General features: G+C 46.7%; 50 protein-coding genes. 38 read left to right on the plus strand and 12 right to left on the minus strand.

Translation table 11 applies throughout. The annotated features are described in order from the left end of the window. Nucleotides 1-88 precede the first annotated feature (88 nt). The 11 genes from SHK35_RS08470 to SHK35_RS08520 all read left to right on the plus strand — a co-directional run bounded on the left by SHK35_RS08470 (nt 89) and on the right by SHK35_RS08520 (nt 13,634). The gene (locus SHK35_RS08470; protein WP_318709446.1) at nt 89-760 is read left to right on the plus strand and encodes a response regulator transcription factor; all 672 of its coding nucleotides are present in this window, start codon (nt 89-91) and stop codon (nt 758-760) included. Beyond that, entirely contained in the window at nt 757-1,953 is a 1,197-nt protein-coding gene (locus tag SHK35_RS08475) for a sensor histidine kinase (protein ID WP_318704237.1), read from the plus strand. Before SHK35_RS08470 ends, SHK35_RS08475 begins: the two co-directional genes overlap by 4 nt. Then, a complete protein-coding gene (locus SHK35_RS08480; RefSeq protein WP_318704239.1) occupies nt 1,950-2,630 on the plus strand; it encodes an ABC transporter ATP-binding protein in 681 nt (226 codons plus the stop codon). Before SHK35_RS08475 ends, SHK35_RS08480 begins: the two co-directional genes overlap by 4 nt. A gap of 5 nt (nt 2,631-2,635) precedes the next feature. Next, nucleotides 2,636-4,843 (plus strand): ABC transporter permease, encoded by a 2,208-nt coding sequence (locus SHK35_RS08485; RefSeq protein WP_318709447.1) that lies wholly within the window; start codon nt 2,636-2,638, stop codon nt 4,841-4,843. Next, complete coding sequence (locus tag SHK35_RS08490) at nt 4,827-5,999, plus strand: hypothetical protein (RefSeq protein WP_318709449.1); 1,173 nt, start codon at nt 4,827-4,829, stop codon at nt 5,997-5,999. Before SHK35_RS08485 ends, SHK35_RS08490 begins: the two co-directional genes overlap by 17 nt. A gap of 250 nt (nt 6,000-6,249) precedes the next feature. Next, nucleotides 6,250-8,175 carry a DNA gyrase subunit B gene (locus SHK35_RS08495; RefSeq protein WP_330638220.1) on the plus strand — a complete coding sequence of 642 codons (1,926 nt, stop codon included), beginning with the start codon at nt 6,250-6,252 and terminating at the stop codon, nt 8,173-8,175. A 44-nt stretch (nt 8,176-8,219) separates the two neighbouring features. Further along, nucleotides 8,220-10,457, plus strand: coding sequence for a DNA gyrase/topoisomerase IV subunit A (locus SHK35_RS08500; protein WP_318704247.1), 2,238 nt, complete (start codon nt 8,220-8,222; stop codon nt 10,455-10,457). Between the two features lie 38 nt (nt 10,458-10,495). Beyond that, nucleotides 10,496-11,044 carry a 16S rRNA (guanine(966)-N(2))-methyltransferase RsmD gene (gene rsmD, locus SHK35_RS08505; RefSeq protein WP_318709451.1) on the plus strand — a complete coding sequence of 183 codons (549 nt, stop codon included), beginning with the start codon at nt 10,496-10,498 and terminating at the stop codon, nt 11,042-11,044. 40 nt (nt 11,045-11,084) lie between these two features. Next, a complete protein-coding gene (gene coaD, locus SHK35_RS08510) occupies nt 11,085-11,576 on the plus strand; it encodes a pantetheine-phosphate adenylyltransferase (RefSeq protein WP_318704250.1) in 492 nt (163 codons plus the stop codon). 14 nt (nt 11,577-11,590) lie between these two features. Next, nucleotides 11,591-12,193, plus strand: a complete 603-nt coding sequence (locus SHK35_RS08515; protein WP_318704252.1) for a vacuolar family H+-ATPase subunit H — start codon at nt 11,591-11,593, stop codon at nt 12,191-12,193. Next, complete coding sequence (locus tag SHK35_RS08520; protein WP_318704254.1) at nt 12,183-13,634, plus strand: N-acetylmuramoyl-L-alanine amidase family protein; 1,452 nt, start codon at nt 12,183-12,185, stop codon at nt 13,632-13,634. Before SHK35_RS08515 ends, SHK35_RS08520 begins: the two co-directional genes overlap by 11 nt. Here the strand turns inward: SHK35_RS08520 and SHK35_RS08525 are convergent. Further along, nucleotides 13,589-14,512, minus strand: coding sequence for a hypothetical protein (locus SHK35_RS08525; RefSeq protein ID WP_318704256.1), 924 nt, complete (start codon nt 14,510-14,512; stop codon nt 13,589-13,591). The genes SHK35_RS08520 and SHK35_RS08525 overlap by 46 nt on opposite strands. Before the next feature lie 47 nt (nt 14,513-14,559). On the opposite strand from SHK35_RS08525, the gene SHK35_RS08530 reads away from it, so the two are divergent. From SHK35_RS08530 to SHK35_RS08590, 13 genes are all read left to right on the plus strand, one after another. Then, nucleotides 14,560-15,276: a pseudouridine synthase gene (locus tag SHK35_RS08530; protein ID WP_318704258.1), complete on the plus strand. Its 717-nt coding sequence runs from the start codon at nt 14,560-14,562 to the stop codon at nt 15,274-15,276. Beyond that, on the plus strand, nt 15,248-15,925 hold the full coding sequence (locus tag SHK35_RS08535; protein WP_318709452.1) for an HAD family hydrolase: 678 nt from the start codon (nt 15,248-15,250) through the stop codon (nt 15,923-15,925). The genes SHK35_RS08530 and SHK35_RS08535 overlap by 29 nt, the downstream gene beginning before the upstream one ends. Further along, on the plus strand, nt 15,922-17,799 hold the full coding sequence (locus SHK35_RS08540; protein WP_318709453.1) for a YgiQ family radical SAM protein: 1,878 nt from the start codon (nt 15,922-15,924) through the stop codon (nt 17,797-17,799). The genes SHK35_RS08535 and SHK35_RS08540 overlap by 4 nt, the downstream gene beginning before the upstream one ends. A gap of 17 nt (nt 17,800-17,816) precedes the next feature. Further along, nucleotides 17,817-18,593 (plus strand): SDR family NAD(P)-dependent oxidoreductase, encoded by a 777-nt coding sequence (locus SHK35_RS08545; protein ID WP_318704264.1) that lies wholly within the window; start codon nt 17,817-17,819, stop codon nt 18,591-18,593. Next, nucleotides 18,594-19,178: a hypothetical protein gene (locus SHK35_RS08550; RefSeq protein WP_318709454.1), complete on the plus strand. Its 585-nt coding sequence runs from the start codon at nt 18,594-18,596 to the stop codon at nt 19,176-19,178. It abuts the gene before it with no gap. A gap of 11 nt (nt 19,179-19,189) precedes the next feature. Next, nucleotides 19,190-20,212 (plus strand): RluA family pseudouridine synthase, encoded by a 1,023-nt coding sequence (locus tag SHK35_RS08555; protein WP_318704268.1) that lies wholly within the window; start codon nt 19,190-19,192, stop codon nt 20,210-20,212. A gap of 5 nt (nt 20,213-20,217) precedes the next feature. Then, nucleotides 20,218-20,751: a Holliday junction resolvase RecU gene (locus SHK35_RS08560; protein WP_318709455.1), complete on the plus strand. Its 534-nt coding sequence runs from the start codon at nt 20,218-20,220 to the stop codon at nt 20,749-20,751. Nucleotides 20,752-20,853: 102 nt separating this feature from the next. Continuing rightward, nucleotides 20,854-21,981 (plus strand): ATP phosphoribosyltransferase regulatory subunit, encoded by a 1,128-nt coding sequence (gene hisZ, locus SHK35_RS08565; protein ID WP_318709456.1) that lies wholly within the window; start codon nt 20,854-20,856, stop codon nt 21,979-21,981. Continuing rightward, a complete protein-coding gene (gene hisG / locus SHK35_RS08570) occupies nt 21,974-22,624 on the plus strand; it encodes an ATP phosphoribosyltransferase (protein WP_318704272.1) in 651 nt (216 codons plus the stop codon). Before hisZ ends, hisG begins: the two co-directional genes overlap by 8 nt. 42 nt (nt 22,625-22,666) lie before the next feature. Then, nucleotides 22,667-23,956 carry a histidinol dehydrogenase gene (gene hisD / locus SHK35_RS08575; RefSeq protein WP_318709458.1) on the plus strand — a complete coding sequence of 430 codons (1,290 nt, stop codon included), beginning with the start codon at nt 22,667-22,669 and terminating at the stop codon, nt 23,954-23,956. Nucleotides 23,957-23,981: 25 nt separating this feature from the next. Beyond that, nucleotides 23,982-24,569, plus strand: a complete 588-nt coding sequence (hisB, locus tag SHK35_RS08580) for an imidazoleglycerol-phosphate dehydratase HisB (RefSeq protein ID WP_318709460.1) — start codon at nt 23,982-23,984, stop codon at nt 24,567-24,569. Between the two features lie 11 nt (nt 24,570-24,580). Then, on the plus strand, nt 24,581-25,867 hold the full coding sequence (hisIE, locus tag SHK35_RS08585; protein ID WP_318709461.1) for a bifunctional phosphoribosyl-AMP cyclohydrolase/phosphoribosyl-ATP diphosphatase HisIE: 1,287 nt from the start codon (nt 24,581-24,583) through the stop codon (nt 25,865-25,867). 381 nt (nt 25,868-26,248) lie between these two features. Then, nucleotides 26,249-28,294, plus strand: a complete 2,046-nt coding sequence (locus tag SHK35_RS08590; RefSeq protein ID WP_318709462.1) for a HelD family protein — start codon at nt 26,249-26,251, stop codon at nt 28,292-28,294. Between the two features lie 2 nt (nt 28,295-28,296). On the opposite strand, the gene SHK35_RS08595 is transcribed toward SHK35_RS08590, so the two are convergent. Further along, on the minus strand, nt 28,297-28,650 hold the full coding sequence (locus tag SHK35_RS08595) for a hypothetical protein (RefSeq protein WP_318709463.1): 354 nt from the start codon (nt 28,648-28,650) through the stop codon (nt 28,297-28,299). 121 nt (nt 28,651-28,771) lie between these two features. Between SHK35_RS08595 and SHK35_RS08600 the strand changes: the two genes are divergently transcribed. From SHK35_RS08600 to SHK35_RS08650, 11 genes are all read left to right on the plus strand, one after another. Next, entirely contained in the window at nt 28,772-29,722 is a 951-nt protein-coding gene (locus tag SHK35_RS08600) for an AAA family ATPase (RefSeq protein ID WP_318709464.1), read from the plus strand. Next, nucleotides 29,719-30,876, plus strand: a complete 1,158-nt coding sequence (locus tag SHK35_RS08605) for a DUF58 domain-containing protein (RefSeq protein WP_318704282.1) — start codon at nt 29,719-29,721, stop codon at nt 30,874-30,876. The genes SHK35_RS08600 and SHK35_RS08605 overlap by 4 nt, the downstream gene beginning before the upstream one ends. Nucleotides 30,877-30,920: 44 nt before the next feature. Next, nucleotides 30,921-32,210 carry a hypothetical protein gene (locus SHK35_RS08610; RefSeq protein WP_318704283.1) on the plus strand — a complete coding sequence of 430 codons (1,290 nt, stop codon included), beginning with the start codon at nt 30,921-30,923 and terminating at the stop codon, nt 32,208-32,210. A gap of 138 nt (nt 32,211-32,348) precedes the next feature. Further along, a complete protein-coding gene (locus SHK35_RS08615) occupies nt 32,349-34,214 on the plus strand; it encodes a TIGR03960 family B12-binding radical SAM protein (RefSeq protein WP_318709465.1) in 1,866 nt (621 codons plus the stop codon). 17 nt (nt 34,215-34,231) lie between these two features. After that, entirely contained in the window at nt 34,232-34,951 is a 720-nt protein-coding gene (locus SHK35_RS08620; RefSeq protein WP_318709466.1) for a TIGR03936 family radical SAM-associated protein, read from the plus strand. After that, the gene (locus tag SHK35_RS08625; RefSeq protein WP_318709467.1) at nt 34,933-36,153 is read left to right on the plus strand and encodes a ribonuclease E/G; all 1,221 of its coding nucleotides are present in this window, start codon (nt 34,933-34,935) and stop codon (nt 36,151-36,153) included. The genes SHK35_RS08620 and SHK35_RS08625 overlap by 19 nt, the downstream gene beginning before the upstream one ends. A 41-nt stretch (nt 36,154-36,194) precedes the next feature. Next, nucleotides 36,195-36,749 carry an NUDIX hydrolase gene (locus SHK35_RS08630; RefSeq protein ID WP_318709469.1) on the plus strand — a complete coding sequence of 185 codons (555 nt, stop codon included), beginning with the start codon at nt 36,195-36,197 and terminating at the stop codon, nt 36,747-36,749. A gap of 30 nt (nt 36,750-36,779) precedes the next feature. Beyond that, nucleotides 36,780-37,466 (plus strand): hypothetical protein, encoded by a 687-nt coding sequence (locus tag SHK35_RS08635; protein WP_318709471.1) that lies wholly within the window; start codon nt 36,780-36,782, stop codon nt 37,464-37,466. A gap of 26 nt (nt 37,467-37,492) precedes the next feature. Continuing rightward, nucleotides 37,493-39,400, plus strand: coding sequence for a glycoside hydrolase family 127 protein (locus SHK35_RS08640; protein ID WP_318709474.1), 1,908 nt, complete (start codon nt 37,493-37,495; stop codon nt 39,398-39,400). Nucleotides 39,401-39,562: 162 nt separating this feature from the next. Further along, complete coding sequence (locus SHK35_RS08645; RefSeq protein WP_318704290.1) at nt 39,563-39,922, plus strand: BlaI/MecI/CopY family transcriptional regulator; 360 nt, start codon at nt 39,563-39,565, stop codon at nt 39,920-39,922. A gap of 53 nt (nt 39,923-39,975) precedes the next feature. Continuing rightward, nucleotides 39,976-41,622, plus strand: coding sequence for a M56 family metallopeptidase (locus SHK35_RS08650; RefSeq protein ID WP_318709476.1), 1,647 nt, complete (start codon nt 39,976-39,978; stop codon nt 41,620-41,622). Nucleotides 41,623-41,731: 109 nt separating this feature from the next. Here SHK35_RS08650 and dtd read toward each other — a convergent pair whose 3' ends face one another. The 3 genes from dtd to rbr form a co-directional block, all read right to left on the minus strand. Then, on the minus strand, nt 41,732-42,187 hold the full coding sequence (dtd, locus tag SHK35_RS08655) for a D-aminoacyl-tRNA deacylase (protein ID WP_318709477.1): 456 nt from the start codon (nt 42,185-42,187) through the stop codon (nt 41,732-41,734). Further along, entirely contained in the window at nt 42,184-43,452 is a 1,269-nt protein-coding gene (locus SHK35_RS08660; RefSeq protein WP_318709479.1) for an AI-2E family transporter, read from the minus strand. Before SHK35_RS08660 ends, dtd begins: the two co-directional genes overlap by 4 nt. A 99-nt stretch (nt 43,453-43,551) precedes the next feature. Further along, nucleotides 43,552-44,148, minus strand: coding sequence for a rubrerythrin (gene rbr / locus SHK35_RS08665; RefSeq protein WP_318704294.1), 597 nt, complete (start codon nt 44,146-44,148; stop codon nt 43,552-43,554). A gap of 165 nt (nt 44,149-44,313) precedes the next feature. Between rbr and SHK35_RS08670 the strand changes: the two genes are divergently transcribed. Then, the gene (locus tag SHK35_RS08670) at nt 44,314-45,051 is read left to right on the plus strand and encodes a tRNA lysidine(34) synthetase (RefSeq protein WP_318709480.1); all 738 of its coding nucleotides are present in this window, start codon (nt 44,314-44,316) and stop codon (nt 45,049-45,051) included. After that, on the plus strand, nt 45,041-46,099 hold the full coding sequence (locus SHK35_RS08675) for a tyrosine-type recombinase/integrase (protein ID WP_318709485.1): 1,059 nt from the start codon (nt 45,041-45,043) through the stop codon (nt 46,097-46,099). Before SHK35_RS08670 ends, SHK35_RS08675 begins: the two co-directional genes overlap by 11 nt. 3 nt (nt 46,100-46,102) lie before the next feature. Here the strand turns inward: SHK35_RS08675 and SHK35_RS08680 are convergent, their stop codons facing one another. Further along, nucleotides 46,103-46,516 carry a LysM peptidoglycan-binding domain-containing protein gene (locus SHK35_RS08680; RefSeq protein WP_318709481.1) on the minus strand — a complete coding sequence of 138 codons (414 nt, stop codon included), beginning with the start codon at nt 46,514-46,516 and terminating at the stop codon, nt 46,103-46,105. Between the two features lie 187 nt (nt 46,517-46,703). On the opposite strand from SHK35_RS08680, the gene lexA reads away from it, so the two are divergent. After that, nucleotides 46,704-47,321 carry a transcriptional repressor LexA gene (gene lexA / locus SHK35_RS08685; RefSeq protein ID WP_318704297.1) on the plus strand — a complete coding sequence of 206 codons (618 nt, stop codon included), beginning with the start codon at nt 46,704-46,706 and terminating at the stop codon, nt 47,319-47,321. 89 nt (nt 47,322-47,410) lie between these two features. Here lexA and SHK35_RS08690 read toward each other — a convergent pair whose 3' ends face one another. The 6 genes from SHK35_RS08690 to SHK35_RS08715 form a co-directional block, all read right to left on the minus strand. Then, nucleotides 47,411-48,031 (minus strand): cytidylate kinase-like family protein, encoded by a 621-nt coding sequence (locus SHK35_RS08690; RefSeq protein ID WP_318704298.1) that lies wholly within the window; start codon nt 48,029-48,031, stop codon nt 47,411-47,413. Between the two features lie 12 nt (nt 48,032-48,043). Continuing rightward, nucleotides 48,044-48,754 (minus strand): ABC transporter ATP-binding protein, encoded by a 711-nt coding sequence (locus SHK35_RS08695; RefSeq protein WP_318704299.1) that lies wholly within the window; start codon nt 48,752-48,754, stop codon nt 48,044-48,046. 11 nt (nt 48,755-48,765) lie between these two features. Then, nucleotides 48,766-49,524, minus strand: coding sequence for an ABC transporter ATP-binding protein (locus SHK35_RS08700; RefSeq protein ID WP_318704300.1), 759 nt, complete (start codon nt 49,522-49,524; stop codon nt 48,766-48,768). A 2-nt stretch (nt 49,525-49,526) separates the two neighbouring features. Then, on the minus strand, nt 49,527-50,618 hold the full coding sequence (locus SHK35_RS08705; RefSeq protein ID WP_318709483.1) for a branched-chain amino acid ABC transporter permease: 1,092 nt from the start codon (nt 50,616-50,618) through the stop codon (nt 49,527-49,529). Between the two features lie 10 nt (nt 50,619-50,628). Continuing rightward, complete coding sequence (locus SHK35_RS08710; RefSeq protein WP_318704302.1) at nt 50,629-51,513, minus strand: branched-chain amino acid ABC transporter permease; 885 nt, start codon at nt 51,511-51,513, stop codon at nt 50,629-50,631. Between the two features lie 141 nt (nt 51,514-51,654). Beyond that, nucleotides 51,655-52,824 (minus strand): ABC transporter substrate-binding protein, encoded by a 1,170-nt coding sequence (locus tag SHK35_RS08715; RefSeq protein WP_442867435.1) that lies wholly within the window; start codon nt 52,822-52,824, stop codon nt 51,655-51,657. Between the last annotated feature and the right edge of the window lie 242 nt (nt 52,825-53,066).

Below are 53,066 nucleotides of genomic sequence, written 5' to 3' on the forward strand. Positions count from 1 at the left end.
AGAGATGCGGCTTAGAGCATTTTTTAACGAAAGCAGTCACTGAATTGTAACCTTTCCCTGTTATAATAATAAGTGAGGTGAAAGCAGAATGATTGAATTATACTATGCAGAGGACGACCCTGATATTGCAAGGAATGTGAAAGAATATCTGGAGCAGAAAGGGTTAAAGGTAACGATATACAGTACCATTGCACAGATCAGGCAGGCTTTGAAAATTCATGTGCCAACGATTGTCCTGCTTGACTGGAATATGCCGGACGGGCATGGGGATGCCTTGTGTCAATGGATTCGAAGCAGATGGAAGGAATTACCCATTATTTTTCTTACGGTCCGCGGAGATTCCCGTGATATTGTGGCCGGATTTCATAACGGTGCGGATGATTATGTAGTAAAACCCTTTGAACTGGAAGTATTGTATTCCAGAATTCAGGCATTGCTTCGCAGAACCCGAAACGTCACAGATCAGTATCTTTCCTGTGCCGGGATTTTCATTGACCAGAACAGCAGAACCGTTTCCTGTCATTTGGAGGAAATCAATTTGAGCGCGGCGGAGTATGAATTGCTTTTGTATTTGATGCTAAACAAGGGAAAGACGGTTACCAGAGAAAAAATCTTAGAGCAGGTCTGGGATGTGAAGGGCAGCTATGTAAATAACAATACCCTGACGGTCACCATGAAGCGGCTGCGGGATAAATTACATCAGCCGCCTTGCTTAAAAACCATCCGAAGTGTGGGCTACCGTATGGAGGACACCCTATGAGCGGACGAAAATCAGTTTTTGTTACTGCTGCATTTGTATTATCTGTCAGCCTGGCAGCGTCCTTTCTTGCAGTCATGCTGGTTTCACGGTATTACAGCGGCCTTCAATTTGACCTGCTGAATGGCATCTGCAGCGAAATATTAGAGGAAGAACCTGAAGCTGAGGACGCGGTTTTGACTGCGCTCAAAGAATATATCAGTGCAAATGCCCACGGCTTGGCACAGCGAGACATTTTGTCTCCATTGGGGTACCGCAGATCGGATTTTTCACAATCGGCTTACCGGCAGAATGTCTTGTTTTCCCTATCGGGATTTTCAGCAGGCGTATTCCTTTTTTTCTTTACCATTTTGTATCGAAATAAAATGGAAGCCAGGCGCATTCAGGCTTTGGCGGAGTATTTAGAACAGGTGAATATAGGAAAAGCAGTCATTCTTTCTGCCCACAGGGAGGACGACTTTTCTAAATTGGAAGATGAAATTTACAAGACGGTGACGTTTCTCTATCAGGCAAGAGATGCGGCGGTACAGGCGAAAAATAATTTTGCAGAAAATCTGTCTAATATTGCCCATCAAATAAAAACGCCGATTACAGCCATATCCTTATCTGTGCAGACTATGAAAAGGGAATACAGCCAAAAATCCCTGGAACAGATTCAAAAGCAGCTTTTGAGACTCACCCATTTGGAAGAGGCCCTTCTTGTTTTATCACGGCTTGATGCCGGCACCCTGGTTTTGCAAAGGGAGGAAATTGATGTTTTTACGGTACTTTCTCTTGCGGCAGATAATTTACAGGAATTATTTGCCGCGTCCGGCACTTCCATCGACATTCCAGAGCGGGGAGAGATGGCAATCACAGCCGATCTGGACTGGACTATGGAAGCGATGATCAATTTAATGAAAAACTGTATGGAGCATAACAGGGGCGGAACTGTTCACTGCTTTTATGAACAGAACCCTCTCTATACACAAATATTGATTTGGGACGAGGGCAAAGGATTTTTCAAGGAGGATATTCCCCATCTTTTTGAGCGGTTTTATCGAGGGAAAAATGCAGGAGAAGGAGGCATAGGAATTGGGCTTTCCTTGTCCAAAGAAATTATTGAACGCCAAAATGGAACCATTCGGGCCCAAAATATGCCGGAGGGCGGCGCTTGTTTTGAAATTCGGTTTTATACAGGAGGAAGCAGTCAATGAATCTTTTAACATGTGAAGGAGTCCGCAAGGTGTATGGCTCCGGCAGGAATCAGGTTGTGGCGCTGGACGGGATTGACCTGACAGTAGGCAAGGGGGAATTTGTGGCAATTATCGGAGCGTCCGGCTCAGGCAAATCTACGCTCCTGCACATTCTGGGCAGCGTAGACAAGCCCACAGAGGGAAAAGTGATTATAGAGGGAACGGATCTTTCCAAATTAAATCCAACCCAGGCAGCGATTTTCCGTCGTCGAAAGGTAGGGCTTGTGTATCAGTTTTATAATTTGATTCCCACACTGACCGCCCGAAAAAATATTTTAATGCCCCTTTTGCTTGACAAGAAGAAGCCGAACAAAGAATATTTTGAAAAGATTGTGGGCTCCCTTGGGATTTCCGACAGGCTTGACGCCCTGCCGGGCCAGCTGTCGGGCGGAGAGCAGCAAAGAGTGGCCATTGCCCGTTCTTTGATCTACCGTCCCGCATTGCTTTTGGCAGATGAGCCCACCGGAAATCTGGATCAGAAAAATTCCAAAGAAATTATGGATATGCTGAAGCTCTCAAACCGTAATCTGGAGCAGACCATTCTGCTGATTACCCATGATGAGAGGGCGGCCTTGGAAGCAGACCGTATCATCACGATAGAGGATGGTCATATAATCAGCGATGAGCTGAGGAGGTAATGAATATGTGGAAGGATTATTCATCAGATTATATGAAAAACAACCCTTCGTCCAGTATTTCCATCATGATGGCGGCCTTTCTTTCGGCATTGCTTTTATCCTTGTTATGCGGATTGTTTTATAACGCATGGAAGTATGATATCGAGCGGATTGAATTGGAGGAGGGCGGCTGGCAGAGCAGGCTTGTGGGCGAATTTGATCAAGAAGACATAGAAGTGATCAAAAATTTTGCAAGTATTAAGGAGGCTGTGGTCAATGAAGAGGAATCTGCGGACGGTGAAATCGTGATAGACCTTTATTTTGACGATATGAGAACTGTCTTTCAGGATACCTTACAAATTGCCGGGCTGACAGGAGTTTCACCGGAATCCATTGTTTACAACTACGAGCTTCTGGCCATGTACCTGATTCGAGATTCACAGGATACATCCCCCAGGCTTTCCTTCCCTTTTTTTATCCTGGTGACGGTCATGGCCTCCTTTTCACTGATTGTGATAATTCACAATGCCTTTGCCGTATCCATGAACGCAAGGATTCATCAGTTTGGTATTTTTTCCAGCATCGGTGCCACCCCAAAGCAGATACGGGTATGCCTTTTGCAGGAAGCTGCCCTATTGTGCGCTTTGCCCGTCATGGCCGGAAACCTGTTTGGCATTGGGGCCAGCTGGGGGCTTTTGGAAATGGCAAACCGATTGGGAAGCAGTGCGGCAGGCAGACATGAAGCGGTTTTTAGCTATCATCCGTTGGTTTTTTTGTTTACTTTGCTTGTAACGGTGGTCACCATATGGATTTCCGCATGGCTGCCTGCCCGGAAATTAAGCAGGCTGACGCCGCTGGAAGCCATCAAAAATCCGGGGGAGCTGCAGCTGAAACGAAAGCGGAATTCCCCAATTCTTACCTTTTTATGGGGCGTGGAAGGCCAACTGGCCGGCAATGCTTTAAAAGCACAGAAAAAAGCCCGGCGGATGGCTTCTTTCTCCCTGATCTTATCTTTTATGGCTTTTACACTTATGCAGTGCTTTTTTACCCTCTCAGGAATCAGCACCAGAGAAACTTATTTTGAAAAATATCAGGATGCCTGGGATATTATGGTTACCGTAAAGGACACGGAGGTGGATTCCTTCCAGGAAACGGAGAAAATACAGGCTCTTGAGGGAGCAGAAAGCGTTGTGGTGTATCAAAAAGCGGCGGCAAAAAGAAGAATAGCAGAGGAAGAAATGAGCGAAGAGCTGAAAGCAGGCGGCGGCTTCCTTCCGGCTTCCGCCAATGATGTAATACAGACGGACGGCGGATGGGTGGTAAACGCGCCCATTGTGATTCTGGACGACGAAAGCTTCTTGGCTTACTGCAGACAGATCGGCGCTGCGCCAAGGCTTGACGGTGCGGTTATTTTAAATCGGATTCGTGATGTGACAAATCCCGATTTCAGACACCCACGGTATATGCCTTATATAAAGGAAAATGCCGTAAGCGTTCTGCAGCGGTCACACAAGGAAGAAATAACGGTTCCTATTTCTGTTTTGGCGTATACAGCGCAGGTTCCTGTTTTAAGAGAGGAATATGCAACCCTTGATTATTATGAGCTTGTGCATTTTATGCCTGTGTCCTTATGGACAGAACTCAAGGAACAGCTGGGCGCAGCTACGGAAGATACCTATATTCGCATTCTTGCCGGGGAAAATGTGACGCTTGAGGAATTGAACACATTGCAGGAAAAAATCAATCAGCTGATCGGCGGGAAATATGACATAGAAAGTGAAAACCGCATTCAGGAATATCAGACGAATGAAAAGCAGATACATGGAATGATGACGATACTTGGCGGCTTCTGTGTTATTCTTGCAATCATTGGCATCAGTAATGTGTTTTCCAATACCCTTGGGTTTATTCGTCAGAGAAGAAGAGAATTTGCCAGATACATGTCCGTTGGAATGACCACGGCAGAAATCAGAAAAATGTTTTGCATCGAAGGGGTTATGACTGCAGTACGTCCCATTTTGTTTACGCTGCCCCTTGCAGTGCTTGCCGTGTGGTATATGCTTCGAATGAGTTATCTGGAGGCCGGAGTATTTCTCGCCGAGGCTCCGTTTATTCCTGTTGCTGTTTTTATGCTGGCGATTCTGGGGACAGTGACACTGGCCTATTATCTTGGCTGGCGAAATCTGCGTAAAATCAATTTGGCGGAGGTCTTGCGGGATGATACAATGTATTGACATGATAAAAACAAGAATAGTTCTATTTCTGCTTGCTGCCTTGCTATTAACCGGCTGCACATCCAGTGAATCAGAGGTTTCCACTGCAGTGGAAACTGCAGAGAATACCGAGGCAGATGAGGAGGGTGCGGAAGTTTCTCAGGATGCAGAATCGGAAGCTGTCATGTCCTCCTCTGAAACAGCAGATATTCTGGAATACCGGACGGATTGGCACATAGAAGAACGGGAGATACAGAATTTCCCAGACAATGCTTCTTATCGGGGAAGCACAACGGAAGGCATATACTATTGTTTTAGGCATGATCCTGCAGGTCAGGATCTTCTTAAGACCTTTTACTTTCAACCCTGGAGTGGAGAAGCTGTTCCTTTGCTGGAGGTTTCTTCAAGTTTGTACAGCACTTTTCCTCACGGGGATTGGCTTTTTGTTTCTTTGCTTGGCACAGACGGTTTTTCCCTTGTGGGCTTGCATCCAAAAGAGGAGCCTTGGGAGGTATTCTCCTGTACCGGCTTTGTACTTCCTATGCTTTACGGATACGATGAAAAACTGCTTGTGCTCTATATAGATGACAGCAGTATTCCGGGAGAAGCGTCAGAGGAAAGGGTTTATAAAATTTCCAGAACAGACCTGCTCACAAGAGAAACAGAGGTGCTCTATGAGACAAAAAACCGCCTTGCCTGCGTGAGCGAATCGGCGGCCGGAGTCTGGTTTGCCGAGGAGGATGAGGATGGGCAGCAGACATTATGCCAATATGACGCAGCCTCCCATTCCATAAAAAGAAGCGTCAAACTGGAAAAGCCCGTGGTTTTTGCAGCGGAGAGCAATGGAGTCTTTTATTTAAGCGAGCGGGGACCCCTCAGGGAAAACCTGGGCGGAATCTATCAATGGGAGGATACCTTTGAAAGAATTGGATGGGTGCCCTTCATTGCCGAAGACAATATCATATGGGATGGGAAATGCGTAGGAAACCTCCTTCTGTGGAAGGCACAGCAATATGGCTATATCCTTGATGTGGATACACAGGATTTATGGGTGCTGCATTTTAGGGAAAACGAGGAGCAGATGAAGCTCCGCCATTTGGAGGACGACGGCTTTTCCGGAATCATTGAAAAGGACGGGCACCATTATTACAGGAAATATACCATTCCCTCTTTATAAGCCCTTTAAAACGCCGCGGCGCATTCAAACAGATGCCGCGGCGTTTTTTTTCTTTTCTGTCCGCAAAATATGTGGTATACTAACTTCATATGACTTTACGGCCATTTTCCCACAGGCCGGGGAATCAAACATATTTTTATGTTATTGGAGAGAAAAGATTGAAAATTAAAATTTTCAATCCGGAATTTGTGCTACCGCACAAAGTTCCTTCTGATTACAAAGCCGCTCACGCGGCAGAATGAGAGGAAACATGGCAAATACAGACAAGCAATATGACGCTTCCAGCATAAAGGTGCTGGAGGGACTGGAGGCAGTGAGAACACGTCCCGGGATGTACATCGGAAGCGTCTCCACCAAGGGCTTAAATCATCTGATATATGAAATTGTAGACAACTCAGTGGACGAGCATCTGGCAGGCTGCTGCGACACCATAACCGTCACCCTGGAAGCGGACGGCTCCGCCACAATATCTGACAACGGCAGAGGCATTCCGGTGGGGATGCACGAAAAGGGCGTCAGCGCAGAGCGCCTTGTGTTTACCACCCTTCACGCCGGAGGAAAATTTGACAGCTCCGCTTACAAAACCAGCGGCGGCCTTCACGGAGTGGGGTCCTCTGTGGTAAACGCTCTTTCCACAAGATTGACTGTAAGAGTCAAAAGCAACGGCCTGATCTATGAGGATAAGTATGAACGGGGAGTTCCCATAGTAGACTTAAAAGAAGGCCTTCTGCCTGTGGTGGGAAAGACCAGGGAGACAGGAACCACCATTAACTTTCTGCCGGACGATACCATTTTCGATAAAACACGTTTTAAGGAGGATGACGTAAAAAGCCGCCTTCATGAGACGGCCTACTTGAATCCGGCCCTTACGATTATTTTTGAAGACAAGCGCAAGGAGGTGCCTGAGCGCATAACCTTTCACGAGCCGGAGGGGATCATCGGATTTATCAAGGATATGAACAAATCCAAGGAAGCCCTGCACGATGTGATTTATTTTTCAGCCCAGAGCGAGGGCATTTCCGTTGAGGCCGCTTTTCAGTATGTAAATGAATTTCACGAGAATGTGCTTGGCTTCTGCAACAATATTTACAATTCGGAAGGGGGCACTCATCTGACAGGCTTTAAGACCGCCTTCACCAATCTGATCAATACTTATGCCAGAGAGCTGAATATATTGAAGGAAAAGGACGCCAATTTTACGGGAGCGGATGTGCGAAACGGCATGACGGCAGTGATTTCCATAAAGCATCCAGACCCCAGGTTTGAGGGACAGACAAAGACAAAGCTGGACAATCAGGACGCCGCAAGGGCAGTGTCAAAGGTGACAAACGATGAATTGGCGCGGTTTTTCGACCGGAATCTGGAAACCTTAAAAAGCATTATCGGCTGCGCGGAAAAAGCGGCCAAAATTCGGAAAACCGAGGAAAAAGCCAGAACCAATCTGTTGACAAAGCAGAAGTTTTCCTTTGATTCTAACGGAAAACTTGCAAATTGCGAGTCCAAGGACCCCTCTAAATGCGAAATCTTTATCGTGGAGGGCGATTCTGCAGGGGGAAGTGCAAAAATGGCCCGAAACAGGATGTATCAGGCCATCCTGCCTATCCGGGGCAAAATCCTGAACGTGGAGAAGGCCAGCATTGACAAGGTTTTGGCAAATGCAGAGATCAAAACCATGATCAATGCCTTCGGCTGCGGCTTTTCCGAGGGCTACGGAAATGACTTTGATATTACAAAGCTGCGCTATGATAAAATCATCATAATGGCGGATGCGGATGTGGACGGCGCCCATATATCCACTTTGCTGCTCACGTTATTTTACCGCTTTATGCCTGAGCTTATTTTTGAGGGGCACGTTTATATCGCCATGCCGCCCCTCTATAAGGCCATGCCCGCCAAGGGAGCGGAGCAGTACCTGTATGATGACAAGGCTCTGGAAAAATACAGAAAGACCCACAAGGGACCCTTTACTCTGCAGCGTTACAAGGGACTTGGAGAGATGGACGCTGCGCAGCTGTGGGAAACCACTCTGGACCCGGAAACCAGACTGTTAAAGCAGGTGGAAATTGAGGATGCCCGTATGGCCTCCGAGATGACAGAGCTTTTGATGGGTACGGATGTGCCTCCCCGCAGGGCGTTTATTTACGACCATGCCACGGACGCAGCTTTAGACATCTGACGAAAGCTTATGTAAGTTCATAAATCAGGAGAATACAGGAAAACATGAATGATAGAATCATAAAGACCGAATATTCCGAGGAAATGCAGAAATCCTTTATCGATTATGCCATGAGCGTTATTATCGCAAGAGCGCTTCCCGACGTCAGGGACGGCTTAAAGCCTGTACAGAGAAGAACCCTGTATGATATGCACGAGCTGGGCATCCGGTATGACAGACCCTACCGAAAAAGCGCCCGTATTGTGGGAGACACCATGGGTAAATATCATCCTCACGGAGACAGCTCTATTTATGAGGCTCTTGTGGTGATGACCCAGGATTTTAAGCGGGGGCTTCCCCTGGTGGACGGCCATGGCAATTTCGGCAATATCGAGGGGGACGGGGCGGCTGCCATGCGTTATACGGAGGCGCGTCTCCAGAAGATCACCCAGGAAGCCTTTCTGGCAGACCTGGATAAGGATGTGGTGGATTTTGTTCCCAATTTTGACGAGACGGAAAAAGAGCCCTCGGTTCTGCCTGCCAAGATTCCAAACCTTCTAATCAACGGCTCCGAGGGAATCGCAGTGGGTATGGCAACAAACATCCCCCCTCATAATCTTTCTGAAGTCATCGATGCGGTTAAAGCCTATATGCTGAATGAAAATATTACCGTAAAGGAGCTGATGCGCTATGTGAAGGGGCCTGATTTTCCTACCGGCGGCATTGTTATAAATAAGGATGAGCTTCTAAGCATTTATGAAACCGGCACAGGGAAGATTAAAATCAGAGGCAGGGTGGAGTTTGAAAAGGCCAAGGGCGGAAGAACCAACCTGGTGATCACAGAGATTCCCTACACCATGATCGGTGCCAATATCTCAAAGTTTTTATCGGATGTGGCGGCCCTTTCCGAAAGCAAAAAGACCCAGGATATTGTGGATATTTCCAATCAGTCCTCCAAGGAGGGCATCCGGATCGTCATTGAGCTGAAAAAGGATGCAGACCCGGAAAATTTTGTGAATTTGTTATATAAGAAAACCCGTCTGGAGGACACCTTCGGTGTGAACATGCTGGCCATTTATGAGGGCCGTCCTGAAACCATGAACCTAAAGCAGATTATCAAGGCCAATGTGGATTTTCAGTTTCAGACAGCCACCAGAAAGTACACCAATCTGCTGGCAAAGGAAATGGAGCGCAGGGAAGTGCAGGAGGGATTGATAAAAGCCTGCAATGTGATTGATTTGATCATAGAAATTCTCAGAGGCTCCAAGGACCGCGCCATGGCTAAGGCCTGCCTGGTGGAGGGAAAAACCGAAGGAATCAAATTCAAATCCAGAGAGTCCAAAATCATGGCGCAGCAGCTGATGTTTACGGAAAAGCAGGCGAACGCAATCCTGGATATGCGCCTGTATAAGCTGATCGGACTGGAGATTGAGGCGCTCATTCACGAGCATGAGGAAACCATGGCCAACATCTATCGGTATGAGGATATTTTGGAGAGCAGGGACTCCATGGCTCAGGTGATCATAAACGAGCTCAACGCCCTGAAAAAGGAATACGGCAGGAAGAGAAGGACGGTCATTGAAAACGGGCAGGAGGCTGTCTATAAGGAAAAGGAAATAGAAGAAATGGAAGTAATGTTCCTTATGGACCGGTTCGGCTATGCCAAAACCATTGACATGATCACCTATGAGAGAAATAAGGAGGCGGCAGATTCGGAAAACAGATATGTTTTTCCCTGTAAAAATACAGGCCGCATTTGTCTGTTCACCGATACGGGACAGCTTTACACCATAAAGGTTATGGACCTGCCCTTCGGCAAATTTAGAGACAAGGGGATTCCCATCGACAACGTGAGCAATTTCAGCTCGGAAAAGGAAGAGCTTCTTCTGATTGCCAGCCAGGATATGCTGAATCTTTGTCAGGTTCTGTTTGTGACGGCCCAGTCCATGGTAAAGGTGGTGGACGGCAGTGAATTCGATGTGGCAAAGCGCACCGTGGCAGCCACTAAGCTTAACGACCAGGACCGGGTCGTAAGCGTGGCAGTCTTAAAGGAGCAGCGCAATGTGGTGCTGCAGACAAAGGATGGGTATTTCCTTCGGTTTCCCATTGAGGAAATTCCCGAAAAAAAGAAGGGAGCCATCGGCGTAAGAGGCATGAAGCTGGGGGAAAAGGATTTTGTGGAAAATGTATACTACACCCAGCCTGCAGCAGATACCTCTGTGGAGTATAAGGGGAAAAATATCGTCCTGAACCATTTAAAGGCGGGGAAGCGTGACGGCAAAGGGACTAAGCTGCGTGTATAAGCCAGAGGCTCACAAAATAAGAAAAGGAGATTTATCCCATGAGAGTGATTGCGGGAACAGCCAGAAGCCTTCCCTTAAAAACTCCGGCAGGCATGGAAACCCGTCCTACCACAGACCGGATCAAGGAAACGCTTTTTAATATCATTCAGGCTCATATTCCGGGATGTGTTTTTATTGATATATACAGCGGAAGCGGCGGCATCGGCATTGAAGCTTTAAGCAGGGGGGCAAAAAAAGCCTATTTTATTGACAATTCCCCCAAAGCAGCAGCCTGCATTGAGCAAAATCTGACATTTACGAAACTGAAGGACCGTGCTATAGTATTAAAGCAGGATGCCCTTGCAGCTGTAGGCAATATTTACGAGTCCGAAGCAGACATTATCTTTCTGGACCCTCCCTATGGAGGCGGACATGAAAGACATCTGCTTTCCCTTCTCTCCAATCGGAAATATGTGACGGAAAATACCATGATTATCGTAGAGACTTCACTGGATACGGATTTTTCCTGGCTGGAGGAATGCGGGCTTTTCCTGGAACGGGAGAAGCGTTATAAAACAAACCGGCATTTATTTTTAAAAAAAGCGTAAGGCGAGGTTTTATATAAAACAGCGCAGAAATGAGGATTGTATGAAAAGAGCAGTTTATCCGGGAAGCTTTGACCCGGTAACCTACGGACATCTGGATATCATCAAACGCGCCTCTGAAATTTTTGATGTGCTGATTGTCAGCGTTCTCAATAATAAAGACAAGACCCCGTTGTTTTCTGTGGAAGAACGTGTTAAGATACTGAGAGAGGCTACAAAGGACATGCCCAATGTAGAGGTGGACAGCTTCAGCGGACTGCTGATCAACTATGCCGCCCAAAAGGATCTTCATATAGCTGTGCGGGGACTTCGGGCCATTACGGACTTTGAATATGAGCTTCAGCTGGCCCAGATGAACCGGAAGCTGTCTGAGGGCAGACTGGATACCATGTTTTTGACCACCAGTCTGGAATACGCTTATCTAAGCTCCTCCAGCGTGAAGGAAATCGCCTATTTCGGCGGAGATATTGGACAGTGCGTGCCTGATTTTGTAGCGGATCTGATTTATAAAAAATTCAACACCAATCAATCATGACAAGGAGAGGATAGATGAGCAGCAGAATAGAGCAATTAATTGATGAGATAGAAGAATATATTGAGAGCTGCAAGCCGAAGTTTATGTCAAATACGGAAATCATCGTGAATAAGGATGAGATTGACGAACTGCTTCGCGAGCTGCGCATGAAAACTCCCGATGAAATCAAGCGTTATCAAAAAATTATCAGCAACAAGGAAGCTATTTTAAACGATGCCAGAGCCAAGGCGGAAGCTCTGATCAACGAGGCCACTGTCCACACAAACGAGCTGATCAATGAGCATGAGATCATGCAGCAGGCCTATGCTCAGGCAAACGAGGTGGTTTCCATGGCCAGCAAACAGGCTCAGGAAATTTTGGACAACGCCACCATAGAGGCCAACAATGTGCGCTCTGCCGCCATGCAGTATATGGACGATATGCTGGCCCATCTGGAAAATATTATTGTCTCCTCATCCCAGGCGGCAAGCAGCAATTATGAGAATTTGATAGGCTCCCTGAATCAATACCGGGACATTATCCAGTCTAACCGAAACGAGCTGCACCCTGTAGAGGAGGATTTGGAGGAAGCGCCTGTGAAAGAACAGGAGGAAGCCGGAGATATTGATGTTATATAAAAGAAACAGATCAGGGCTGCCGCAGATGCGGCAGCTTATTCTGTCAGGGGTTCCAGTCAATGGAAAAATCTTTTTTGCAGCAATGTGCTCTGTTCTCGCAGCTCTTTTTTTCTGGGGTGCCAGGGTGCAGGCCGCTTACAGAGTGCAGCCTGTGGACGAAACACTTGTGGTGGTAATCGATCCGGGACATGGCGGGGAAAATGAAGGAACGGCAGAAGGCCGGCTGACCTTGGAGGACGCTGCTTTGGAAAAGGAGATGACCCTTGTCACTGCAAAGGCCATGTATGACGAGCTTTGCCTGTATGACAATGTGGAAGTGTATCTGACCAGAACAGAGGATGTAGATTTATCCCTGAAAGAAAGGGCGGAATTTGCCGCTTCGGTGGGCGCGGATTTTTTGTTCAGCATTCACTATAATGCTTCCCCCAGCCACGACCTGTTTGGCTCTGAGGTCTGGATTTCCGCGGAAACACCCTTCAACGCCTACGGTTATCAATTCGGATGTATACAGCTTGACACAATGCACAGCATGGGTCTTTTTTTAAGAGGCGTCAAGACCAGGGTAAATGACAGCGGAAAGGACTATTACGGAATCATCAGAGAGGCTTCGGCGCTCAATATTCCGGCAGTCATCATTGAGCACTGTCATGTGGATGAGGAGAGGGATATTCCTTTTTGCAGTACAAGCAAGTCCTGGGCTGACCTCGGCAGAGCCGACGCCTTAAGCGTGGCAAAATATTTTGGCCTCTCCAGCAGTGCGCTTGGGGTGGATTACTCAGGGTTCAGTGAAACCCTGCCAGAAGTGAAGGAACACGCAAGAGTCCAGCAGACCTTAAAGGATGAAACGCCTCCTGATGTTTGCAGCGTAGAATTCCTGGATGCGGACTATCAAACGGGAGAGCTTTCTGTGACTGTGACGGCTGCCGATTATGACAGCCCGCTGCTTTATTATGATTACAGCATCGACGGTGGGGAAACCTATTCTGTCTTATATCCCTGGCCCGGCAGCAACGCCCTGGAAGGAACCTATACGGATACCTTTGCACTATCCCTGACCATTCCGTCGGGCGTCATGCCCTCTGTGGTGGTCAGGGCCTACAATCTGTTTGACGTTCCTGCTAAGAGCAACTGCCTGATGTCTCTTCAGGAATTTTGGTACGGGGAGGAGGCTGAGGAACAAGGGGCCGAATCCTTTGCGGAGCCTGAAAAAGAGCAGACAGACTCTCCCGGCACCAAAACCTTTCTGCCTGCCAGCGCAGACGCCTTGGAACAGGAAAGTCCTCAAAGCTTTCTTTCCTTTTTAATGCTGTGTCTTTTGTTTGTGGTACTTTTGTTTGCCATGATCCTGACCTGCCAGGCCGTAAGCCTTTCTCTGCGCAGGAGGAAAAGGGGACGTCAGCGCAGAAAAGAGGAGGGGGACAGCAGGAACCACAGAAAATAATAGACTGCGGCAAGGGCTGTCAAAATCACCTTATGTCCGGTGTATTGCAGGATGGAAAGTCCCGTTCCCTTCAGGCAGCTGTAGGTCTGTGCAATGCAGGAGAGCCCGCCGAAGGAAAGCGCAAGCAGGCTGTAAAGAGGCGCCTTGTCGGACAAAAGATTTAACCCGCCTGTGATTTCCAGAATCGGAGCCGTGGGAGCAAAGGGGCTTCCCGTGAGTATGTGAGGGAGAAGATTCAGCAGATTGAACAAAATCATATATCCGCCCAGGCTTAAAATACTCTGAACGGAAGCGGAGACTGCATCGTCAACCTCCGCCAGAATGCTTTCCTTTTTCCAGGAGATACGGTTCTCCTTCTTTTTTTCCGGCGTGGACAGCGAAAGGTCTCTGAATCTGGTATGACGCAGGAAAAGCCCATAGAGCAGCGGAAGTCCATACATGCCAAACAGGTAGGGCAAAACCAGCCTTCGGTGCAGCAGCGGCAGCACAAAGCTGCAAAAATACACAGGACCTATATTGTTGCAAAAGGCCATCAGATATTCCGCTTCCCTTTGGGTGATCATCCGGCGTGACAGCAGGTCCGCCGTCACCCGCGCTCCCATGGGGAAGCCGCACAAAAATCCCATGATCATGGCGTAGCACACATTTTTCCGCACCCGGTATAAGGGACGCAAAAAAGGATAGAGCAGGGCGGAAAACCCTTCCGTCAGTCTCATGCGGACCATGATGCCGGAGATGATCATAAAGGGAAGCAGGGTGGGAATCATTTTTTGGAACCACAGCTGCAGACCTGTCAGCGCATAATAGAGGCTGATCTGTGAATGGGTTAAAATGCAGCCTGTCAAAAACAGAAAAAACAGCGTATACAGAATTTTCATGAGGCGGACGCTCCTTTCCACCAATATATGTCCGCAGAGGGAGTTTCATGCGTTTGGATAAATATTTATGTGAACTGAATACGGGCACCCGGTCACAGGCAAAAGCTTATATCCGCCAGGGGCTTGTGCGGGTGGGCGGCGTGGTTGTCAAAAGCCCCGAGTTTCAGGTGAATGAAGCCACAGATCAGGTATCCTTAAAGGGAGTCCTCCTTCACTATCAGCAATTCACCTATTTTATGCTGAATAAGCCAAAGGGAGTTGTGTCGGCCACAAAAGACCGGTCGGAGCGAACTGTGTTAGACCTGCTTCCAGGGGACAGGCAAAAGGGACTTTTCCCGGCAGGAAGGCTTGACAAGGATACCGAGGGGCTTCTTCTGCTTACGGACGACGGACCGCTGGTTCACCGTCTGCTGTCTCCCAAAAAGCATGTGGAAAAAACCTATCTGGTGAAAACGAAAAAGCCCGTAACGCCTCAGGCGGCCGCTGCTTTGGAGGCCGGCGTGGACATGGGAGAGGGGGAGATATCCTTGCCAGCCAGGGTCTGTATCCTGAAGGACAGGGAACTTCTGCTTACCATCCACGAGGGGAAATTCCATCAGGTCAAGAGGATGCTTGGGGCGGTGGACAACCAAGTGGAAGCCTTAAAAAGAGTTGCCTTTGGAGGGCTTAAGCTGGACGAGGGGCTAAAGCCCGGTGAATACCGGGAATTATCGGCACAGGAGGTTTCTGTTTTATATGAACAGGCAGGAAATTCTTTATCATGAGCTGCTTTTGGACAAGGAGGCGGTGATCTTTGATCTGGATGGGTCCCTGGTGGATTCCATGTGGATGTGGGAGAGGATCGATATTGAATACTTGGGAAAATTCGGTATTCCCATGCCGAAAGACCTGCAAAGGCAGATCGAGGGAATGAGCTTTAACGAGACCGCCCAGTACTTTAAGAGTTATTTTCATCTGCCGGATTCCCTGGAGCAGATAAAAGAGGCCTGGAACCGGATGGCCTGGGATAAGTATCGACATGAGGTTCCTTTAAAGCCGGGCGCCGCTGCATTTTTGGAGCAATGCCGCAAAGATGGAGTGAGGCTTGGCATTGCCACCAGCAACTCCAGAGAGCTGGTGGAAACCATCGCAGAAGTGCACGGCCTGCGGGAATATTTTTCCTGTATCATGACGGCCTGCGATGTAAAAAAGGGAAAGCCCGCTCCCGACATTTATCTGGCGGTTGCCGGAGCGCTTGGGGTTTCTCCAAAGAACTGCCTGGTGTTTGAAGATATTGTCCCTGGTATTATGGCGGGAAAAAATGCCGGTATGGAGGTATGCGCCGTGGAAGATGCTTATTCCTATGACCAAAGAGAGGAAAAGCAGCTTCTGGCAGATTATTATATTGAGGATTTCAGGAGAATACTATATTGAAAAATGGATTTTTGCCCATTTCCCCTGCAGACATGCAGGAGAGGGGAATCAAGCAGCTTGATTTCGTATATGTGATCGGAGATGCTTACGTGGATCATCCTTCCTTTGGACACGCCATTATCAGCCGCGTTCTGGAGGCTCATGGCTACAGTGTGGGAATGATCTCCCAGCCGGACTGGAAGGACGACAAAAGCATCACCCTCTTAGGCCGTCCCCGGCTGGGCTTCCTGGTTTCCGCGGGAAATATGGACAGCTGTGTCAATCACTATTCCGTCTCCAAAAAGAGACGTGCCACAGACGCCTATACGCCGGGCGGCGTCATGGGGAAGCGTCCGGATCATGCTGCAGTGGTCTACGGCAATCTCATCCGCAAAAGCTATCGGGATGTTCCCATAATCCTGGGAGGGATTGAGGCCAGTCTGCGCCGTATGGCCCACTATGACTACTGGTCGGACAGCTTCAAGCGTTCCATTCTGCTGGACAGCCAGGCGGATTTGATCTCCTACGGAATGGGAGAGCGTTCCATTGTGGAGATCGCAGACGCTTTGGCCGCCGGCATCGCTGTAAGAGATATTACCTTTATCAAGGGAACTGTATATAAAACAAAAGATACTTCCGGCGTTTATCAGGGCATTGTCCTTCCCTCCTATGAGGATATGAAAGAAGAGAAGGCTCTCTATGCAAAGAGCTTTCTCACCCAGTATGAGAATACCGATTTCTGTACGGGCAAGCCCTTGATAGAGCCTTACCCCAACGGCGTCTATGTGGTGCAGAATCCGCCCCAGCCGCCCCTTACCACAGAGGAAATGGACAGCGTTTACGATCTCCCTTATATGCGGACCTATCATCCCTCCTACCAGCCCCTTGGAGGCGTTCCGGCCATAGCGGAGATAAAGTTTTCCCTGATCAGCAACCGGGGCTGCTTTGGAGGCTGCAGCTTCTGCGCCCTTACCTTCCATCAGGGGCGGACCATTCAGGCAAGAAGCCATGAATCCATCTTAAAGGAGGCTGTGCTCCTCACAGAGGACCCCGATTTTAAAGGCTATATCCATGATGTGGGAGGCCCAACCGCCAATTTCAGACAGCCCTCCTGCGAAAAGCAGCTCACCCAGGGAGTCTGTAAAAACAGGCAGTGTCTTTTTCCAAAGCCCTGTCCCAACCTGAAGGCGGATCACCGGGACTATCTGACCCTGCTTCGAAAGCTGCGCGCTCTTCCTAAGGTGAAGAAGGTTTTTATCCGCTCGGGCATCCGGTTTGATTATCTTTTAGCGGACCCGGACGACACCTTTTTTAAGGAACTGGTGGAATACCATGTGAGCGGACAGCTGAAGGTGGCTCCGGAGCATATTTCCGACTCGGTCTTAAAGCGCATGGGAAAACCGGAAAACGCGGTCTATGAGCGTTTTGTGGAGAAATATTATAAACTTAATGATAAACTGGGGAAAAAACAGTTTCTGGTTCCCTATCTGATGTCCTCCCATCCGGGCTCCACCTTAAAGGAGGCGGTAGAGCTGGCAGAATACTTAAGAGACCTGGGGTATATGCCTGAGCAGGTGCAGGATTTTTATCCTACGCCCTCCACCATGTCCACAGTGATGTACTATACGGGAATCGACCCAAGGGATGGAAAAAAGGTATATGTCTGCAGGAACCCTCATGAAAAGGCCATGCAGCGGGCCCTGATCCAGTATCGCAACCCAAAGAATTACGATCTGGTATACGAGGCTCTGACTCTGGCGGGACGAAAGGACTTAATCGGCTTTGACAAAAAATGCCTGATCCGCCCAAGGATAAAGAACCTTCAAAGCAGGGAAAAACCTGAAAAGAAAAAGGTGAAAAAGAAAACCATCCGAAATGTTCATAAAAAGAAATAGGAAAAGGAGGCATAACCATGAACGTGATCATTATTACAGGAGCATCCTCTGGAATCGGGAAGGAATTCGCCCTGCAGATGGATGCGGCTTTTTCCAATGTGGATGAATTCTGGCTGGTTGCAAGGAGCAGGGACAAGTTAAAGGAAACAGCGGCGGCCATGGAGCACAAAACCCGTATCCTTGCCATGGATATTACAAAGGACGCCCAGCTGGAACGGCTGGAGGATACGCTGACAGAAAAAAATGCGGTGGTGCGCATACTGATCAACTGTGCCGGCTACGGGCTGATGGGAAGCTTTGAAAAGCAAAACAGAGAGGAAATGCTTGGCATGATCCGCTTAAACTGCGAAGCGCTTACCAACCTGACCCACCGGGTGATTCCCTTTATGAGAAGAGGCAGCCGTATCATCCAGCTTGCCTCCAGCGCAGCCTTTGTGCCCCAGCCTGATTTTGCGGTGTATGCCGCCTCAAAGGCCTATGTGCTGAGCTTTTCCAGAGCCATCGGCAAGGAGCTTTCAGACCAGGGCATCTATGTGACGGCAGTGTGCCCGGGCCCTGTGCGCACCCCATTCTTTGACATTGCGGAAAAAACCGGCACCACCCTGGCCATCAAGAAGTATACCTTCGTCTCACCCAGACGGGTGGTGGCATTGGCATTAAAGGATTCTTACCGCCGCCGCGCCATGTCTGTGTGCAGCATTCCCATAAAGGGCTTCCAGGGACTTACAAAGTTTGTGCCCCATGAGATCATACTGGAGGCCATGATGCTTTTAAAAAAGAAAGGATTCTATTAAATGCAGCTTTTACGAATGTTTTCCACTGCAAAATACAAAGGCAAAAAGGGGTATCTTAAAACACAGAAGAAATACGAAATACTCCGCACATTCCTGTATTTTGGCATTTCCCTAAGCCTGTTTGCAGCTGGCTTAATCACCACCAAAACCAGACTGAATCTGCTTACCGTAGTGGCAATTTTAGGATGCCTTCCCGCCAGCAAAAGTGCGGTGGGAATGATCATGTTTCTGCGTTTTCGGGGCTGTTCTGAAGAAAATGCGAAAGAGATTGAGAAGCACAGTGAAGGCCTTTTTTGTCTTTATGATATGGTATTTACTTCCTATCAGAAAAATTATAATGTGGCGCATCTGGCTGTAAAGGGAAACACCGTATGCGGCTATACGCAGGATGGCGCCTTTGACGAGCAGTCCTTTTACCAGCATATAGACGGAATGCTGAAGGCGGACGGCTTGACCAACGTATCCGTAAAAATCTTTAAAGATTTGTCAAAATACACAAGCCGCCTGGAACAGATGGGAAAATTGGATACGGACCAGGGAAATTCCCAAAAGGTCATTGATTCCCTGAAAAACATCGCTCTATAGGAGAATTTGTCATGCAGTCAATTATCATCGGCAGCAATCAGGCAGGACAGCGGCTGGATAAATTCCTGCGCAAATGCCTGCCGGAGGCGGGCAGCGGCTTTTTATATAAAATGCTGCGGAAAAAAAATATTACTCTGAATGGGAAAAAGGCAGAGGGAAAAGAGATTCTTTCCCAGGGAGATGAGGTTAAGCTCTTTTTTTCGGAGGAGACCTTTCAGAAATTTTCTAAAGCCCCTGCCGAGGCCGCTTCTGAAAAAGAATATCTGCTGGCTTATCAAGCTCTGAAGGGTGTTGAGATTCTTTATGAAGACCAGGATATTCTGCTGTTAAACAAGCCTGCCGGAATGCTGGCCCAAAAGGCGGCTCCAAAGGACCTGAGCCTCAACGAATGGCTTGTCGGCTATCTGATTTCACACAGAAAAGGAATGAAGGAGGAACTTTCCACCTTTCATCCAGCTGTCTGTAACCGCCTGGACCGCAATACCAGCGGCATTGTGCTCTGCAGCGCATCTCTGTTCGGTTCTCAGACGCTTGGCAGGCTTTTAAAGGAAAGAACCCTGAAAAAATATTATCACACCATCTGCGCAGGAGAGCTGAAGGAGCCGGGATTTTTGGAGGGAAGGCTCATACGGAAGGAAAATCGTGTGGTAATACAAAATGAGGCCGGTGAAAAGAATCTGACGGGAAAGGAAAGCCTGATCAAAACGGCTTACCGTCCCATCTGTGCAAAAAACGGCTATACCCTTTTGGAGGTGGAGCTGATCACCGGGAAAACCCACCAGATCAGGGCCCATCTTGCCAGTATAGGACATCCTGTGATCGGGGATGCCAAATACGGAGATTTGGCAGCAAACAGGCAGCTGAAAGAGTGTTTTGGGCTTCAGCATCAGCTGCTTCACGCCCATCATGTGATTTTTCCCATGGAGCTTTCGGATCATATGGCACACCTGAGAGGACGTATGTTTACGGCAGAGCCTCCCTCTTACTTTAAGGAAATTATGAAGTCCCTGGGACTTTACGGGAAGGAAGGATAGCTTTTATGGCAACATGGAATTCCAGAGGCCTTAGAGGCTCCACCCTGGAAGATATGATCAACCGGACAAATGAAAAGTATGCGCAGAGCGGGCTTGCGCTGATCCAGAAAATTCCGACCCCCATCACGCCCATCAAAATCGATAAGGAAAGCCGACATATCACACTGGCCTATTTTGAACAAAAAAGTACGGTGGACTATATCGGCGTGGTGCAGGGACTTCCGGTCTGCTTCGACGCCAAGGAGTGCGCTTCGGATACCTTTGCCCTTCAAAATATTCATGCGCATCAGGTAAGCTTCATGGAGCAGTTTGAAAAGCAGGGCGGCATCGCTTTTTTCCTGATCTATTACACGCACAAGGATATTCTGTATTATCTGCCCTTTGAAATGCTGCTTTATTTTTGGAATCGGGCAAGGGAGGGAGGCAGAAAAAGCTTCCGCTACGAGGAGCTCAATCCTGCCTATGTGCTTCCGAAAAAGCATGGCGTCCTGGTGCCTTATCTGGACATGCTGCAAAGAGATTTGGACGACAGGGAATAGCCTGTAAGCAGCCAGCTTGACAGAGCTTCCTTCTTTCGATATACTACTAGGTAATTCAACTTGGTATTGAATTAGCACGTTAATTTATTAAAGTGAGGTTATATGAGTCAACAACTATTACATACGCCGGAGGGGGTACGCGACATTTACGGCAGGGAAGCTGCCGGGAAGCTGTCTTTGGAGGCCGGACTTCGGGAGAAAATAAAAAGCTATGGATATGAGGATATCCAGACGCCTACCTTTGAATTTTTCGATGTATTTTCCAGAGAGGTAGGCACCACTCCAAGCAGAGAGCTTTATAAATTTTTTGACAAAGAGGGCAACACCCTGGTGCTGCGCCCTGATTTTACGCCCTCTATCGCCCGGTGTGCAGCAAAGTACTTTATGGAGGAAAAGGTTCCCATTCGTCTAAGCTACATAGGCAATACCTTCACAAACACCTCAAACCTCCAGGGAAAGGCGAAGGAGGTCACACAGCTTGGAGCAGAATTAATCAACGATGCTTCGGTGGAGGCCGATGCAGAGATGATCAGTCTTGTGATAGAAGCTTTAAAGGGTACGGGACTGAAAAAATTTCAGGTCAGTATCGGACAGGTGGAATATTTTAAGGGAATCTGCGAGGAGGCTGGACTGGATGAAGAGACGGAGCTGGATTTGAGAGCTTTCGTTTCCGCTAAAAATTATTTTGCGGCCCAAGAGCTTTTGCAAGAGAGGAGAGTAAAGGAGCCCTACTGCAGCATGCTTCTGAAAATTGCAGATATGTTCGGCGATATGTGTTCCCTTTCAGAAGCTAAAAAATTGGTTCGCAACAAACGTTCCTTAGACGCAATAGAACGCCTTGAGAAATTATATGAGGTTCTTAAGCTTTATGAAGTGGAGGATTACATTTCCTTTGACCTTGGGATGCTGAATAAATATCATTATTACACAGGTGTCATTTTCAGGGCCTATACCTACGGAGTAGGCGACGCGGTTGTCAAGGGAGGCAGATACGACGCTTTGCTCAGTCATTTTGGAAAGGAAGCCCCCGCCATCGGCTTTGTCATTGTGATAGATGATATTTTGGAGGCTCTCTCCAGGCAAAAGGTCGATATTTTGCTGCCGCCGCCAAAGCAGGTGATCGCCTACACAGAAGAAAACTTCCCCGAAAAACTAAAAGAGGCCAGAGAACTGAGAAAACAGGGGCAGGCTGCAGAGCTGGTTCCGGAGAGGGAGTATAGTCATGAGTGAGGATAGATATTTGACCTTTGCCCTGTGCAAGGGCCGTCTGGCGGACAAGACCCTGGAGCTGTTTTCCCAGATCGGTCTGGAATGCCGGGAAATGAACGACAAAAGCTCCAGAAAGCTTATTTTTGTGAATGAGGAACAAAAGCTGCGTTTTTTCCTCTCCAAGGGGCCGGATGTGCCCACCTATGTGGAGTACGGAGCCGCCGACATCGGCATTGTGGGACGTGATACCATTTTAGAGGAAAACCGCAATGTTTATGAGGTATTGGACCTTGGCTTCGGAAAATGCCGGATGTGCGTGTGCGGTCCGGAATCTGCCTTAGAGCTTTTAAAGCACCGCAAACGTATACGGGTTGCCAGCAAGTACCCCAATATTGCCAGAGAATATTTTCACAACAAAAAGCATCAGACGGTAGATATTATCAAGCTGAACGGCTCAGTGGAGCTTGGCCCTCTGGTGGAGCTTTCAGATGTGATTGTGGATATTGTGGAGACCGGCTCCACCCTTCGTGAAAACGGTCTTATGGTTTTGGAGGAGGTTTGTCCTTTATCTGCAAGGATGATCGTAAATCCGGTGAGCATGCAGATGAAGGCAGACCGGATTAAGGAGCTGGTGTCAAAAATACGCAGCTGTCTCAAGGCTTAACGCCTGCGGAAAGCTCTTATATTTGAGGAAGGAGATTTAGGAATGAGGATTATCGCCCTGTCAGGGGAAACCAAGGAAAGCATTTTGCAGGACCTTTTGAAAAGAAGTCCTAACAATTATTCTGAATATGAGGATACGGTGAACCAGATAATCAAACGTGTGAGAGAAGAAGGGGATCAGGCTCTGTTTGATTATACCCAGACCTTTGATCACTTTTCCCTTACAGCGGAAAATATCCGCGTCACAAAGGAGGAGATTGCCAAGGCATATGCCTGCCTTGATCCGGGGTTTGTGGAGATTCTCCGGGAATCTGCCCAAAACATCCGCGCCTTTCACACAAAGCAGCTTCGAAACAGCTGGTTTGACCCAAAGGAGGACGGCACGATCCTGGGCATGAAAATAACCCCCATCGCCAGAGCCGGGGTCTATGTGCCCGGCGGAAAAGCTGCCTATCCCTCCAGTGTTTTGATGAATGTGATTCCGGCCAAGGTGGCAGGCGTTAAAAGTATTGTCATGACCACCCCTCCGGGCGCGGACGGAAAAATAAATCCCGGCACCCTTGTGGCTGCCGATATCGCGGGAGTGGACGAAATCTACCGGGTGGGAGGCGCCCAGGCCATAGCGGCTCTTGCCTTTGGGACAAAGTCCATCCCCAAGGCAGACAAGATTACGGGGCCTGGCAATATTTTTGTGGCTCTTGCCAAAAAGGCTGTCTACGGCCATGTGAGCATTGACTCCATCGCCGGGCCCAGCGAAATTCTGGTGCTTGCCGACGGCACTGCCAACCCCCGTTACGTGGCTGCGGATCTGCTGTCCCAGGCGGAGCACGACGAGCTGGCCAGCGCTATTTTGATCACCACCTCAAAGGAGCTTGCCAAAAAGGTTTCCGAACAGGTGGAGGAATTTGTAAAGCAGCTTTCCAGAAAAGAAATTATCCAAAAATCCCTGGATAATTACGGCTATATTCTTGTGGCGGAGTGTATGGAGGACGCTATTGCGGCGGCAAATGAAATTGCCTCCGAACACCTTGAGATTCTCACCAGGAATCCCTTTGAGACCATGACCCACATCCGCAACGCGGGAGCAATCTTCTTAGGAGAATACGCCTGTGAGCCGCTGGGAGATTATTTTGCCGGACCCAATCACATTCTGCCCACCAACGGTACGGCCAGATTTTTTTCTCCCCTAAGCGTAGATGATTTTTTGAAAAAGACCAGCATTATTTCTTATTCCAGACCGGCCCTTGAAAAAGTCCACGAAAAGATTGAGACCTTTGCGGAAAACGAAGGCTTGACCGCCCATGCAAACAGTATTAAAGTAAGATTTGAATAAACAGTATCGGAGAGGAGAGTCCTTTATGGCACGCAGCGCACAGATAAACCGAAAGACAAAGGAAACGGATATTTCCCTGACCCTTAATCTCGACGGCAGAGGAGAAAGCCGTCTGGATACCGGAATCGGTTTTTTTGACCATATGCTGGACGGCTTTGCCAGACATGGTTTTTTTGATCTGACCTGCAAGGTAAACGGAGATCTGGAGGTGGACGGCCATCATACGGTGGAGGATACAGGCATTGTTCTGGGGCAGGCTATCCGTCAGGCCCTGGGTGACAAAAAAGGAATACGGCGATACGGTTCCTTTATCCTTCCTATGGACGAGACGCTGGCCCTTTGCGCTCTTGACCTGAGCGGCAGGCCCTATCTCAACTTTGTATGCCCCTTTAGCACATCCAGGGTCGGCTACCTTGACACAGAGCTGGTGAGGGAATTTTTCTATGCGGTGTCTTACAGCGCCGGCATGAATCTTCATCTGAAAATACTGGAGGGAAACAACAACCACCACATGATCGAAGCCCTGTTTAAGGCCTTTGCCAAGGCGTTAGATCAGGCCGTGACCCTTGATCCCCGCATTCAGGATGTGCTGAGCACAAAAGGAAGCCTTTAGGAGAAGCACCAATGATGACAAAAAAATTTGTTCCCTGTATTTATCTATATCATGAACATGCTGTCAGAAGCCTGACAGACCTAACCGTTGTAGATACGGATCCGCTGCGGCTTGTAAAGCTGTATAACGAAGCAGGCGCTGACGAGCTTCTGGTTTTTGATCTTTCAACGGAAGATGCAGAGCATGACGCCGCGCTGAATCTGCTTAAGGAAATCTGTACTGCTGCGGAGATGGATGTAATCGGAGCCGGAAATGTGAAACGCATGGAGGACGTAAAGAAGCTGCTCTACGCGGGCTGCAAAAGAGCGGTGCTGGATTACGAAAAGGAATCCAATATTGGCATAACAAAGGAGGTTTCCCTGAAATTCGGAAAGGAGAAGCTTCTCGCCTCCTACAATGACGCAGCTCTTCTTACAGAGCATAAGGAGCTTCTGGAATCCTACATATCCGGCCTGATCCTGATGAATCCCCACCAGATACGCCAGACCCAGGCGGTGACCCAGCTCCCTCTTCTGGTACAGATTAATCAGCTGGCGTTAAACAAGCTGATGGAAATTATTTCTTATGAAAATGTGTGCGGTGTCACCGGAAATATTATAAACGATAATCTAAAGGAGATAGCGTCCTTAAAAGCACTCTGTCAGGAAAACGGAATTCCTGTGGAAACCCTCAGGGCGGCCTACCGGTGGTCTGATTTCAAGAAAAACAGCGAAGGCCTGGTTCCCGTTGTGGTACAGGATTACCGGACCCTGGAGGTGCTTATGGTTGCCTATATGAATGAAGAGGCCTATGAAAACACCTTAAGCTGCGGTAAAATGACCTATTTCAGCAGAAGCAGAAATGAGCTTTGGCTCAAGGGCGCTACCAGCGGCCATTTCCAATACGTGAAAAGCCTTACCGCAGACTGTGATCTGGACACTATTTTGGCAAAGGTCTCCCAGACAGGAGCTGCCTGCCATACCGGCAATAGAAGCTGCTTTTTCCAGGAGATCACCAAAAAGGAGTATGAAGAAAGCGCCAATCCCCTTCAGGTATTTCAGGATGTTTTGCAGGTGATAAAGGACCGCAGGGTGCATCCTAAGGAAGGTTCTTATACCAATTATCTCTTTGACAAGGGCCTGGATAAAATACTCAAAAAGCTGGGAGAGGAGTCCGCAGAGATCATCATAGCCGCAAAGAATCCAAATGCCAATGAGGTGACCTATGAGATCAGTGATTTCCTGTATCACATGATGGTTCTTATGGTGGAAAAAGACATTTCCTGGGAGGAAATAACCACCGAACTGGCCAACCGGTAAATAATGTTATTGCGCAAAAAAAGCTACCGCATTGCGATAGCTTTTTTTAGGTACATTACATGATACAGCTTACCAAAAAATAAAAGAAAAGTCTAGTATTTTTTCACGGTTCAGGTATACTTTTTTCATGACCTGTTAGATAATTGTGTAAAAGAATTTTACATTCCGAATTTCACATATGCTGTATGCTTCAACACAGACACGCTTTCGCTCCGAGCTGGCCGCAACGGTACCTAAGGCTGCAAAGGACGCAGCCTAAGTGCCGGCGGCCAGCAAGGGTCTGTTTATGAAGCATGCAGCATATACAATGTGAAAAAATCCTCCTTTACACAATTATCTAGTGCAGCATCTTATAAAGCCTGCAGCAGAAAGGAGAGAATCATGCACAAATCCAGCAACAGCCCAAAGCAGTCGGGGCTTTCTAAAAAAGAAGAGGAGATGCTTGCCGAGCAGAAGCATTTCTCCATGTGCCAGGCTGTCATACGCGGCAATATTTCCAGATATGAGAAGGAATATGAGGAGAGGCACGCCCAGGTACAGAAGCTTTTTCGGGCTATGAACAGTGGTGATGTGGAGCTGTACAATCAGCTGATGACTGTGTCCAGCCTGGAAAAGCAAGCCGCAGACAGCCTCAGGAAAAACAGGGCCGCACTGGAAAGGCCCTATTTTGGCAGAATCGATTATCTGGACAAAAATCTGGAAAAGAATCAGATCGTCTATATCGGTAAAAACGGTGTATTTCAGAACAAGACGGATGTGCTCATTGCAGACTGGCGGGCGCCCATTTCCACTGTCTATTATGAAAATGAGCTGGGAGAGGGAGAATATCAGCTGCCGGACGAGACAAAAATTCCCATTCGGCTGGATTTAAAACGCACCTATGATGTAAACGACGGGATTCTAAGCGGTTATTATGACAGTGATATAGCCTCCAATGATGAGCTTCTGGTAAAATATCTTTCCCGCAGCAAGGATGCAGTGCTGGGAGAAATCATTGCCACCATTCAAAAAGAGCAGAACGCCATCATCAGAGAATCCCCCTTTGCCAATTTGATCGTACAGGGCGTAGCGGGAAGCGGAAAAACCACTGTGGCCATGCACCGGATTTCTTATCTTTTGTACAATTACAAGGAACGGTTTACCTCTAACGAATTCTGCATTATCGGCGGCAGTGATCTTTTGTTAAATTACATCACAAGCGGACTGCCGGAGCTTGATGTGCCGGATATCAAGCACATGCGCATGGATCAGCTTTTCGTACGCTTATGCGAAAAGGAGTGGACAAAAAAATGCAGGATAACAGAGCCGGATGAGACGGCCAGCCTTCGCTGCACCCAGGAATTTATGAAAAACTTGGAATATTTCCTCCTGCAAAAGAAAAGGCAGCTTGTAGACTGCAGCGCTCTTAAGGACAAATCTCTGGGCGTTATCTTAAGTGAGTCAAGCAATTTAACGCTTGTGCGGGAAAATCCCCGTTTCAGCGTAAGAAGGCTTCTTACAGCCTTAGACGACCGGGTGAAAACCAGAATCAAATTTCTGATGAGCGGCTGTGATAAGGATACCGTCCAAAGAAAACTTAGGGAATATAGTGGATATTACAGGAAGCAGCTTCCAAAGACGTCCTCCCTTGCCTGTTACCAGGAATTTCTGGAGGGATATGAAGGAGGCGAAGCGCTGTCCAATCATCTGCAGTCCTGTGCCCGGCGGGAATACGACCTCTATGACCTGGCAGCCATATCCTTGATTCACTACCGCATCTTCCAAAAAGGCCCCAACGAGGAATTTGGCCTGATGTTTATAGATGAAGCTCAGGATTTTGGAATCAGTGTGCACTATGCGCTTAAGCAGCTTCTGCCGGATGCCTATTTTACCATCATGGGAGATGTATCCCAGAATATCAATTACGAGACAGGCATCAATGACTGGTACGAGCTGACAAAGCTTTTTTTGACAGGCTCCAAGGACAAGTTTTTACTGCTGCAAAAAAGCTACCGAAATACCATTGAAATCTCCCAGTACGCCGGAAAAATTCTGGAAAAGGCCTCCTTTGGACGCTATAAAATCACCCCCGTAATCCGCCATGGGATTCCCGTGCAGGAGGAAAGCTTTTGGAGTGAGCCTGAGATGGCAGATCGTACGCTTTCCCTTCTTTCTTCCCTTCCCCAAAAGGGCTACACCACAGCTGCGGTAATCTGCTGGGAGGAAAGAGATGTAAATCGGGTGCAGGAGCTGCTAAAGCAGTATCCAAAGTCCGCCCCCTGCCGCCTTATGATGCTTCCTGTGCGCATGGTAAAGGGGCTGGAGTTTGACGTTGTCATTCTCTGGAATCTTCATCCGAAACAGGCAATGAAACGGCCTGACACAGCAAAGCTTCTTTATGTTGCAGCCACCCGCGCCCTGCACGAGCTTTATGTAATGGAATGCTGAGACTACTTTACCGATTCGGACATGGATTCCACAAACTCCGTCACGTCTGCATAATAATCAGCCGAAATTACCTGGAAAAACTGCTCCATGGTGATTCCGGCTATTTTTATGCCGCTTTGATGGCACGCAATGACGCCCACAAACATGACGAGGGCCAAAAGCAGGCGAAGCTTGAAAAAAGAAACAGTGGAAGGCGGATTTCCGGCAGCAAGAGAATCCTCTCTGGATGCCTCCGGAAAGGAAGTTCTGCCATACAAAATTTTTTCCCTGTTTGACATATCATACCGGTTTTTATTATATTGAGAGCGCACCTGTTCTATCAGCTCCAGCTTTTTTTCCGTTGTGATATCACTCATTGTAGTTCCTCCTGCCAGCCTTACCCTATAAGATATTAGCAAAGGAAAAACAGTAGAACATCTTCTTGAAATATGCTACAATAAAGACCGATAAAACAGGTAAGAAGGAGAATGAACCAAAATGGCGACAGACGGCAGGGCATTTGCTGACAAGGCGATACAGAATATTTCAAAGGTGATCATCGGAAAGAAGGAGACCATTATACTGCTTCTTACGGCACTCGTGGCGGACGGCCATGTGCTTTTGGAGGATGTGCCAGGCACAGGAAAAACAAAGCTGGCTAAAACCCTGGCAAAGACTTTTACCGCAGATTTTTCCAGAATCCAGTTTACTCCGGATCTGCTTCCCAGCGATATCACTGGACTGAATATTTTTGACAGGCAGAAAAATGAGTTTGTTCTGCGGAAAGGCCCTGTCTTTACCAATATTCTTTTAGCGGACGAAATCAACAGAGCAACCCCCAGAACCCAGGCGGGACTCTTGGAATGTATGGAGGAACGCCAGGTTACCATAGACGGCGTAAGCTATCAGCCAGGCAGCCCCTTTTTTGTCATTGCCACCCAAAATCCCGTGGAGACTGCCGGAACCTTTCCCCTTCCGGAAGCGCAGATGGATCGTTTTATGATGCGCCTTTCCATGGGACTTCCAAGCAGGGAGGAGGAGCTCTCCATTCTGGAGCGGTACATGGAAAACGAACCTCTGGATACGCTTACAAGCGTATTTACCCTGGCTGATCTGGAAGAGGTAAAACGGGAGGCGGTAAAGGTCTTTGTGCATCCCTGTGTCAGAGAATATATGGTGGATATTGTGAAGGCCACAAGAGAAGCAGAAGGGATGGTCATGGGCGTCAGCACCAGAGGAAGCCTCTGCCTTCTGCGTTGTGCAAAAGCATACGCCTGCCTGCACGGACGCAGCTTTGTGACGCCGGATGACGTAAAGGCTCTGGCCGTGCCTGTACTGGCCCATAGAATCATAGCGGGATACGGTACGGAAACCCCGGAGGCAGCCGGTGCGCTGGTGCAAAAGCTGCTTTCGGCCATTCCTGTACCTACTGAGGATTTTTCATCATGATAAGAATAATCGGTCTCGGGCTTCTGGCTCTTATCCTGTTTTGGCTGGAACGGCGTATCTACGAAAAAATGTGGAACCGCAGCCTGTTTGTCTCCATTGCCTTTTCCCAGCAAAGCATCAGAGAGGGAGAGGAGGGAGAGCTGATGGAAATCATCGAAAATAGAAAGCGCCTTCCCCTTGCCATTTTGAAGGTAAAATTTCAGACAGACCGCCACCTGCTCTTTGGAGATACAAAGGGTTCCCGTACCACGGATAAATTTTATCGAAACGATGTATTCCGCGCAGGGGGTGGTGAGCGGATCACAAGACACCTGAAATTTGTCGGCGGAAAAAGAGGGTATTATACCATTGAAAACGTGGATCTGGTGGCTTCAGATTTATTCTTAACCACACAGCTTGTGGAGAGCCGGAAAACCAAAAATGCTGTTTATGTTTACCCCAGGCTTTTCGACAGCAGGGAATTCAGGCTGTCGCTGGAAATGCTGAACGGCGAGGTTACTGCCAGACGTCATCTGCTCACAGACCCTTTCACCTACAAGGGAATCCGTGAGTATCAGCCTTTTGACGATATGAAAAGCATTAACTGGAAGGCCACTGCCAAAACAGGGGAGCTTAAGGTAAATCAGAGAGGTTACACAGCCCTGAAATCAGTCCGTGTGTTTTTCAATATAGAGGACAACAATATTATGAAAAAGGAGGAATGTGTGGAAGCCTCCTTTCAGATTGCAGCGGGACTTTGCGCCTATTTTCTAAAACAAGGCATTCAGGTTGCCTGTTACGGAAATGGAGCAGACATTCTCACAAGAGAGCCTGTCTGCATCATGCCAAAGGCTGGAAGCGGGCAGTTTGAAACCATCTGCCGGGCCCTGGCCAGGGTGGATACCAGCCGTCCTGCCCTTGATTTCTGCTCCCTGTTTGAAGAATTGCTGACCAGGCAGTCCCAAAGCACCATCACCTGTTTTATATCGCCCAACCATTACGAGAATTTTCTTTCTCTTGTGGAAAAATATCATGATATGGGTAAAGAATACATCTGGTTTTATCCTGTTCCTGAATACAGGCTGGAGGAATTTAAAGAAGGGAAGAGTAAGGAGGCTTATTTTCCTGAAAGAATCAGAAAACATATCTCTTTCCTCCCCATATCCCTTTCTTGAGAAGGAAAAGGCATACCCTTTATAAAAGGAGCGTAATACTCTTTATGAAACGTGACAACATTGTCATAATTAATGAATTTCTAGTGACACAAGTGAATCATTGGACGCTTTTTGCTGTGGCTGTGGTGATTACACTGTTTTTTCAAGAATTTCCACAGCTTTGGATGTCTCCTTTGACTCTTCCGGAAATTTGGGCCTTTTGCGGATTACTTCCCTTTTTTCTGTTTTTGGTCCGGGAAAAGGCGCACCGCTTCTGGGTCTTTTGCCTGCTGCATCTGGCGGGGGCCGGCGGCGTTTTTCTTCTGTCCGGCATTTTACCGGGAGAAAACGCCGGGAGCCGAATCATAGCAGGAGCCGTCAGCATTTTTTATTTTGTGCACTCCCTTTATCTGCATTTTTCTCCCAGAGGATGTGGCTGGGATTCCAAGTATCCCGTCCCGGTGCTTGCAGCTTTGCCCATGGCAGCTCTCTTTTTACAGCATTATAGAGGGATTTCCTCCATGGACCGATACTTCATCGTCTGCTTTATCGCAGTGATCGGCATGTATCTGATCAGCTATTATCTAGAAAGCTATCTGAATTTCCTGGATTTGAATACGCAGACCACAGGTTATCTGCCAGAAAGGGAAATGTTCCGGTCCGGTATCCGCCTGGTGCTTCTGTATACGGCGGGAACAGGGCTTCTTCTCATTTGTACCGCCAATTATGAATGGCTTTCTGTGATTCTTAAGACGCTGCAGAATCTTGTGCGGCAGATTCTTCGTTTTCTGGTGAGCCTTTTGCCAAAGAGCGAGGTAACAAATGAGCCTTTGATTCAGGAGGCTGTGCCGGGACAGGGTATGATGGAAATGCCGGAACCGGGAGAGAGCTTCTGGCTGTGGGATTTGCTCGCGGTCATAGCGCAGATTGCGGTGATAGTCTTTTTGGCGGTTATTTGTTATAAAGCTGTTCGCAGAGGAATTCAATATCTCCGGGAGCACTTCAAGCGGGAGCGGATTGAAGTAAGCGGAGCCGACGACGTCGTGTTTGATGTGCGGGAAAAATGTGATGTGGACTCCAGAAAGCGAAAAAGGGGAATGCAGCAGGTTCTTCAAGCCTTCACCCCCTCGGAACGAATCCGCAGATACTTCAAAAAACGTGTGCTCTCCGAAAAAAAGCTGTTTGGGCAAGAGGAAAACCCGGCAGGGCTTTCTCAGTATACGGCCCGGGAATGTGCGGACAAAATAGGCATTCCTTCCCTGGCAGTTCTCTACGAAAAGGCACGTTATTCCAAAGAGGGCGCAGCCCCTGAGGATGTTAAGAAAATGAAGCAGGCGCTTCGGAATGGAGAATAATGTGAAAAAACACACTGATGTGCTGATTTTTCACACGGCTATTTGTTTCTGAGCGAAAACAAATAGCCATGATGGCAGACGCAAATTTGATATTTGCGTCGCCTCTTCGCGACAAGTCGCTCAGAAATGAGGAATAGAATGGAAAAACTGGCTCTAAGCGATGAAATATTATTAAGGGTTGAAAAGCCCGCCCGCTATATTGGAAACGAAGTAAATGCGGTGGTAAAAGATAAGGATAAGGTGGAGATACGTTTTGCCATGTGCTTTCCCGATGTGTATGAAATCGGAATGTCTCATTTGGGCATTCAGATTCTCTATGATATGTTTAACGCCATGGAGGACGTCTGGTGCGAAAGGGTTTACTCTCCCTGGGTTGACCTGGACGCCATCATGCGGGAGGAGAAAATTCCTCTGTTTACGCTGGAATCCCAAGACCCTGTAAAGGAATTTGATTTTCTGGGAATCACCATCCAATATGAAATGTGCTATACCAATATTCTGCAGGTGCTTGACCTGGCACAGATTCCCCTGCTGGCCAAAGAGAGAGGGGAGGATTGTCCCATTGTGATCGGCGGCGGTCCCTGCACCTATAATCCGGAGCCTATTGCGGATTTTTTTGACCTGTTTTACATCGGGGAAGGCGAGACCCAGTACCGCAATCTTCTTGACCTTTACAAAGAATGTAAAAGAGAAAATGCGGGACGTGTGGAATTTCTGCGCCGTGCTGCAAAGCTGCCCGGTATTTACGCGCCTCGTTTTTATGAGGCATCCTATCACGAGGACGGCAGGCTGAAATCTTTTGTCCCCACAGAGGAAGGGATTCCACCCATCATCCACAAGGAGCTTGTAAGGGACATGACGGACACACCTTATCCTTTGAAACCCATTGTCCCTTATATCAAGGTAACTCAGGACAGAGTGGTCTTGGAAATTCAAAGGGGCTGCATCAGAGGCTGTCGGTTCTGCCAGGCCGGACAGATTTACCGCCCGGTGCGGGAGCGGGATGTGGAGGTTTTGAAAGAGTATGCGCTGGAAATGCTGAAAAACACAGGCCATGAGGAAATCTCCTTAAGTTCCTTAAGCTCCAGCGATTACAGCAGGCTGCCTCAGCTTATAGACTTTCTGATTGCAGAATGCGGGAAAAAGCATGTAAATATATCCTTGCCATCCTTGCGTATCGACGCTTTCTCTCTGGATGTGATGAGCAAGGTGCAGGATGTGAAAAAATCCAGTCTCACCTTTGCGCCGGAGGCGGGAAGCCAGAGACTGCGAAACGTAATTAACAAGGGGCTGACTGAGGAAATGATTCTGAAGGGCGCAGCCCTGGCCTTTCGAGGGGGCTGGACCAGAGTAAAGCTTTATTTTATGCTGGGACTTCCCACCGAGACTCAGGAGGATATCCGAGGAATTGCAGAGCTTTCCAATAAAATTGCCGCCGTATTTTTTGAGGAGGTTCCCAAGGAAAAACGCACCAATGGCAAGGTGCAGATCGTGGCCAGCACATCCTTCTTTGTGCCCAAGCCATTTACCCCCTTCCAGTGGGCAAGACAGTGCACCAAGGAGGAATTTCTGGATAAGGCTTTTCTGACCAGAAAGGCTGTCTCTGAACAGTTAAATCAAAAGAGTATCAAATATAATTGGCATGAGGCAGACGCCAGTGTGCTGGAAGGTGTTCTGGCAAGAGGAGACAGAAGACTGTCAAAGGTGCTGTTAAGGGTCTATGAAAAGGGCTGCTTTTATGATGCCTGGAGCGAATACTTCCACAATGAAAAATGGCTGGAAGCCTTTACAGAATGCGGTCTTTCCATGGATTTTTATACCTTTCGGGAACGGTCTGTGGATGAATTGCTTCCATGGGATTTTATTGACTGTGGGGTCACAAAGGAATTTTTAAAGCGAGAATGGGAAAAAGCCAAAGGAGAAGAAGTTTCGGAAAACTGTAAGGAAAAATGTCAGGGCTGCGGTGCCAGCCGTTTTGGCTGCGGCATTTGCCTTGAGCGCTGAAAGGGGGGGAAGGACTTATGAGATTACGAATAAAATTCAGAAAATATGGCGTACTGCGTTTTATCGGTCATTTGGATTTGATGCGTTTTTTCCAAAAGGCCATCCGCAGGGCGGAGATTGACATTGCCTATACTACAGGTTTCAGTCCCCATCAAATTATGTCCTTTGCCGCACCTTTAGGCGTTGGCCTTTCCAGCAACGGGGAATATATGGATATTGAGGTAAACTCCATGATTTCCTGCCAGGACGTAAAGAAAAGGCTGAATGAGGCCAGCGTACCTGGGATTGAGGTCACAAAGGTATGCGTGCTGCCGGAGGATGCGGGAAACGCCATGGCCAGCGTTGCCGCCGCTTCCTATACTGTACAGTTCCGTGAGGGTAGGGGGCCTGCTTTTGACATGGCTGCAGCCCTTCCCGATTTTCTTTCAAGGGATGCCATCCTGATACAAAAGGAAACCAAAAAGGGATGCAGAGAGGTGGATCTGCGGCCTGGCATCTATGAAATGGAGTGCCGGGAATCTGGGGTTTATCTGCTTTTAGATGCTTCCAGCGGCAGCAATATCAAGCCCGCCCAGGTGCTGGCGGCTTTTCTGGGGCAAAACGGCTGTACTTTGCAGGAAAATGCCCTCTTAATCAACAGGGAGGAAATTTTCACTAACACAGGGACAGCACAAAAGCCGGTTTTTGTTCCGCTTTATGTCATGGGAGATGATGAAATATGTCAGACGGAAAGCTGATTTTTACAGAATATGAGGGAAAAGCCCTGGCAATGCTTTTTCAAAAGAAGCGTCTTGTGGCGGCACAGGTTCTTCCCGAGGGCGCCAACCGGATCGGGGCTGTCTACGTGGGAAGGGTAAAGCATATAGCTGCCAATATCGCCGCCTGTTTTGTGGAAATTGCAGACGGAGAAATCTGTTTTCTGCCATTCAAAGAGGCTTCCGTCCCCTTTTTGTTAAACCGCAGATATGACGGCCGTATTCTGGCTGGAGATGAGCTTTTGGTGCAGATTACCAATGAAGCCCAAAAGGCCAAGCAGGCCAATGTGACAGCGAAAATATCCCTGGCCAATGAGTTTTTTGCCCTCAGCTTAGACACCTCCAGCCATGCAAGCTTTTCCTCCAAGCTTTCCTCAGAGCAGAAAAAGCAGCTGCAGGAGCTTTTGCATGAGGAGGGAATTTTGGAAGGCCGCACCTTCCGGCAGCCGCCGCAGGTTTCTGTGCCTATCAGCGGCGTAGTGCGCACCCAGGCGGGAGATTGCAGCAGGGAAGAGCTTGTTTCCTCCTTCCATGCCCTTCAACGGGAATTTGTGCAGCTGCTTGAGAAGGCTCCCTACAGAACCTGTTTCAGCTGCCTTAAGGAAGCCCGGCCCGGCTGGGCGGCGGTTTTAAATTCCATGGTATATCCCTGGGAGTATGATGAAATTGTCACGGATCAAAGCATGCTCTATGAGGCTGTTTCGGCCTATTGTAAGGAAAAGCTGCCAGAAAAGCAGGTGCGCCTTTACGAGGACGCTTCCTATCCTCTGCACAAGCTTTATTCGATAAAGACCCGACTGGAGGAAGCTCTCGGCAAACGAGTATGGCTGAAATCCGGCGGCTATTTAATCATTGAACCTACGGAAGCGCTGACAGTAGTGGATGTCAATTCGGGCAAATATGAGAGCAAAAGAGGAAGTGCAGAGAGTGCCTATCTTGTAAATATGGAAGCCGCCCAGGAAATTGCTCTGCAGCTTCGGCTCAGAAACCTTTCCGGTATGATCATAGTAGACTTTATTAATATGTTTTCTGCGGAATATGAAGAAAAGCTGCTCCAGCATCTGCGGAGCCTGACCGGAAAGGACAAACAAAAGACTGTTGTAGTGGACATTACACCTCTTGGACTCGTAGAAATCACAAGAAAGAAAACCAGCAGACCCCTTAAGGAGCAGCTGGCAAAATAAATGTGGACGGATGATTGTAAAGCAGGAAAGGAAAAATTAGTTTGGAAGCCATAAAATTTGAAAAAGTAAGAGATGGAAAATATCTGAAAAATTATGAGATTACTTACAAAAACAAGGCCGGGCGGGAAAAAAAATATGAAATTGTCAGCAGGAGAGACTTAAAGGACATAAACGACGTAGGCCAGGCGCCCAGCGGCGTCTCCATCGTTGCCACCAAAGGGGACAGACTTCTTTTGCTTCACGAATTCCGCATGGGTGTAAACCGTACCATATACAATCTCTGTGCCGGGATGCTGGAAAAGGACGAAACCATAGAAGCGTGCATTGCCAGAGAGCTGTCTGAGGAGACAGGACTTAAGGTAAAAGCCATAAAAAAAATTCTGCCTCCCTCCTATGCTGCGGTGGCAATCTCCGACACAACCACCTACATCGCTTTTGTAGAGGCGGAAGGGGAAATCTCCGGCCATACCTCTGAAAATGAAGAGATTGAAGCACGATTTTATACCAAGGAAGAGGTCAAAGCTCTGCTTGATACAGAGCCCTTCAGCTCAAGAGCCCAGATGGCGGCCTATTATTTTGCTTTTGGAATGATTTAAGTTTGAAATAATAAAAAGGAGGAGACAAAAATGCTGCAGATCATTATTTTATTCCTGACAAGCTCTTTGTTACTTACCAATCAAATCTCTGGGAAGGCCGAAATTTCTGACGGAACTGAAAGCAAAGCACAGAATGTTCAAGTGCAGCAGGAAGAATGGGCGCTGGAGGCATCTGATCCAGAGCAGAATATTGAGCTGTACCATAATGCTTCCGCAGATCAATTCTGCCTGAAAAACAGGGAGGCTGAAACGGAGAGCTTTCTGGAATTAGAGACGGAATATGACGATATCGTTCAATTCCAGATATCACAGTGGGGGGAAGAAACTCCCTGGGCAGTGCTTCAGGTCAGAACCAGAGAAGATGGGTATGAGACCTTTATCTTTGACAAAGAAAACCTCAATGAAATCCCAATGACCGCAGACCCCATGGAAATGGCAGACAGCTTTCTTAGGTCGGAAATAGATGAGGAAGGAAATCTTGTGCTGAATATAGCTGGCAGAAGATTTTTAGCGGAAACGAAGGATGCCCCTTTTTCAAGGACTTTACAGCAAAACCTTTCTGTTAAGGGATATTGCGAATATTTTCAGGATGAAACAGGTCTTTACTGCAATGCGCCGGTTTATCTTGGCAAGGATAACAGACTTGGAAATATCCTGCTTTTTTTTGAGTTTGACGGTGTAGGTATGAATTTGACAAATTATAGCTTTGCAGAATAATCAAAGCAAAAGGGTGGGAATGATCTATGAAGGACGGCTTTCTTATCAAGGATGAATTCTTTCACTATTATCAGGAGCTTGTGAGCGATGTAATGCTTCCTTACCAATACGCGGTGCTGGGTGATAATGCCGCAGATGCGGATATACCTAAAAGCCACTCCTTTGAAAATTTCCGGATAGCGGCGGGAGAGAGCAGGGGGGAGTTTTCCGGATGGGTATTCCAGGACAGCGATACTGCAAAATGGCTGGAGGCAGCCGCCTACTGTCTCATGCGAAAGCCCGATCCGGATTTGGAGAGCAAAGCGGACGCAATCATCTCTCTGGTAGGCCGGGCGCAGGAAAAGGACGGATATCTGAATACTTATTTTACTGTGACATGTCCAGAACGGAAATGGCAGAATCTTCAGGAGTGCCATGAGCTTTACTGTGCCGGACATATGATCGAGGCAGGTGTTGCCTATTATGAGGCCACAGGAAAAACGAAGCTGCTTCAAATTGGAAAACGTCTTGCAGACTTAATAGACAGCATTTTCGGAAAGGGAGAGGGGAAGCGGGACGGCATCCCCGGGCATCCGGAAATCGAGCTCGCCCTCGTAAGGCTGTTTCGAGTCACAGGTGAGCAAAAATACCTTGCATTGGCAAAATATTTCCTTGATTTTCGAGGCACGGATCCTGATTTTTTCAAAAAGGAGGCACTAAAAAGAGGCTGGACGCTCTGGAACATGAATCCTGAGGATACGGATTATCTTCAAAATACTTATCCTGTGCGAGAGGAAAAAAATGCCGTGGGTCACGCTGTCCGCGCCGTTTACCTCTATACAGGCATGGCCATGGCGGCAGTGGAGACAAAGGATGCTTCTCTGGCAGATGCCTGTGAGCGGATGTGGAACAGTATCGTGAACAGACGAATGTACTTAACCGGCGGAATTGGTTCCTCTGCTGATGGGGAGGCCTTTACACTGGATTATGACCTTCCAAACGACACTGCCTACTGTGAAACCTGCGCCTCCATCGGCCTGATATTTTTTGCAAATGCTATGCTTGATTTACAGCATAATGCCAAATATGCAGATATCCTGGAGCTTGCGCTGTACAACACAGTACTTGCCGGAATCCAGAGGGATGGAACCCATTTCTTTTATACGAACCCTTTGGAAATGGATCCTATGCACGCGCAGAAAATTCCCCGATTCCGTCACGTTTATCCAAGACGTCCAAAATGGCATGGCTGTGCCTGTTGTCCGCCCAATGCAGCACGGCTTTTAGCCTCTTTAGACCGATATGCCTGGCATACGGAGCAAAACGAAAAGGGACGGCAGATTTTTTATTCAGATTTGTTTATTCAAGGAGAATATCATTACAATGGCGCCTTTTCCTTTGTAACAAAAACAGGTTATCCTTACGATGGAATGGCAGAGTATGAAGTGCAGGCTGCGCCGGGCCCGTTTACTTTGGCTGTGCGCTGTCCCTTCTGGAGCAAAAATACTCCGGTAAACGTAAATGGCAAAAGAAAAATTCCAAAAATGGTAAATGGTTATCTTTTGCTGGAGGACTTGAAGGCAGGGGACTGTGTACAAGTAACGCTTGACGTATCCCCACACAAAGTATATGCCAATCCAAAAGTTTACGCCGATGCAGGAAAAACTGCCTTTATGGCCGGTCCTCTGGTATATTGCTTCGAAGATGCGGACAATAAGGATTTGAATTTTCTCTGCGTAGACAAGCAGGGTACTCCATTGGTCTTTGACAGAAAGGATTCCGTACTGGGGCAAATAAGAGTACTCAAGATTCCGGGCTTACGCCTGACACAGCCGGATGCGCTGTATTCCTTTGCGCCTCCTGAATGGGAGAGATGTGAATTGACCGCCATTCCTTATTATACCTGGTGTAACAGGGAAACAGGAAAAATGAAAGTATGGATGCCAGAGCAGTGAAGGCGCCGCTCAATCTGTTCCAAAAAACTTCTTGACAATATGGTCTATACGCAGTAGACTCAAAGTAAGCAAAGAGTCTATTACTTATAGACCTTTTATATTTCTAAAAGCAGCAATCGTTTTCGTATTTTCGTCCAAACCATGTGAAAGGAGATGAGCCTTATGAAGGACTGCTACAAGCTTGCAGACGCAGAATCCAGATTTGCAGACATTATCTGGGCAAACGAACCCATTTCCTCCACAGAGCTGGTAAAGCTTTGTGAAAAGGAGCTTTCCTGGAAAAAGTCAACCACCTATACTGTTTTAAAGAAATTAATTGGAAAGGGTATCTTTCAAAATGAAAAATCCATTGTCTCCGCAAAACTGACTAAGGAACAGTTTTACGGACTGCAGAGCCAAAATTATGTGACGGAAACCTTCGGCTCTCTTCCCAGGTTCCTGACAGCCTTTTTTCAAGGACGCAAGCTCTCTCACAAGGAGGTTGAGGAGCTGCGCAGCTATATTGACAGCTTTGAGGAATAAGACAATGCTTAACAAATAAAAATGCCTGAAAAATCAAGATAAGGAGGGGTTTTATGATCAATCTGTTTCTGACTGTGCTGAGTATGAGCCTGACTGCTTCCTACTGCATTCTTTTTGTGTTTTTGGCCAGACTGCTTTTAAAAAAGGCGCCAAAGACATTTTCTTATTTCCTTTGGATTGCCGTTGCCTTTCGGCTGATTTGTCCCTGGTCCCTTGACAGTGAATTCAGCCTGGTGGGAGAGCAGGTGGCGGCATCCGCAGAAAACATTCTTGATTCCAGCATTTTTGCGGAAGCCTCCGGTGAATTTCAGGCAGACAGCAAAAATTCCACTGCAGCAGATTCTGAAAAAGTGACCGCCTCCTTTGATCTGCAGGCACAATCAGGAACATCAGAAGCCTCTGCGGTTTCCACTTTTGCAAGGGATTTCACAGACTCTTTGGCTTTTTTACTGCATCTGGGAGCTTTTGTATGGCCCATTGGCGTATTGCTTTTGTTTATACACTGCCTTTTTACCTGCCTTTGTCTCAAAAAACGGCTGAAGGCAAAAGTTGTGGAAACCAATTTTTATCACAGCATTCCTGTCAAAATAGTGCCAGGACTGGATACACCTTTTGTTCTGGGAATTATTAAGCCTGTTATTTATCTGCCTGATACGATAACAGCAGAAGAGAAGCAAATATGCCTCGCCCATGAATACACACATATCAGTCGAAGAGACCCCCTGATCAAGCAGGCCTCCTTTCTTTTATGCTGTGTTCACTGGTTTAATCCTCTTGTATGGCTTGCATTCTATTTGATGAGCCAGGACATGGAAATGTCCTGTGATGAAATAACATTACATCATAATGCAACAGCAGAGCGAAAAGTCTATTCCCAGACACTGCTTCGTCTATCGGGAAAGGAAAGAGTTGTTTCAGGCTGCCCGCTGTCTTTTGGAGAAAATAATGTAAAAGCTCGAATCAGGAATATAATGAATTATAAAAAGCCTGGCTTCTGGATACTGCTTTTTTCCATTTTGTTTGTGATATTCTGTGTTTTTGGCTTAACATTAAATCCTATCGGAAGCAAGACAGTGGATTCTTTAAGTAACGAAGAAGCTATGGAAAAACAGCTTATAGAGCAGGAAAAAAAGGCTTTGGAGGCTGCGATTGCGGAAAAACAGCTTATAGAGCTGAGAAAGACTTTAGAGGCTGAGATTGCTCAACTTGAACGGGAATTGGAAAATCAAGAGCTTCAGCAGCAGACGCCTCAGGAGAAATTTCCGTCTGTATACCTGAGTATAAATGGGCAGACAATTTTGGTGGAAACTCAGGAGGGAACTTATTCTTATGAGGAGACAAGGGAGGGGCAGACATTGACTGCGCAGGCCAGCATCTTTTGCAAAGCCTCTTTTGAAAGCGCACAGGGTAATTCTTCCATCACAATCGGAAGCGCTGGCACGGCCTATCCCATACGCTATGATGACGAGGGCATCTATGCCGCAGGCGGTCATTTTGTGGCAAAATACAGCTTAAATGTCTCTGATCAGCAGATGGTTTTATCAGAATATGCCACAGAAAATTTTGATTCAGACGACAATGTATCTTACATTTATTTTAATTTGGAAAGCGGTGAAATACATTCTGATGAAGATGCTTATCTAAAACAACTACTGGAACAATATGGGAATGCTCAAGTATTGGACTTTTCCGTTCCTTAAACGCTTAGTTAAATTTTAGCAACGCTTCGTATGATGCAGAAGGATGGTTCCAACTATGCGCAAAAGACAACTTTAACGAATAGTTATGGGCTTTTCAGGACTACCAGGCTCACTGTATCTGCATTTCATCCGAATCGAAAATCACGGTGAATGGACCGTCATTCAAAAGAGAAATTTTCATGTCCGCTCCAAAGCACCCTCCTTTAACTACGGATATTTCTTTGCGGCATTGTTCCAGAATATGCTCGTAAAGCGCCTGGGCTTTTTGGGGTTCACCCGCTCTGGTAAAGGAGGGGCGGTTTCCCTTTCTGCAATCTGCATATAAGGTAAATTGTGAAATAATAAGCAGCTGCCCGTCTACAGCATGCAGATCAAGGTTTGTTTTTCCGTTTTCATCCGCAAAAATTCTCAAGCCAACTAATTTTTTTACCATTTTATCTGCAATTTCAATCGTATCTGACTGATTGATTCCCACAAACACCAAAAACCCTTTTTGAATTCGTCCAATCTCCTTATCTTCCACCGAAACAGATGCCTCTGCTACCCGCTGTATCACAAATCTCATTTATTTTTCTCTCCTTGTTTTTCTTCCGCATGGAATCCCTCCTCATCAATACTGCCTACATTGACATAAGCCTGCGTATCGCAAGGAAGATTTTTTTTCTTAAGCGCCGTGTTGACGATAGATTTAATTCCCGCATAAATTACAGCAAAAATGGGAACACCGATAAACATACCTAATACACCAAACAGTCCTCCAAAAAGCGTAATTGCAAAGATCACCCAAAAACCCGTAAGACCGGTAGAATTTCCCAAAATTTTGGGTCCTAAAAAATTACCGTCAAACTGCTGTAAAATCAAAATAAAGATAACAAAATAAACGCAATTTAAAGGGTGCATAGGATCTACTATAAAAATTAAAATCGTGCTGGGAACAGCCCCCAGATAAGGACCGAAAAAAGGGATTACATTCGTAACGCCCACTATCACACTGACCAGCACTGCATAAGGTGTATGCAAAATGCTTGTTCCAATAAAGCACAGTACGCCAATTATAATGGAATCTAAAATTTTTCCGCTGATAAATCCGATAAAAGTTCTGTGTGTAAACCGAAAGTTTTTAATGATCACATTGGCCGTGTGCTTTTCAAACAAGGCAAAGGCAATCTTCTTTGCCTGCCCTGCAAATTTCTCCTTGCTGGCAAGAAGGTAAACAGATATAATCAGACCGATAAGAAAATTCCACAATACTCTGAAAATACCGATGACACTCAGAGAAACTCTTCTGATTAATTCGCTGGTCGTGGTAAACGCCGTATCGTTCAGCCAGGCTTCCAGCTCAACCGAGTATTTATTCACCAGCCGCATGGCATAATTTTTGAGGTCTGCATTATCCTCCAAAAGTCTGTTCAGCCATCTTGTAAAATTATTGATGTAAGAATCAAAATTAATTACAATGTTCTGTATGCTTGGGACGATCTGAGAAAGCAGCATGGAAAAAAGGCCATGAATAATGGCAAAGAAAAAAATCATCGTAAGGATAATTCCGATTCCTCTCACGAGGGAATTCCTTCTCTTAGAAGGCTTTATTTTGCACTTTCTGCAGAAAAAAAGCAGAATTTTATCTTCTATGAAATTCAATACCGGCGTCAGCAGATAGGCAGTGACAAAACCAAATACCACAGGCATAAGAATGTTTATCACTACCTTTATGCCAACCTTTATATCTGAACCGTAAAACAATACATAATAAAATAAAATGCTTGCCGCAATGACTAAAAATGCTGTCAAACCCCAGCGAAAATATTTGTTTTCCAGCTTAAATTTCATTCAGACAGCCCCTTCTTCTGTAAATTTCAAAAACCTTCCTTTGCTATATATTAATAATACACTGAAAATATACTTATCTCAAGCAAAGGTTGCAAAAAACTATTTTCCGAAGGGTGCGAATTCAAATCTTATAAAATATCCTCTGTCATGCTTACATACAGGACACACCTTCGGGGCCTCCAGACCTTTATAAACATAACCGCAGTTTAGACACATCCACTCTACTTCCACATCCGACACAAACAGCTTGCCTTCTTCCAAAAGTTTTGCATATTTACCGAATCGGTCTCCATGCACCTTTTCGATCTCTGCAATCTGCAGAAAGGAAGCCGCAACATTTTTAAAGCCTTCTTCCAAAGCCTTTTCTCCAAAGGTTTTATAAATTGGCTCATGCTCTTCATATTCATTGTGCTGGGCCATGCGGAGAAGCTTTTCTACATCCTCTGTGATGTCTACCGGATATCCGCCATCAACAAAGATAGTCTCTCCTGCCATTTCCTTTAAATGGTTGTAAAAGATTTCTGCATGTTCCTTCTCCTGGGAAGCCGTGAATGCAAAAATTGCACTGACAACATGCAGTCCGTTTTTCTTTGCCTGAGAGGCTGCAAAGGTGTATCGGTTTCTGGCCTGGCTTTCCCCGGCAAATGCCCTCATCAGGTTATCTTTTGTTTCACTTTCACGAAATTCTACTGCCATAGAGTTCTCCTTTCCTGTTCCGCCTTAATGCAGATATCGGTTTCATTGAAAGTATATCCGGGTTTTGGAAAAATATAATTGCCTATTGTTTTTAAACTGCAAAAATAATAAAATAAAATAGAAATTTAACCAAACATATCCATAGAAACAGCCATGGAGGACCCTATGAAATTACAACAGGTGTTAAGCTGCGTCCGCAAAGCAGTGGACGATTACCATATGATAGATGAACATGACAAGATTGCAGTAGGCATTTCCGGTGGAAAGGACAGTTTGACTCTTTTATATGCCCTAAACAGCTTAAAGCGTTTTTATCCAAAAGAATTTGCCATCCACGCAGTGACTGTAGACCTTGGTTTCGGCAATTTGAATTTAGACGGTATCCGCGCACTCTGCAAGGAGCTGCAGGTGGAATACACCGTCATTCCAACAGACATCGCACAGATTATTTTTGAGGAGCGTAAAGAAACAAATCCTTGCTCCCTGTGTGCAAAAATGAGAAAAGGAGCTTTAAATCAAACGGTGAAATCCCTGGGCTGCAACAAAGTGGCTTATGCGCATCACAGGGATGACATAGTGGAAACCATGTTAATGTCACTTATTTTTGAAGGGCGTTTTCATACCTTTGCCCCCGTCACCTATCTGGACCGAACGGATTTAACCGTAATCAGACCTTTAATGTATATGAAAGAAGCCGATGTAATCGGATTTGTAAATAAATATAATGTTCCTGTAGTGAAAAGCCCCTGTCCTGCAGACGGGCATACCAAACGGGAATATATCAAAAATCTGCTCCGTCAGCTGAATCTGGAAAACCCCGGTGTAAAGGAGCGGATGTTTACTGCAATTCAAAATGCAAATCAGAAAGGCTGGACAGAGTGCTTTGGCGGTAATAAAAAATGATAACTATCATGACGAACAAAATAAACAAAACATATTGAAGCTCCGGGCGGTTTTAGATACCCTTCCTGGGTTCTGCAGGATATTTTTCCGCGGCATTGAAGAATATACCTCTTCCCGTACCAGATTGGCCTATGCCTATGACATCAGGCTCTTTTTTGAGTTTCTTCACGAAAAAAACGCCGTATGTTCTAAAATGGAAATAAAGGATTATCCACTTTCTCTTTTGGATCAGCTCACCCGTATGGATATCGAAGAATATCTTGAGTATATTGCCCTTTATCAAAAGGACGGAAAGGATATCACCAACGAGGAACGGGGAAAGGCAAGAAAGCTAGCCTCCCTGAGAAGCTTTTATAATTATTTTTTTCAGAATGAGATGATTGAAAAAAATCCTGCGGCACTGGTGCCTCTTCCAAAGAGACACGAAAAAGAAATTATCCGTCTGGAACCCAATGAGGTTGCCATCCTTCTGGATCAGGTGGAGGACGGCACAAAGCTTACCAAAAAGGAATTGGAATATCATAATAAAACAAAGCTGAGAGATGTAGCTTTGCTTACTCTTCTTCTCGGAACCGGTATTCGTGTCTCCGAATGCGTCGGACTTGATATCTCTGATGTAAATTTCGATGTAGGAGGAATAAAAATACGCAGAAAGGGCGGTTATGAAGCTGTGATTTATTTTGGAGAAGAGGTGGAAACCGCTCTCTTGGACTATATGGAGCAAAGAAACCATATAATTCCGGCAAAGGGGCATGAAAACGCTTTGTTCTTGTCTTTGCAAAACCGCCGCATGGCCGTTCGTTCCGTAGAAAATCTGGTGAAAAAGTATGCTTCAAGGGTGACCACATTAAAGAAAATCACACCTCACAAGCTGAGAAGCACCTATGGTACCACTCTCTATCAGGAAACCGGAGATATTTATCTGGTAGCCGATGTGCTGGGGCACAAAGACGTAAATACTACAAGACGTCATTATGCAGCTCTTGAGGATGAAAGAAGACGGCGCGCTGCCAATGCAGTGCATCTTCGGGAAAAGCGTCCCGAATAGAATCTATTTCAAAAATTCTGTGGAATAATAAGGCACAATCAAATACTGTCCAGCCTTCACCATGTCTTCATCCTCCAGATGATTGATGCTCATTACCTCTGCAATATAAGCATTTTTATCTTTATACTGCTCATAATCAATATAGGAATCTGCTATGTCCCAGAGGCTTTCCCCATATCTGACGGTAATGTTTGTATAATATTTGAAAGAAACCTGCTCTTCTCCGGTGCTTGCCCTGCTGCTGATTGCGTGGTAGGAAATTGTGCATACAGCAGCAAGACACATCGCTATCATAAAAAGGGAACATCTGCGCCGTAATTCGTTCTGCCGGCGCTTTTTATTTAGATAAACCTTTCTTTCATATATTCTGTATGCCCCTGCTATTGCTGTCTCTCTCCTGCTTCTTGGTACATTCATATCGTTTCTCCTGACTTTAAACAGTTGTTCGAAAACACTTGTTCTGTGCTTTTATTATATGAAAGGAACAAATGTTTGTCAAGAGAAAAATCGAACATATTTTTGGAATATATGTTTGCTTTTTTAGTTTTTGTATGCTATACTGAATTCAGATACCAGCGAACATTCATTTTGGAGGGTTTTACATATGGCATTTGGAAAAATCACACCGAAACAGCAGGAGATTCTTGATTATATCAAACAGGAAATTTTAAACAAGGGCTATCCGCCCACTGTCCGGGAAATCTGCGAAACCGTCAATTTAAAGTCCACCTCTTCCGTGCATTCTCACTTGGAAACACTGGAAAAGAACGGTTACATCCGCAGAGACCCTACAAAACCCCGTGCAATCGAAATTTGTGACGATAATTTTCAGATGCTCCGCAGGGAAATGGTGAGTCTGCCTATTATAGGAAATGTGGCAGCTGGCCAGCCTATTTTGGCGGAAGAGAATATCGAGGATTATTTTCCGGTTCCTGCAGAGGTTGTTCCCAAAGGAGAGTCCTTTATATTAAATGTTCGAGGCGATTCCATGATCAATGCAGGCATTTTAAATGGAGACCGCGTTTTGGTGCACTGTGCCTCTGATGCTCACAATGGTCAGATTGTGGTTGCACTGATTGATGATTCTGCCACTGTAAAAACCTTCTATAAGGAAGACGGACATATCCGTCTCCAACCCGAAAACGATTCTATGGCGCCTATCATTGTGGACGACTGCCAGATACTGGGTGTGGTTTTTGGCATTTTCCGTTTTTACCGGTAACACCAAAGGACGGCCGGTCATTTGCTGACAGTCTCCTGCCGCTTTGACCGTGCCGCCCCATAATTTTTTGCATGCGTTTTCCTTTGCTTTTATCGAAACCTTACGTCCATATATGCTATGATCTCTTCCACGCATCTATCAAACCCAAGTTTCGAGCTGTTCAGACATAAATCATAATTTCTGGCGTCTGTCCATTCTCTGCCTGTGTGATATTTATAATATTCTGCCCGGTGTTTGTCCGTTTTCAAAATAAAACGCTCTAATTCCCTTGGGCTCATGCTGTGCTTTTTGGCAGCCTGCTCTATACAGAACTCCATAGGCGCATGTACAAATACGCTCAATACATTATTATATTCCTTCAGGACATAATCTGCGCACCTGCCTATAATAACGCAGGACTCCTCTTCTGCCAGCTTGCGGATGATTTTTGCCTGGTAATTAAAGAGATTGTCGGTGGAAGTAAAATCATCGCTCTCCGGCGGAATCAGCTCACCGTTGTAGGCACTCTTGGCAATGCGGAATAGTTTTGTACTCTTTATTTTTTCATCCGCATTTACAAAAAGAGCCTCATTGATACCACTCTCATCGCTGGCCAGCTTCATCAGCTCCTTATCATAATAGTGAATGCCAAGCCTGTCTGCAAGCATCTCTCCAACGGTTCGTCCACCGCTTCCATATTGCCTTGCTATTGTAATCACTATATTTTCCATGGCTCTTTCCTCCTACTCCCCGAGATATGCCTTCTTAATAGATGCGTTGTTCAGAAGATCGCCTGCCGCTCCTTCAAGTACAATTTTTCCCGTTTCCAAAACATAGGCCCTGTCTGCAATAGAAAGTGCTTTTTTGGCATTTTGCTCCACCAGAAGGACTGTGGTGCCGCTCTTGCTGACCTCTTTTATAATATCAAATATTTCATTCACAAGAATGGGGGATAGTCCCATAGAAGGCTCGTCCATCAAAATAAGCTTTGGATGTGACATCAACGCCCGTCCGATGGCAAGCATTTGCTGCTCTCCGCCGCTCAATGTTCCCGCCAGCTGATTCTGACGCTCCTCAAGGCGTGGAAAACGGTCAAATATCATTTTCAGCGTCTCTTCGATTTCCTCCTTATCCTTGCGTGTATAGGCTCCCATTTTTAAATTCTGAAGAACGGAAAGCTGGGCAAAGACTCTTCTTCCCTCGGGTACATGAGCCATACCCCTGGACACAATTTTGTGCCCAGGAATTTTTACAATATCCGTTCCCTCAAAGACCACGCTTCCTGACCGGGGAGACAGCAAGCCGGAAACCGTATGCAGAATCGTAGTCTTTCCCGCTCCGTTTGCTCCGATCAAGGCAATAACCTCTCCCTCATTTACGTGAAAGGAAACCCCTTTAATCGCCTGAATGATGCCATAATATACTTTTAAATCCTTAACTTCCAACATTGCCATAACGTGTCCTCCTATTCCCCCAGATAAGCCTTGATTACTTCCGGATCGTTCAGCACATCGCTTGTATTTCCCTGGCAGAGAACGCGCCCGAAATTCAGCACCGTAAGCTCTTCACAGATGCCGCTTACCAGCTTCATATCATGCTCAATGAGTAAAATAGTCATATCAAAATGATCCCGGACAAAACGAATGGTATCCATCAGCTCCTGCGTCTCATTGGGATTCATTCCCGCAGCAGGCTCATCCAGCAGCAAAAGCTTTGGCTTTGTAGCCAATGCCCTGGCAATCTCCAGCTTGCGCTGCTTGCCATAGGGAAGATTGGACGCAAGGGTATCTGCCTCTCCCTCAAGTCCGAAAACCTTCAAAAGCTCCAGCGCCTCCTCCTTCATCTGCTTCTCAATCTTATAATAAACAGGAAAACGCAGAATCCCCATAAGGGTATTGTATTTCAAATGATTATGGAGACCTACCTTAACATTGTCGATTACGGATAAATCTTTAAAAAGACGAATGTTTTGAAAGGTTCTGGCAATTCCTTCCCTGTTGATATCTATTGTTTTACGGCCTGTAATATCCTTGCCATCCAGAGTAATAATGCCCTGATCCGGTTTATAGACACCTGTAAGCAAATTAAAAACCGTAGTTTTCCCCGCACCGTTTGGTCCGATCAGCCCATACAGACAGCCTTTTCTGATCTCCACATTAAAATCATCCACAGCTCTAAGTCCGCCAAAGGAGATACTCAAATTTTTTACCTCAAGTAATGCCATAGCTACTCAGCCTCCTTTGCCGTCTTTTTCAGTCTCAGTTTATAGGCAGCCTTCTCCCGCCATGCAATCGCCTTTGGAGCCCAGTTAAACAGCATCATTGCAATCAGAACAATGGCATAAATCAGCATACGGTAATTATTCAGTCCGCGCAGAAGCTCCGGCAGTAACGTCAGCACCACTGCAGATATCACCGAACCTCTGATATTTCCGATGCCGCCCAGCACCACAAATACCAGTATCATAATGGACATATTATAACCGAAATTTTTGGTAGTTGCCTGTAAAGAGGAAATATTGTGGGCATACAATACACCTGCCACTCCCGCAAGGGCAGCGGAAATGGAAAATGCCATAAGCTTATATTTCGTAATATTGATGCCAACGGACTCCGCTGCAATGGTATTGTCGCGAATGGCCATAATGGCGCGTCCGTCCCTGGAATGCACCAGATTCAACACAATAAATAAGGTAATTAACAGCAGAATAACACCCACTGTAAAGGAGGAATCACCGGGAGTTCCAGTAATTCCCTGGGCTCCTTTTATGATGATCGTTCCATTCTCCGACAGATTCAGATCCATGGAGCTGGTAACAGAAAAATGTAAACCGCTTTCATCTACCCCTACATAAAGTATATTGATGATATTCTTTATGATTTCTCCAAAGGCAAGCGTGACAATAGCCAGGTAATCTCCCTTCAGTCTCAGAACAGGAATCCCGATCAAAATACCGAAAATTCCAGCGCTGGCCGCCCCAATCAATATAGCGATAAAAAACCGGACACCGGATAAAGGAATCGCCTCCTGCATACATTTCGAAAAGAACGCACTGGTAAAAGCTCCTACACACATAAATCCCGCGTGTCCCAGACTCAGCTCGCCAAGAACCCCTACAGTAAGGTTTAAGGATACCGCCAAAATGGCATACGAGCACAACGGTACCAGCAGACCTTGTATCAGACTGCTTAAACTGCCTGCCGAAATCAATATCTGAATGATAATATAAGCGGCAAGCACGATTCCGTAAGTAATAAGATTGCTTTTCAGGGTTTTGCTCATTTTCATTTTTTTGTTTGTCTTTAATTTCTTTTCCATATGCTCTTCCCTAAACCTTTTCCTGAATGTTTTTGCCGAGGAGACCCGAAGGCTTTATAAGCAATACAAGAATCAGAACGGCAAAAACGATTGCATCCGCCATCTGAGAGGAAATATATGCCTTGCTGAAAATCTCAATAATACCTAACAGAATTCCGCCGATAAACGCTCCCGGAATAGAGCCGATACCGCCGAATACCGCAGCCACAAACGCCTTTATGCCCGGCATGGAACCGGTATAGGGAGTTAAGGACGGATATGCCGAACAAAGAAGTACTCCCGCAATGGCGGCCAATGCAGAACCAATGGCAAAGGTAAGCGCTATGGTTCCGTCTACATTAATGCCCATGAGCTGCGCAGCTCCCTTATCTTCGGAAACCGCAAGCATCGCCTGCCCGGCCTTGGTTTTATTGATAAAAAGCATCAGACCGACCATAATGACAATACAAGATAAAATAGTGACAATGGTCTCTCCCGTAATATTGATCTGACCGTCTGCAAGCTTGATGGACTCCATAGGCACTACGGAGGTAAAGGATTTTGTATCTGCGCCAAAAATCAACAACGCTAAATTTTGAAGCAGGTAGCTTACACCGATGGCGGTAATCAGCACTGCCAGCGGAGAAGCCGCCTTCCGCAGAGGCTTATATGCAATTTTTTCAATCACCATCCCCAGCACAGTACACACAATAACAGCAGCGGGAACGCCGATAAGAGGCGATAGCCCCATCGTGCTGCATATCGTATAGGTGGTGAAGGCTCCTATCATAATCACGTCCCCATGGGCAAAATTCAGCATCTTGGCAATACCATAAACCATGGTATATCCCAGTGCAATCAGTGCGTACACGCTGCCAAGGCTGATGCCGTTGATTAAATAAGTAACAAAACTCATAAGTACCTCCCGTTAGTGTCTTAACATATACTTATCACGCAATATTCAGTATAACAGATGCGTCCAAACCTGGCAAGCAGATTCATTTTGTTTAAAAAGAAGGGCTGCCTTATACGGCAACCCTCTCTGGTTCAAACATCATTACATTGCTGTGTAAGTGCCATTTACAATTTTTACAGCCTTGGGCTCCTTGTTCGGCTCGCCATCCGCCGTCCAGCTCATGCCAGAACCGGTCAGGCCGTCTATGGTAATCTGAGTCATTGCGCTCTTTAAGCCTTCGCAGATATCGGATACACTCATATCGGGAGTAACGCCGCTCTGCTCAATCGCCGCCTTGATTGCATACACTGCATCATAGGCATCTGCCGCAAACTGATTGGGAATGCCGCCGAATTTCTCCTCGTAGGTGGAAACAAAATTCTGTGTCAGCTCATCCTCTGCATCTGCCGCAAAAGGTGTCAACAGCATAACGCCCTCCGCCAGGCTCTGATCAAAATTAGTAACGCTCAAAATACCATCCATACCATCGCAGCTGAAGAAAGCAGGTGCATAACCCATGCTGTCTGCCTGGGTCAAAATCAGGGAAGACTCCTGATAGTAGATAGGCAGGAATACCAAATCCGCTCCTGCATCCTTAGCCTTCTGAAGCTGTACGGAAAAATCAGTCTTGTTGTCTGCGGTAAATGCCTCCGCTGCCACAATCTCAAAGTTCTGGTTCTCAGCCTCCTGGGCAAAGCTTTCATAAATGCCGGTGGAGTATACACTGGAGCTGTCATAAATCACAGCTACTTTTTCCGCAAGCGCATTTTCTCCGATATATTGTGCAGATGCAGCACCCTGATTAGGGTCGGAGAAGCAGACGCGGAAGCAGTTGTCATACTGTGTACATTCTACAGCAGAGCCTGAAGGCGTCAGCTGGAACATATTGTCTTCCATTGTCTTTTCCGTTACCGCAATGGAAGGGCCGCTGGTCACTGCGCCGACAATCATCTGTGCGCCCCAGTCCTTCAAAACATTATAAGCGTTTACAGCCTTCTCAGCATCAGACTCGTCATCCTGAAAATTCAGCTCAAGGGTATATCCATTTACGCCGCCTGCCGCATTGATTTCATCCACGGCCATCTGTGCAGCATTATTTACTGCCATGCCATATACCGCATTGTCTCCGGTGAGAGGTCCCATGCCGCCAATCTTAAAAGTGCCGGCGGAAGCGCCTTCCGAAGCCGCTTCTGTTCCCTCTGCAGCACTCGCGCTTTCATTGGAAGCTGCGCTTTCTGAAGCACCTGCGTCCTGCGTACCGCAGCCTGCCATAGCCAAAACCATTGCAGAAACTACCGCAGTGCTTACTAACTTGTGAAATTTCTTCATAATAGTTCCCTCCTTTTTGCTCATAATTGTATACAGATATAATCTAATACAATTATTATTAGAATAATAACCTTTTGCCGTTTCCTTGTCAATAATAATTTCAAAAAACCAGTTTTGAAAGGTAAATAACTTCATATCCTGTCACTCTCTTCTGAATTCCTTTTTTCAGGTCTTATTCAGATATT

The sequence above is a fragment of the Candidatus Acetatifactor stercoripullorum genome (genome assembly GCF_944382095.1).
Lineage (GTDB): Bacteria > Bacillota > Clostridia > Lachnospirales > Lachnospiraceae > Acetatifactor > Acetatifactor stercoripullorum.

Bases quoted from the DNA above. Each gene is read 5' to 3' on its own strand.
- SHK35_RS08470 (WP_318709446.1), top strand. From the start codon at position 89: ATGATTGAATTATACTATGCAGAGGACGACCCTGATATTGCAAGGAAT.
- SHK35_RS08475 (WP_318704237.1), top strand. From the start codon at position 757: ATGAGCGGACGAAAATCAGTTTTTGTTACTGCTGCATTTGTATTATCT.
- SHK35_RS08480 (WP_318704239.1), top strand. From the start codon at position 1,950: ATGAATCTTTTAACATGTGAAGGAGTCCGCAAGGTGTATGGCTCCGGC.
- SHK35_RS08485 (WP_318709447.1), top strand. From the start codon at position 2,636: ATGTGGAAGGATTATTCATCAGATTATATGAAAAACAACCCTTCGTCC.
- SHK35_RS08490 (WP_318709449.1), top strand. From the start codon at position 4,827: ATGATACAATGTATTGACATGATAAAAACAAGAATAGTTCTATTTCTG.
- SHK35_RS08495 (WP_330638220.1), top strand. From the start codon at position 6,250: ATGGCAAATACAGACAAGCAATATGACGCTTCCAGCATAAAGGTGCTG.
- SHK35_RS08500 (WP_318704247.1), top strand. From the start codon at position 8,220: ATGAATGATAGAATCATAAAGACCGAATATTCCGAGGAAATGCAGAAA.
- rsmD (WP_318709451.1), top strand. From the start codon at position 10,496: ATGAGAGTGATTGCGGGAACAGCCAGAAGCCTTCCCTTAAAAACTCCG.
- coaD (WP_318704250.1), top strand. From the start codon at position 11,085: ATGAAAAGAGCAGTTTATCCGGGAAGCTTTGACCCGGTAACCTACGGA.
- SHK35_RS08515 (WP_318704252.1), top strand. From the start codon at position 11,591: ATGAGCAGCAGAATAGAGCAATTAATTGATGAGATAGAAGAATATATT.
- SHK35_RS08520 (WP_318704254.1), top strand. From the start codon at position 12,183: ATGTTATATAAAAGAAACAGATCAGGGCTGCCGCAGATGCGGCAGCTT.
- SHK35_RS08525 (WP_318704256.1), bottom strand. From the start codon at position 14,512: ATGAAAATTCTGTATACGCTGTTTTTTCTGTTTTTGACAGGCTGCATT.
- SHK35_RS08530 (WP_318704258.1), top strand. From the start codon at position 14,560: ATGCGTTTGGATAAATATTTATGTGAACTGAATACGGGCACCCGGTCA.
- SHK35_RS08535 (WP_318709452.1), top strand. From the start codon at position 15,248: ATGAACAGGCAGGAAATTCTTTATCATGAGCTGCTTTTGGACAAGGAG.
- SHK35_RS08545 (WP_318704264.1), top strand. From the start codon at position 17,817: ATGAACGTGATCATTATTACAGGAGCATCCTCTGGAATCGGGAAGGAA.
- SHK35_RS08550 (WP_318709454.1), top strand. From the start codon at position 18,594: ATGCAGCTTTTACGAATGTTTTCCACTGCAAAATACAAAGGCAAAAAG.
- SHK35_RS08555 (WP_318704268.1), top strand. From the start codon at position 19,190: ATGCAGTCAATTATCATCGGCAGCAATCAGGCAGGACAGCGGCTGGAT.
- SHK35_RS08560 (WP_318709455.1), top strand. From the start codon at position 20,218: ATGGCAACATGGAATTCCAGAGGCCTTAGAGGCTCCACCCTGGAAGAT.
- hisZ (WP_318709456.1), top strand. From the start codon at position 20,854: ATGAGTCAACAACTATTACATACGCCGGAGGGGGTACGCGACATTTAC.
- hisG (WP_318704272.1), top strand. From the start codon at position 21,974: ATGAGTGAGGATAGATATTTGACCTTTGCCCTGTGCAAGGGCCGTCTG.
- hisD (WP_318709458.1), top strand. From the start codon at position 22,667: ATGAGGATTATCGCCCTGTCAGGGGAAACCAAGGAAAGCATTTTGCAG.
- hisB (WP_318709460.1), top strand. From the start codon at position 23,982: ATGGCACGCAGCGCACAGATAAACCGAAAGACAAAGGAAACGGATATT.
- hisIE (WP_318709461.1), top strand. From the start codon at position 24,581: ATGATGACAAAAAAATTTGTTCCCTGTATTTATCTATATCATGAACAT.
- SHK35_RS08590 (WP_318709462.1), top strand. From the start codon at position 26,249: ATGCACAAATCCAGCAACAGCCCAAAGCAGTCGGGGCTTTCTAAAAAA.
- SHK35_RS08595 (WP_318709463.1), bottom strand. From the start codon at position 28,650: ATGAGTGATATCACAACGGAAAAAAAGCTGGAGCTGATAGAACAGGTG.
- SHK35_RS08600 (WP_318709464.1), top strand. From the start codon at position 28,772: ATGGCGACAGACGGCAGGGCATTTGCTGACAAGGCGATACAGAATATT.
- SHK35_RS08605 (WP_318704282.1), top strand. From the start codon at position 29,719: ATGATAAGAATAATCGGTCTCGGGCTTCTGGCTCTTATCCTGTTTTGG.
- SHK35_RS08610 (WP_318704283.1), top strand. From the start codon at position 30,921: ATGAAACGTGACAACATTGTCATAATTAATGAATTTCTAGTGACACAA.
- SHK35_RS08615 (WP_318709465.1), top strand. From the start codon at position 32,349: ATGGAAAAACTGGCTCTAAGCGATGAAATATTATTAAGGGTTGAAAAG.
- SHK35_RS08620 (WP_318709466.1), top strand. From the start codon at position 34,232: ATGAGATTACGAATAAAATTCAGAAAATATGGCGTACTGCGTTTTATC.
- SHK35_RS08625 (WP_318709467.1), top strand. From the start codon at position 34,933: ATGTCAGACGGAAAGCTGATTTTTACAGAATATGAGGGAAAAGCCCTG.
- SHK35_RS08635 (WP_318709471.1), top strand. From the start codon at position 36,780: ATGCTGCAGATCATTATTTTATTCCTGACAAGCTCTTTGTTACTTACC.
- SHK35_RS08640 (WP_318709474.1), top strand. From the start codon at position 37,493: ATGAAGGACGGCTTTCTTATCAAGGATGAATTCTTTCACTATTATCAG.
- SHK35_RS08645 (WP_318704290.1), top strand. From the start codon at position 39,563: ATGAAGGACTGCTACAAGCTTGCAGACGCAGAATCCAGATTTGCAGAC.
- SHK35_RS08650 (WP_318709476.1), top strand. From the start codon at position 39,976: ATGATCAATCTGTTTCTGACTGTGCTGAGTATGAGCCTGACTGCTTCC.
- dtd (WP_318709477.1), bottom strand. From the start codon at position 42,187: ATGAGATTTGTGATACAGCGGGTAGCAGAGGCATCTGTTTCGGTGGAA.
- SHK35_RS08660 (WP_318709479.1), bottom strand. From the start codon at position 43,452: ATGAAATTTAAGCTGGAAAACAAATATTTTCGCTGGGGTTTGACAGCA.
- rbr (WP_318704294.1), bottom strand. From the start codon at position 44,148: ATGGCAGTAGAATTTCGTGAAAGTGAAACAAAAGATAACCTGATGAGG.
- SHK35_RS08670 (WP_318709480.1), top strand. From the start codon at position 44,314: ATGAAATTACAACAGGTGTTAAGCTGCGTCCGCAAAGCAGTGGACGAT.
- SHK35_RS08680 (WP_318709481.1), bottom strand. From the start codon at position 46,516: ATGAATGTACCAAGAAGCAGGAGAGAGACAGCAATAGCAGGGGCATAC.
- lexA (WP_318704297.1), top strand. From the start codon at position 46,704: ATGGCATTTGGAAAAATCACACCGAAACAGCAGGAGATTCTTGATTAT.
- SHK35_RS08690 (WP_318704298.1), bottom strand. From the start codon at position 48,031: ATGGAAAATATAGTGATTACAATAGCAAGGCAATATGGAAGCGGTGGA.
- SHK35_RS08695 (WP_318704299.1), bottom strand. From the start codon at position 48,754: ATGGCAATGTTGGAAGTTAAGGATTTAAAAGTATATTATGGCATCATT.
- SHK35_RS08700 (WP_318704300.1), bottom strand. From the start codon at position 49,524: ATGGCATTACTTGAGGTAAAAAATTTGAGTATCTCCTTTGGCGGACTT.
- SHK35_RS08705 (WP_318709483.1), bottom strand. From the start codon at position 50,618: ATGGAAAAGAAATTAAAGACAAACAAAAAAATGAAAATGAGCAAAACC.
- SHK35_RS08710 (WP_318704302.1), bottom strand. From the start codon at position 51,513: ATGAGTTTTGTTACTTATTTAATCAACGGCATCAGCCTTGGCAGCGTG.
- SHK35_RS08715 (WP_442867435.1), bottom strand. From the start codon at position 52,824: ATGGCAGGCTGCGGTACGCAGGACGCAGGTGCTTCAGAAAGCGCAGCT.